Origin of the sequence: Plesiomonas shigelloides (genome assembly GCF_900087055.1) — a bacterium.
In the GTDB taxonomy this organism is placed as follows: Bacteria; Pseudomonadota; Gammaproteobacteria; order Enterobacterales; family CAMTGL01; genus Plesiomonas; species Plesiomonas shigelloides.
This window is the reverse complement of the sequence record NZ_LT575468.1, coordinates 3,290,001-3,347,500: the sequence shown is the minus strand read 5'-3', so window position 1 is coordinate 3,347,500 and position 57,500 is coordinate 3,290,001. Positions and strand designations below refer to the sequence as shown.

The window sequence follows — 57,500 nt, the reverse complement described above, 5'->3', positions numbered from 1 at the left end:
AATAGGGGAGCCGTAGGGAAACCGAGTCTTAACTGGGCGAATTAGTTGCAAGGTGTAGACCCGAAACCCGGTGATCTAGCCATGGGCAGGTTGAAGGTTGGGTAACACTAACTGGAGGACCGAACCGACTAATGTTGAAAAATTAGCGGATGACTTGTGGCTGGGGGTGAAAGGCCAATCAAACCGGGAGATAGCTGGTTCTCCCCGAAAGCTATTTAGGTAGCGCCTCGGACGAACACCTACGGGGGTAGAGCACTGTTAAGGCTAGGGGGTCATCCCGACTTACCAACCCTTTGCAAACTCCGAATACCGTAGAGTGCTATCCGGGAGACACACGGCGGGTGCTAACGTCCGTCGTGAAGAGGGAAACAACCCAGACCGCCAGCTAAGGTCCCAAAGTCATGGTTAAGTGGGAAACGATGTGGGAAGGCTTAGACAGCTAGGATGTTGGCTTAGAAGCAGCCATCATTTAAAGAAAGCGTAATAGCTCACTAGTCGAGTCGGCCTGCGCGGAAGATGTAACGGGGCTAAACCATGCACCGAAGCTGCGGCAATGACATTTAGGTGTTATTGGGTAGGGGAGCGTTCTGTAAGCGGTTGAAGGTGTACTGTGAGGTATGCTGGACGTATCAGAAGTGCGAATGCTGACATAAGTAACGATAAAGCGGGTGAAAAGCCCGCTCGCCGGAAGACCAAGGGTTCCTGTTCAACGTTAATCGGAGCAGGGTGAGTCGACCCCTAAGGCGAGGCTGAAAAGCGTAGTCGATGGGAAACGGGTTAATATTCCCGTACTTGTGGTAACTGCGAAGGGGGGACGGAGAAAGTTAGGCTATCCGGGCGACGGTTGTCCCGGTTTAAGCGTGAAGGTGGAGAGACTAGGCAAATCCGGTCTTTCATTAACACTGAGGCGTGATGACGAAGCACTACGGTGCTGAAGTAGCTGATACTACGCTTCCAGGAAAAGCCTCTAAGCATCAGGTTACCAGAAATCGTACCCCAAACCGACACAGGTGGTCAGGTAGAGAATACTCAGGCGCTTGAGAGAACTCGGGTGAAGGAACTAGGCAAAATGGTGCCGTAACTTCGGGAGAAGGCACGCTGACGGTAGGTGAAGTCCCTTGCGGATGGAGCTGAAGTCAGTCGAAGATACCAGCTGGCTGCAACTGTTTATTAAAAACACAGCACTGTGCAAACACGAAAGTGGACGTATACGGTGTGACGCCTGCCCGGTGCCGGAAGGTTAATTGATGGGGTTAGCGAAAGCGAAGCTCTTGATCGAAGCCCCGGTAAACGGCGGCCGTAACTATAACGGTCCTAAGGTAGCGAAATTCCTTGTCGGGTAAGTTCCGACCTGCACGAATGGCGTAATGATGGCCAGGCTGTCTCCACCCGAGACTCAGTGAAATTGAAATCGCTGTGAAGATGCAGTGTACCCGCGGCAAGACGGAAAGACCCCGTGAACCTTTACTATAGCTTGACACTGAACATTGAGCCTTGATGTGTAGGATAGGTGGGAGGCATTGAAACGTGAACGCCAGTTTGCGTGGAGCCGACCTTGAAATACCACCCTTTAATGTTTGATGTTCTAACGTTGTCCCGTAATCCGGGATACGGACAGTGTCTGGTGGGTAGTTTGACTGGGGCGGTCTCCTCCTAAAGAGTAACGGAGGAGCACGAAGGTTAGCTAAGCATGGTCGGACATCATGCGGTTAGTGCAAAGGCAGAAGCTAGCTTAACTGCGAGACGGACAGGTCGAGCAGATACGAAAGTAGGTCTTAGTGATCCGGTGGTTCTGAATGGAAGGGCCATCGCTCAACGGATAAAAGGTACTCCGGGGATAACAGGCTGATACCGCCCAAGAGTTCATATCGACGGCGGTGTTTGGCACCTCGATGTCGGCTCATCACATCCTGGGGCTGAAGTTGGTCCCAAGGGTATGGCTGTTCGCCATTTAAAGTGGTACGCGAGCTGGGTTTAGAACGTCGTGAGACAGTTCGGTCCCTATCTGTCGTGGGCGTTGGATGATTGAGGGGGGCTGCTCCTAGTACGAGAGGACCGGAGTGGACGCATCTCTGGTGTTCCGGTTGTCACGCCAGTGGCATTGCCGGGTAGCTAAATGCGGAAGAGATAAGCGCTGAAAGCATCTAAGCGCGAAACTTGCCCCGAGATGAGTCATCCCTGAGGCTTAAAGCCTCCTAAAGGGTTGTTGGAGACTACGACGTAGATAGGCAGGGTGTGTAAGCGTAGCGATACGTTGAGCTAACCTGTACTAATTGCCCGTGAGGCTTAACCATACAACGCCAAAGTGATGTTGGATGAATGAAGTCACGAGTTACTTGTTCAAAGAACAATACATCAGTTATTTAGCTTGTTTTTAGATTTTAACTCTGGCGCGAGACACAAGTAGTGTACGCGATAGAGAAACAGAATTTGCCTGGCGGCGATAGCGCGGTGGTCCCACCTGACCCCATGCCGAACTCAGAAGTGAAACGCCGTAGCGCCGATGGTAGTGTGGGGTCTCCCCATGCGAGAGTAGGGAACTGCCAGGCATCAAATTTAGCAACCTATACTGATTGGGTTGGAAAAAGAATCGGTGGTGCGGTAGTTCAGTTGGTTAGAATTCCGGCCTGTCACGCCGGGGGTCGCGGGTTCGAGTCCCGTCCGCACCGCCACTGATTCAAAAAGCCCAGCTGATGCTGGGCTTTTTACTATCACTAGCTCGCTAGTCGTAGTAATAAAGCTTTAGGGGCGTAGTTCAATTGGTAGAGCGTCGGTCTCCAAAACCGAATGTTGGGGGTTCGAGTCCCTCCGCCCCTGCCAGATAAAAAAGCCAGCAGCGATGCTGGCTTTTTTATTGTCTGTATTCCTGCTTCACTATCATTTACCCCTCTTATTTTGGCCTTTTGAGGCTTTATCTACGCGATTCCTAGTCGCTCTCCTTACATTCTCCCATCGCAATTCATTCTCCTTTTCTTCCCATGCAATGACGTTATTACGGTTAAGCATTTGTTTCTGGGCGGCACTGCTTTATACTCGAGGCTCTTGTCGGAGTGCCGTTTGGCTGAGACCGCAGTTGTAATGCGGGATCCGTGGAACCTGATCAGGTTAATACCTGCGAAGGGAACAAGAGTGGGTTTTCCCCGCGCGGTAAGTGTTATGTGGTATCGCATGAAGCTGTGATTAGCGTTTCATGGGCAACGTGAACATTTCCTTATCCGCGATGGACAGTACCGGCCGCATCAGCGCGCTTGGTACGGTGGTTAAATCGCGTTGAGTGATGATGCGGCACGGTTATTGGGTGATTAGATGATGAACCCGATGATGATAACGCCGTATTAAGCGAAAACGCCAAGCGACCTCGTCCCCCTCCTCTTTTCTTTCTACGTTCGACAAGCATCTCTTATTAACCCGTTATAAGGAATGCTATGTCATCTCATCTTGTTGAAAAATCAGCAGTTAACTCTAGATCGCAGCAGCGCGCCGCCGCGCGTGAATTTCTGGCTACCTTGCAGGGTGCTGCACATCCCAATTCGGAAAAAGTATTTTTGCCGGGCAGTCGCCCTGACTTGCAGGTGGGCATGCGCGCAATCAGCGTGTCGCCGACGTTAGTGGGCGGCGATCCGGCTGCGCCACGCTATGAGCCCAATGCGCCGGTGATGGTGTATGACACTTCAGGCCCTTATACCGATCCGGCAGCTACCTTGGATGTTAGCCGCGGCTTGCCGCGCCTGCGTGAAGAATGGATCAGTGAACGGGCAGATACCCAGTGGCTGGCTGAACCGAGCTCAGGCTATACCCGCCAGCAACAGGCGGAGGCGCAGCCATTAGATCAACCTTTTCCGCAGCGTGCACCGATTCGACGTGCGCAGCTGGGTAAAGCGGTGACTCAGCTGCATTACGCACGGCAAGGCATTATTACGCCGGAGATGGAGTACATTGCGCTGCGTGAAAACATGACGGCATGGTCCGAGGCGCAAGGGGTATTGGCGCAGCAGCATGCCGGTGAAGCGTTCGGCGCGCAGATCCCATCTCAAATTACGCCGGAGTTTGTACGCCAAGAAGTGGCGGCCGGCCGCGCGATTATTCCTTTAAATATCAACCATCCAGAAGCTGAGCCGATGATTATTGGCCGCCACTTTATGGTGAAGGTGAATGCCAATATCGGTAACTCTTCGGTCACCTCTTCAGTGGAAGAGGAAGTTGAGAAACTGGTGTGGGCCACCCGTTGGGGCGCCGATACGGTGATGGATCTTTCCACTGGTCGGCGGATCCACGAGACGCGCGAGTGGATCTTACGCAATAGCCCAGTGCCGATCGGTACCGTGCCGATGTATCAGGCGTTGGAAAAAGTGAATGGGGTGGCGGAAGACCTGAGCTGGGCGGTGATGCGCGATACCCTGTTAGAGCAGGCCGAGCAAGGGGTGGATTACTTTACCCTGCATGCCGGTTTGCTGCTGCGTCATATTCCGCTGACCGCTGAGCGTCTGACCGGCATTGTCTCGCGCGGTGGCTCGATTATGGCCAAGTGGTGTCTGGCACATCATCAAGAAAACTTCCTGTATACCCATTTTCGTGAGATTTGCGAAATCTGTCAGGCGTACGATGTGTCCCTCTCGTTGGGTGATGGCTTGCGCCCGGGCTCAATTCACGATGCCAATGATGCCGCGCAGTTTGCCGAACTGCATACCTTAGGCGAACTGACCAAAATTGCCTGGGAATATGATGTACAGGTGATGATTGAAGGGCCGGGGCATGTGCCGATGCAGCTGATTAAAGCCAATATGGATGAGCAGCTCAAGCACTGCGGCGGTGCGCCTTTCTATACCTTGGGGCCACTGACTACCGATATTGCACCGGGCTATGATCACATCACTTCCGGCATTGGTGCGGCGATGATTGGTTGGTATGGCTGCGCGATGCTGTGCTATGTCACGCCGAAAGAGCATCTGGGGTTGCCGGATAAGAACGATGTGAAAACCGGCCTCATCACCTACAAGCTAGCGGCACATGCTGCTGATTTGGCGAAAGGCCATCCGGGGGCGCAGCGCCGCGATAATGCCTTGTCCAAGGCGCGTTTTGAGTTTCGCTGGGAAGATCAGTTTAACTTATCCCTCGACCCCGATACTGCGCGGGCCTATCACGATGCCACCTTGCCGCAGGCATCGGGCAAAGTCGCGCATTTTTGCTCGATGTGTGGCCCGAAATTTTGTTCGATGAAGATCTCGCAAGATATCCGCAGCTATGCGCAAGCACAGGCGGCTGACGTGTCAGTGGCTACCGACTCGACCGCGCTTGGCTCTACGGCCAGCGATGCTGGGATGCGCCAGATGGCGCAAGAGTTTCGTGCGCGCGGTGCTGAGCTGTATCACCCGGCTGACTCGGCGGAGGTGCCAAATGCCTGATCTCCTGACGTATTCGACGCAGATCCGCCAAGCGGCCGAGATGGCTGGTGTGATAACCCGTGCCTTGCCATCAACGCCATTAGCGCCGATCTCCACCACGCCAGCTGTTGACGGCGGTTGGATTGATGAAGTGCACTGGCAAGGTGTGAGCCTGCGCCAATGGCGTGCGGTTCCTAGCGATCCGGATTGTTTACAGGCGGCGTGGGCGCTGATGCCACAACTGGGATTTGATGGCGCGGATGCACTGTTGCTGGCTGGCGCGCTGGCCACTCAAGCCGCCAGAGTTTTCCCCCAACCACTGCAGTGGCCGACACAGGTCGCCGACTTTCCACTGCCACTGGCGACGTGGATGCCGGCATCGATGATCTCGGCAACGCATTCATTTCCCGCTCACCGTTTTGCGCCATGCCAATCGGCGCCGCTGGGTTTTTATCCGGTGGTGGATTCGTTGGCGCTATTAGAGCGTTTGCTGGCGCTGGGCGTACGGACTTTGCAGTTACGCATCAAAGCGCCGTTTAGTGCAGACGTTGATGCGCAAATTGCGGCGGCGGTGGCGTTAGGTCGTCGTTATCGGGCGCAGCTGTTTATCAACGATCACTGGCAAGCGGCGTTACAGCATGGCGCCTATGGCGTGCATCTGGGGCAAGAGGATCTGGCGTTGGCGGACTTATCTGCGCTAGCGGTGGCCGGTCTGCGCCTTGGCGTATCGACCCACGGTTATGCCGAAGTGCTGCAAGCGCTGGCGTTGCAGCCAAGCTATATCGCACTGGGCCATATTTTCCCAACCCCAACGAAGCAGATGCCGTCCCGTCCGCAGGGGTTGGGGCGTTTACGCCAATTGCAGGCATTAGTCGGCAGTATCCCCACGGTGGCGATTGGTGGCATTGATTTGCCGTGTGCGCCGCAGGTGTTGGCGTGTGGCGTCGGTAGCATTGCGGTCGTGCGGGCGGTTACGCAAGCCGAGGATTTGGCGGCCACCGTGCAGTGTTGGCAGTCACTCTGGCAGGGTAATACGCCGCTCTCGGCCACAGTCGAGGAGGCGGTCAAATGTTAGACGATCACGCATTTATCCGTTTTAGCCGTCAGATCATGCTTGATGAGGTCGGCGAAGCCGGTCAGGCCACCTTAGCCAAACTGCGCGTGCTGCAAATTGGATTAGGCGGATTAGGATGCGCAGCTGCGCAGGCTTTACTGGCTGCGGGAGTCGGTGTGGTGGTCGCCGCTGATGACGATGAGGTGGAGCTATCCAATTTACCGCGACAAGGGCTGTATCGGCTACAGGATGTCGGTCGCAGTAAAAGCGAGGCTGCACACGCGGCGTTGTCAGAGGGGCGTGCTGCTGGCCGTTTACGGACTCACCGCGTGCGGGTGGACGCTCTCTGGCTGGCGCGTGAAGTGCCGCTGGTCGATGTGGTGCTCGATTGTAGTGACAACATGCCGACCCGTCAGGCGGTTAATGCTGCCTGCGTGGCTGCGGGTAAACCGTTGGTCAGCGCCGCGGTGGCTGGCTGGCGCGGTCAGTTGATGAGTTTTGTCCCCGGCGGTGGCTGTTATCACTGTCAGTTTCCCGCCTCGTCACATGATGAAGCGGGCAGTTGCCGCACATTAGGGATCATCAGTCCACTTCCCGCGCTAGCTGGCCACTGGCAGGCGACACAAGCGCTGCGGATTGGCTTACAAAGGCCGGCGGACCGCGCTGGGTTAGCAGCGTGCGCCACTATGGTGCGCTGTGATTTATGGCAAGGACAGTGGCAGGTGTTGCAACCGGCTAGCGATCCGGGCTGTCCGGTGTGTGGCGGAGGTCAGCAATGGGGACGTTAACCATGGGCGAATTAACCATAGTGCTAAATGGCCAACCGGTCACGCTAGCAGCGCCGGTTACGGTGGCTGAGTTATTACAGCAACGCGCTTTGCCGCAGCAGGGCTGCGCCGTGGCGCTCAATCAACAAATCTTGGCGCGCAGCGTGTGGGCGCAAACACAGCTTCAAGCAGGCGATCAATTAGCCGTATTTCAGGCGATTGCTGGCGGTTGAGAAGAGGGACGACTTTATGCAAAACCAAACTGACAACATTTTAGCATCCAAGACTTTGTCCACGGATGACGCCAGCCAATCCGCCCGTGTGTTGATAACCCCGACCACTGGGCACGATGAGTTGCACTTGGGGGGCGTGACCTTTGGCTCACGGCTGCTGACCGGCAGCGGTAAATTTGCGTCAGCTACGCAAATGGCGGCGGCGTTGCAGGCCAGCGGTAGTGAGTTGGTGACCATGGCATTGAAGCGGGTCGATTGTGGTGGTGGGCAAGACGATATCCTCACCCCTCTGCGCGCAATGCCACATCTGCGTTGGTTGCCGAACACTTCTGGTGCGCGCGATGCCAAAGAAGCGATCCTAGCAGCGCACCTCGCACGTGAGGCGCTCGGCACTACCTGGTTGAAATTGGAAATCCACCCAGATCCAAAATACCTGCTGCCGGATCCGTGGGAAACCCTGCAGGCGGCCGAGCAGTTGGTACGTGATGGCTTTACGGTGCTGCCGTATTGCCATGCCGATCCAGTGCTGTGTAAGCGGTTGGAAGAGGTGGGCTGCGCGGCGGTGATGCCGCTCGGCGCGCCGATAGGCTCCAATCAAGGGCTACAAACGCAAGCCTTTTTGCGCATCATCATTGAGCAAGCCTGCGTGCCGGTGATTGTCGATGCGGGGATTGGCGCGCCGTCGCAGGCCGCGCAGGCGATGGAGTTGGGTGCAGATGCGGTGCTGGTCAATACCGCAATTGCGGCGGCTGCCGATCCGGTTGCGATGGCCAGTGCGTTTCGTTTGGCGGTGCAGGCTGGACGACAAGCCTATCTGGCGGGCTTGGCCGGCAGCTCGACGCAGGCACAGGCCAGCAGTCCACTGACGGGGTTTTGGCTATGAGCAGCGCAGCATCGTCAAATGCGCCGGTGGCTGACCGGCTGCGGCAATGGGATTGGGAAGCGATCCGCTTATCGCTACACAGCAAAACGGCGGTGGATGTTGAGCGGGCGTTGGCTAAACCGCAGCTGGATCAGGGCGATATTCAGGCATTGTTGTCCCCGGCGGCAGCTGATTATCTGGAGCCGATGGCCCAACGCGCGTATGCGTTGACTCGTCAGCGTTTTGGCCAAGCAATTCAGATGTACATTCCGTTGTATCTGTCCAACCTGTGCAGCAATGAGTGCTCGTACTGCGGCTTTTCGGTCAATCAGCCGATCCGCCGTCTGGCACTGTCAGCCGAGCAGATTGTGCGTGAGGGCGCGGCGATCCGCTCTCGGGGTTATCAGCATTTACTGCTGGTTTCGGGGGAGGCGGAAACCAAAGTCGGTGCGGCCTATTTTCGTCAGGCGCTGCAGTTACTGCGTCCGCAATTTGCCCAGTTGTCGTTGGAGGTACAGCCGCTGACCACGGCAGAATACCAGATGCTGGTCGACGAGGGGTTGCATGCGGTGTTGGTGTACCAAGAGACCTATCAGCGCGCGGTGTACGCTCGCCATCATTTGCGCGGTAAAAAGCAGGACTTTGACTGGCGGCTGGAAACGCCGGATCGCTTAGGTCAGGCGGGGGTTAGCAAAATCGGCGTAGGGGCGCTGCTCGGGTTAGCTGATTGGCGCACGGATTCGTGGTTTACGCTACAACATGTGCGCTTGCTGGAGCAAACCTACTGGCGCAGTCGTTACTCCATCTCTTTCCCACGCCTGCGACCATGTAGCAGTAATCGCGAGCAGTTTTCAGGGATGAGCGAGCGTGAGTTGGTGCAGCTGATTTGTGCCTGCCGTATTGCCAGCCCACAGGCGGAGCTCAGTTTGTCGACCCGCGAATCGGCGGCGTTTCGCGATCAGGTGCTGCCGTTGGGCATTACCAGCATGAGCGCGGAGTCCTCCACCCAACCGGGCGGCTACGCTGAGCAAGATGCGCGTTTGGAGCAGTTTCGTATCGATGATGCGCGCTCGACGGCTCAAGTCGCCGCGGCGATCCGAGCGCGCGGTTTTCAACCGGTGTGGAAAGATTGGGAGCCGGCATTTCGCTAAGGGCCGTTTCAGTTACGATAGCTACATTCGCTTGCGGTGATGGCACTCGCCATCGCCGCTTTTTCACGTCCTATTTTTGACATTCTTTGCAGCGCCCATTCTCCGCGCAGCTATGACTGTGCTGGTATTTACAGTGCGAGTTCAGGCGGTCGGGTTAGGTGGCGCGAGAGAAAATCACGCAGCCAGCGATGGCCCGCATCCTGTTCGTGCCGCTCATGCCACAGCATCTGGTAGGCCACCGGCGACGGGTTGAGCGGCAGTGGCCGCTGCATTAACGGGTAGTGGCGACAGACATGATCGGCAAAGCAGCGCGGCGCGGTGAACACCAGATCGGTGTGACAGCAGATGGCGATCGCGCCGAAAAAATCCGGCATGCTGACCGGTGTGCTGCGCCGCCGTCCGGCTTGCGCCAGCAAATAATCCAGCGACCACCACTCGCGACCTTCACAGCGCGCCTGCACATGGCGCAGCGCCAAGTACTGCTCCAGATCCCACGGTTTGCGCAGCGCCGGATGCCCAGCGCGCAGCAGGCACACATGCTCATCGGTAAATAGCGTTTGAAAGGCAATCCCGGGCGGCAGCTGGGTGAGCTGCTGATCGGTGCTCGGGTACAGCTCGCGAATGGTAAGGGCTAAATCAAACTGACCATCGGCCAAGCCTTGCAGCGATTGGGCATCCCACAAGTGGGCATGCAGTTGTAAGTGCGGCGCCGTTTGTAGCAGCGCATTGATAAAGCTCGGTAGCAGCGTTTGGTAGGCGCTTTCCAGCATCACCAGATTAAAGTGACGATCGCTGCACTGCGGGTCAAAGTGCGGTGGGCGAGTCAGTAAATGCAACTCATGCAGTAAGGTGCGCAGCGGCGCCGCCAACTGTTCGGCATGGGCGCTGGGGGTTAGACCGTGCGCGGTACGAAAAAACAGAGGGTCATCCAGTAATTGACGCAGTCGCGCCAGCGATTTGCTGACTGCTGATTGTGACAGATGCAGACGTTGGGCGGCGCGCGATACGCTGCACTCTTCCAGCAGCACATGCAGGCAGACCAACAAATTCAAATCCATGCGGGCGAGACGATCCAGATTCACAGATATTCCTCAGAGGAAAAATGGTCGGGAAAATAAGCCATTTCACATCATATCCGCTTTCCGGTAGGGTACGGCAAAAATAATAGGATAACTGAATGAAAACGCGTCAACTGATTGGTTTGCTGGTGGCTTTGGTGATGTTCAGCCCACTGGCGATCGATATTTATCTGCCGGCGTTACCGCTGATGCAGCAAGACTTTGCCGTTAACCAAGAGCAAATCCAAGCCACCTTAGGCTTATTCTTGTTTAGCTTAGGGGTCGGGCAAATCATTATTGGGCCGTTGACCGATCACTTTGGTCGTCGTCCGGTGGCGTTGGCGGGGATCAGCTTATATGCCGTCAGTGCGTTGGCGGGCATGCTGACCCACGACTTTACGGGCTTACTGTTATCGCGTATTGGACAAGGTATCGGCGCCTGTTCGACCTCCATTGTGGCTTTCGCCGCCGTGCGTGACAGCTTTGCGGCGCGCGAATGTGCGCGCATGTACTCGTACCTCAATGGCGCGCTGTGCATCATTCCGGCGCTGGCCCCGACGTTGGGCGGCTTGCTGACGGTGCAGTTCGGTTGGCGTGCCTGTTTTGCCTTTATGTTGCTGTTTGCTCTGTTGGTGCTGGTGGCGGTATGGGGCTTGTTTGCTGAAACCCGTCCGGCTAGCGCGGTATCTACCGGGGCGCTGTATCGTTGGTCACGCTATCAGCCTATTTTGCGCTCCCCTACGTTTATCCGCTATGCCTTGGTCTGCATGGCGGGGATGACCGGTATTTTATGCTACGTCACTTATGCGCCGATGGTGCTGGTGGGGCAACTGGGTGTGTCGGAGCTGGAGTTTAGTGCTTGGTTTGGCGCCAATGCGCTGATCAATATCGTGGCCTTCTTTGCCGCGCCACGCATCGTGCGCCGCTTAGGCGAAGTGCGTACTGTGATTACGGGTTTGAGCGTGTTTGCACTGAGCGGGTTATTCTTGATTGGCTCGTGGCTGTGGTGGCCACTGTCGGCTGCCGCCTATATGTTACCGATGACTGTCTTGTGCAGCGGCTTTGCCGTGATGTTGGGGTCGGCGTCGGCGTTGGCGCTGATGCCATTTGCCGGCTGTGCCGGTACCGCATCGGCATTATTGGGCTGTTTGCAAATGAGTGGCGCGGCTTTATTGGCAGCATTAATCCAGCAATGGGCGCTAGAGCCACGCTTAGCGGTAGCGGTCAGTGTGTTGTTACCGGCGGTGCCATTGTGGCTGTGGTGTGTGCAAAAAGGCGCAAAACAACAATATGAAATGATTACTGAATAAAATAAATAAAAAAACTGACGACAACGAGGCTTTGCCTGCTATTCAAGCAGGCTTTTTTTCGTCAAAATGCGTATGCTTAAATATCAGTTGGCCTTATTCAGTGTCCCTGTCCTGCGGGATACACAGAGCCTATCCCATTAGGGCTATTTCGCTGTTCGGTGAGCCTTGGGCACTTGTTCGAAATCTTCACGTACGTTACGTACGCACTGTACGCTACGCACGAGTTTTTGCACCTTGCCTATACTAAAAATGGGTCACGAAATGGGCCATGCCATTATGCCTACTGGGATACGCTCTTAGCCATTTATGATGGTAATAAATTCTCCGGCGTAATTTGTCCTGCCGGTGTATATCTAATTTTATTATTTATAGAAGAAGAACTATGTCGTCGTTCACTACATTTGAAATGGCCAAAATTATGAATCAACTGGAGGACTCTCCAGAGAAAGTCATGTTTGGTCGTGTGTTAAAAGAACTGTGTCATCAAAGCCCTGAGCGGATCCGCTCGGCTGCGCGTCACGTGGATATTAAAGAGCTGCGCGATCTGGTGCATCAGGTCAGTGCGGTGATTGAAGAAAAGCGTGAAGAGCGTAAGCAGCAGATCCTACGCGCGATGGCCGCCGAAGGTATTAATCCACAGGATTTGTTGGAGTCCTGATCCCCTTCGCGTTCGGCGCGAATAGCGCGGCAGCTGACCTCGGCGCTGCCGCCTCAGGCCAGTAACGCTTGGCGTGATAGCCAATCATCAATCGACCTCCCTGTTGGGCGGTTGCCGCAGTTATTTTGCTTAATGCGCGAGCTCGCCGTGAGCATCAACAACCGTGATCGCCATAATTAGCACAGGCTGTTGGCATTTATTGTCGGCCGATGTGTATTGCCCCTTTTCTTTTCGCGCGTTCTTTTCGTGCGACCTGTCTTTGGCTTTAATCGTGCGTGGCCGTTCTCTGTAATGCCGTGTTTATTGTTCCCTCATATTGTTTCTTCGTATTGTTCTCTCGTATCGCTCCCTCGTATTGTGTCTGGGCGATGGGTTTCTTATTGATTATCAACCCTGTTGCGCAGGTTATGGCTCGGCGCAATCGCCATCGTGCATTATTTTTCCGTTATGGGATATGACGGAGATTTTTACACCTTTCGGGCTATTTAATTCAGCGTTACGCTGTGGCATTTAATTAATGCGCTGACAAGGCGTCTGGTTAAATCGCCGTGGGCTAGTGCAATCCACTGGCGGGATAAATTGCCGGATTAATCGGACGTTTGTTTCTCTTTCCTTGTTGGTGACGGCCAACGCCTTGCGGTACACTGGCATGCACATATTTCATTCAGGCAAAGGCAGCAGTAGACATGGTTGATCAGTTGCAGGAAACCACTCACTTTGGTTTTCGCACCGTAGCCAAGGACGAGAAAGCCGGGATGGTGGCTGAGGTTTTTCATTCCGTCGCCGGCAAATACGATTTGATGAATGACTTGATGTCATTCGGTATTCACCGTTTGTGGAAGCGCTTTACCATCGATTGCAGTGGGGTGCGCCGTGGACAGCGGGTACTGGATCTGGCCGGAGGCACCGGCGATTTGACCGCTAAATTCTCTCGTTTAGTGGGCGATAGCGGTGAAGTGGTGCTGGCCGATATTAATGATTCCATGCTTAAGGTGGGTCGTGCCAAATTGCGCGATCTGGGCGTGGTTGGCAATGTCAGTTACGTACAAGCGAACGCGGAAGCTTTGCCGTTCCCCGACAATTATTTTGATTGTATTACCATCGGGTTTGGCCTGCGTAACGTCACCGAGAAAGAAAAAGCCTTAAAATCGATGTTCCGGGTATTAAAACCGGGTGGTCGTCTGTTGGTGCTGGAGTTTTCCAAGCCGACGATCGAGCTGCTGGGTAAGGTGTACGATACCTATTCCTTCCGCATTTTGCCGAGAATCGGCGAAGTGGTGGCTAACGACAGCGAAAGTTACCGCTATCTGGCTGAGTCCATTCGCATGCATCCGGCACAGGACGTGCTTAAAGGCATGATGGAAGAGGTTGGCTTTGAACAGGTGAGTTACTACAACCTGACTGGCGGCATCGTGGCTTTGCACCGCGGGTATAAGTTTTAACGGCTTGCTCAACACTAAGGATGATGATGCCTCTGCTCCCTTTGGTTACCGGTGTTCTGGAAACCGCACTGAATGCCCTGCTGGCAAAAAATGCCGAAGCGAAAAACAAACTGCCCCGACTGCGCGGCAAAGTCTTGGCGTTGCAGTTACGGGAATTACCGGCACCGCTGGTGTTTGTGTTTTCGAATCGGATTGATGTGCTGGCGGCTTGGGAAGATGAGGCGGATTGCCGTGTCCGCACCGGCGTACTGGTGTTACCTGAGCTGCGTGACCGCTCACAGGTCACCCGTTTGATCCGCGAACAAGCGCTGGATGTGCAGGGCGATATTCAGGTGCTGCAGCATTTTGTGGCACTGATGGAAGCGCTCGGCTGGGATCCGGCCGAGTTGCTGGCGCCTTATACCGGCGATCTGGTGGCGCACGGTGTCAGCCGTTTGGTGCAAGGCACCGTGGCAGGCGTGCAGCGTCAGCATGCTCGAAATCTGGCTTATCTCGGTGAGGTGGTAACCGAGGAGTGGCGCTTGGCACCGGAAGCCTTGGAAGTGGCCTACTTTGCCGATCAGGTGGAAGAGTTGGCGACGCAGCTGACGCGTTTAGAGCGCCGCTTGCAGCGTCTGGAGACCTCGGCATGACGCCTGCTGAATTGCGCCGCCTGTACCGCATCACTCAAGTTTTTCTCAGCTATGGATTGGATGAGCTGTTGCCGCCAATCCGGCTGACCTTGCCGCTGCGCGTTGCTCGTCGCGCGATTTTCTGGATCCGTCCGCAGCACGCGGAAAAGCCACTCGGCATGCGTCTACGTTTGGCGCTGCAAGAGTTAGGGCCGGTGTGGATCAAATTCGGTCAGATGTTATCAACCCGGCGCGATCTGTTTCCGCCACACATCGCCGATCAGCTGGCCTTATTGCAAGATCAAGTCGCCCCGTTTGACGGTGAGTTGGCGCGCAGCCAAATTGAAGCAGCGCTAGGCGTACCGCTGGAAACCCTGTTTGATGATTTTAACCCGCAAGCTCTCGCCTCGGCCTCGATTGCGCAGGTGCATACCGCGCGGTTGAAAGAAAACGGGCAGGAAGTGGTACTCAAAGTGATCCGGCCGGATATTCTGCCGGTGATCCGCGCCGATGTGCGCTTAATGTACCGTTTAGCACGTACCTTGCCACGCTTGCTGCCCGATGGTCGCCGATTGCGTCCGGTGGAAGTGGTGCGCGAGTATGAAAAGACCCTGCTCGATGAGCTGAATCTGATGCGCGAGGCGGCGAACGCCATCCAACTGCGGCGCAATTTTACCGGCAGTCCGATGCTGTATGTCCCTGAGATGTACACCGATTATTGCCGTGAAAATCTGCTGGTGATGGAGCGCATCTACGGCATACCGGTGTCCGATGTGGCGGCGCTCAAAGCCAACGGCACCGACATGAAACTGTTGGCTGAGCGGGGCGTGCAGGTCTTTTTCACCCAAGTGTTTCGTGACAGCTTTTTCCATGCTGACATGCACCCCGGCAACATTTTTGTCAGCCGTGAGCATCCGGAAAACCCGCAATATATCGGCATTGATTGCGGCATTGTCGGGTCATTGAATCGCGAAGATAAACGCTATTTGGCCGGTAACTTTATCGCCTTTTTTAATCGCGATTATCGCAAAGTGGCCGAGCTGCATGTGGATTCCGGCTGGGTGCCGCCGGATACCAATGTCGAAGAGTTCGAGTTTGCGATCCGCACGGTGTGTGAGCCGATTTTTGAAAAACCGTTGGATCAAATCTCCTTCGGTCATGTTCTGCTCAATCTGTTTAACACCGCGCGCCGTTTTAATATGGAAGTACAACCGCAGCTGGTCTTGTTACAAAAAACCCTGTTATATGTGGAAGGCCTTGGGCGACAATTGTACCCGCAGCTGGATTTGTGGAGCACCGCGAAGCCGTTTTTGGAAAGCTGGATGCGTGAGCAGGTCGGGCTACAGGCGTTAGTGAAAGCCTGTAAGGAAAAGGCACCGTTCTGGGCAGAAAAACTGCCGGAATTGCCAGAGTTAGTTTACGATTCGCTGCGTCAGCAGCGGCAACTGAGCCAGCAAATCATGCTACTCAGTCAGCAACTGGATAAGCGCAATCAGCGCGGATCGCAGTCGCGCTATTTGCTGACCGTCGGTGCGACCTTGGTGTTATCTGCGGTGATCGTTGAGGTCAATCAGATAGCTTGGTGGCCGGCCGGTTTGTTACTGGGCGGCGTGGTGTGCTGGGTTGCCGGCTGGCTGCGTCAGTCCTGATTTTCGGATGACATGACGTCATATTGAATTGTGTGAACATACCGTAACTGCGGTATACCGTTAACGACGAGGTATAGAGAAATGGGTGGGATCAGTATTTGGCAATTACTCATTATTGCGGTGATCGTAGTGCTGTTGTTCGGCACCAAGAAACTGCGCAATATCGGTGGTGATCTGGGCGGTGCGGTGCGCGATTTCAAAAAAGCCCTCAATCCTGATGAGCAACCGACTAAACCACAACAGCCAGCACAGTCTGATAACGCGGCCGATGCTGACTTTAACCCGAAAATCGCCGATCAGAGCCAGAGCGCTGAGCCAGCCGACAAGAGCCAGAGCAACCAGAATAACAAAGAGCAGGTGTAAGCTGTGTTTGATATCGGTTTCTGGGAGCTGGTACTGATTGCGGTGATCGGTCTGGTGGTGCTCGGCCCTGAGCGCTTGCCGGTCGCGGTTCGCACCGTGGCGCGCTGGGTACGTACCTTCCGTGCTATGGCGGCATCAGTACAGAACGAACTGAATCAGGAGCTCAAACTGCAAGAGATGCAGGAGAACCTGAAAAAAGCCGAGCAGATGAACCTCAAGGATCTGGCTCCCGAGGTCGATGCGTCACTGCGCGAGCTCAAAGAAGCGGCGGCCTCAGTGCAGCGTCCGTATGCCAACAGCCCAACCGCGGCTTCGCCAGAGCCAGCTACGGCCAGTGACGCCACGGCGTCGGCGGCTGCCGACGTGACTACGGCCACTTCGGATAGCCTTGCGTCAACGGCGAGCGCCGCGTTGCAACCGAATGCCGCGGAATTGGCCGAGCAGGAAGAAGATGAGGGCGATCATCCGCTGCTGGTGGCCGGTTTGCATGAACCGTTGACCTCCGCTGAGCCGGTAGCGGTACCGGTTGAGCCTGCGGTAGCGAAGTCTACGTCCGCTCAGCCTGCATTGCAGAGTGATAACAAGAGGGATCCGGCATGACGGTGGAAGATACCCAGCCTTTAATCTCACACCTGATTGAGTTGCGAACCCGTTTGCTGCGCGCCATCATCAGTATTCTGGTGATTTTCCTCTGTCTGGTGTGGTTCTCTAACGATATCTACGCGTGGGTGTCCGCCCCCTTGGTGGAGCGGATGCCGCATGGCGCCAGCATGATTGCCACCGAAGTGGCTTCACCGTTTATCGCCCCGATCAAACTGACCTTATTGGTATCGGTCTTTCTGGCCGCTCCTTTGGTGCTGTATCAGGTATGGGGCTTTATTGCGCCGGCCTTGTATCGCCATGAGCGGCGTTTGATCCTGCCGTTGCTGGTTTCCAGCTCAGCGCTGTTTTATCTGGGCATGGTGTTTGCCTATTATGTGGTGTTCCCGCTGATTTTTGGTTTCTTTACCAAAACGGCGCCGGAAGGGGTGACCATCGCCACCGACATCAACAGCTATCTCGATTTTGTGATGGGGCTATTTTTAGCCTTTGGCTTGGCGTTTGAAATTCCGGTCGCCATTGTCCTGTTGTGTTGGAGTGGCGTGACCACCGCCGATGAGCTGCGCAAGAAGCGGCCATACATCATCGTGGGCGTGTTTGTGGTCGCGATGCTACTGACGCCGCCGGATGTGTTTTCCCAGACCTTGCTGGCGATCCCGATGTGCTTGCTGTTTGAACTCGGGGTGTTCTGCTCACGTTTTTACGTGCGCCGTGACGCCGAAGGCGAGGCGGATGATGAAGAGGCTAATGCCTCCCATTGAGGCGAGTCGCGTGTTGAAATCATCCGCGCTGCCAGCGCAACCCTATGAGGCCGTCATCACGACGGCCTTTTTACAACCGGGCATTTTTACCGCATTGATTGTTATCGTATTGACCGTTATCGCTTTCAATGGGGCGAACACGACATCAGCATCAATGGCTGGGGCAGGATAAGCAATGTTTGATATCGGCGTTAATTTAACCAGCAGTCAGTTTGCTAGCGATCGTGAAGCAGTGCTGACGCGTAGCTGGCAAGCGGGGTTACAGGGGCTGTTAGTGACCGGTACCTCACTGGCCGAGAGCGAGCAAGCACTAGCGATGACAGCGCTGGCGCCCGAACGCGTGTGGTGTACCGCAGGCGTGCATCCGCATGATGCTAAAACCTGGGATGCCCAGAGCGCGCAGCGCTTACGCGCCTTATATCAGCACGAAGAAGTGGTTGCGGTCGGGGAGTGTGGGTTGGACTTTAATCGCGACTTCTCCCCACGGCCGCAGCAACTGGCTGCCTTTGCGGCGCAATTGGCCTTGGCTGCCGAGGTGCAACTGCCCCTATTTTTGCACTGCCGCGATGCGTTTGAGCCGTTTTTTGCCTTGCTGCGTGAGCATCGTGCTCAGCTGTGTGGTGGAGTCTTGCACTGTTTTACCGGCAGTGACCAAGACTTAGATAGCGCACTGGAATTGGGTTTATCCATCGGTGTGACCGGTTGGCTGTGCGATGAGCGCCGTGGCGAGCTGTTACGCCAACAGGTACAACGCATTCCTGCCGAGCGTCTGCTGCTGGAAACCGATGCCCCTTATTTACTGCCGCGGGATCTGCAACCTAAGCCGAAATCCCGCCGCAACGAACCTGGCATACTGCCACATATTGTATCCACCGTGGCAGCGTTACGCGGCGAATGTCCGCACGCATTAGCCCGGCAAACCACCCGCAATGCAGCCACCTTGTTCCGGCTGCCGCTAACGGCGTGAGTGTACAGGAAAGGAGAAAGAGCATGAGTATCAATATTCCCGGTTCATTCCCGGGTCGTCGTCTGCGCCGGGTGCGCTATCAAGATTTTAGCCGTCGTCTGGTGGCCGAACATCGTTTGAGCGTCGATGATCTGATTTATCCGGTGTTTGTTCTGGAAGGGGAAAACCGCCGTGAAGCGGTATCGTCCATGCCGGGGATTGAGCGTTTATCGCTGGATTTATTGCTGGAAGAGGCCGCGGAGCTGGTGGCGTTGGGGATCCCGGCGATTGCCCTGTTTCCGGTGATCGGGCAGGAGAAAAAATCCCTGCTGGCGGAAGAAGCCTATAACCCACAAGGGCTGGTACAAGAAACAGTACGGGCGCTGAAAGCGCGTCACCCCGAGCTTGGCATCATCACCGATGTGGCATTAGACCCATATACCGTACATGGTCAGGATGGCATCATCGATGAGCAAGGTTACGTGCTCAATGACATCACCACCGAAGTGCTGGTGAAACAAGCTCTGGCGCAAGCGGAGGCCGGAGTTGATGTGATTGCGCCAAGTGACATGATGGACGGCCGCATCGGCGCGATTCGTGAGGCGCTGGAAGCCAATGGATTTGTGAACACCCAAATCATGGCTTATTCCGCCAAATATGCTTCTTGCTATTACGGCCCGTTCCGCGATGCGGTTGGCTCATCCAGTAACCTCAAAGGCGGTAACAAGAAGACTTACCAGATGGATCCGGCCAACAGCAATGAAGCGTTGCAGGAAGTGGCGCAAGATCTGCAAGAAGGCGCGGATATGGTGATGGTGAAACCGGGCATGCCGTATCTGGATGTGGTGCGGCGGGTCAAAGATCAGTTCGGAGTGCCAACCTTTGCCTATCAGGTTTCTGGCGAGTACGCGATGCACATGGCGGCAATCCAAAACGGCTGGCTGAAAGAGCGCGATTCCATTATGGAATCCTTGCTGTGTTTCAAGCGGGCCGGTGCCGATGGCATTTTGACCTACTTTGCTAAGCAAGCCGCCCAGTGGCTGCGTGACGAGCAGCGCTAAGCGTAGCGGTGTGCGTGTTCGCGAAGAGGCGAATTGCGCGTGCTATCGCAGCGGACAAAAAAAGCGGCCACCGGCCGCTTTTTTATCGTCTGTTGTGCTGTTCAGTGAAGGCTAAGCACTCATAACCGTGATGCTTAATGCGAGCAAGCGCCACTGCTAAAATGCGTATCTTCCGGCAGCAACAGAGGCAGATGCAGATTGTTCATCCAGCGACTTTCCTGACGCAAATCTTCGGCGCGCAGTGGATGCTGATGCAACCAACCGGCCGGTAAATACAGGCACAATTGCTCACCACTTACCTGTAACCGCACTTGCGGCAGGGTGTCGTCACGGCGACGCGAGGCCAGAATAATCGCCAAGCGCAGTAAACGGCACAGCTTCAGCGCATCACTGACTGACAAGGCGTTTTGCCCAGCTAGACGGGTTAAGTCCGGCTGCTCACGTTGGTTAAACAGCAGCGCGGCCAGCAGCTTACGTTGCGCTGGGGTGAACCCTGGCACATCGGAGTTTGCCAGCAGATAGGCGGCGTGTTCATGGGCGCGTTTGTAGTCGATACCCAGCCCAATTTCGTGTACCAAGGCCACATAGCCGAGTAACTCACGGCTCAGCAGGCTCAAATGCCAGTCATCGGCTACCTGATCAAACAATTGCCAGGCGGTATTGCGCACCCGCAAGGCTTGTTCGGTATCTATTTGGTAACGCTGCTGCAAGGCGCGCATGGTGCGCGCTCGCACATCGCCTTCGCCGACGCAGCCGAGCATACCGTAGATCAACCCTTCACGTAGGGCGCCGCCCGACAAGGTCATCTCACGGATAGAAAGAGTTTCAAAGATGGCAATCAGGATCGACAAACCGCTTGGGAAGACCAGTGCGCGGTCGAGGGTCAGGCCATCAATTTCCAGCTCTTCCAGCTTATAGCACTGGATCGCCTGTTCGCGCAGTTGATACAGCTTGGACAAGGTAATGTGTTCATCCATCCCTTGTGCTTGCATAATCTCTTGCAAGGCTTGCACGGTACCGGAGGCGCCGACACAAATCTGCCAGCGCGCAGCGCGGTATTGTTCGGCAATTGGCGCTAGCACGTCACGCGCGGCCGCTTCGGCGGAGGCAAAATTGCGCGCGCACAGACGGCGATCGGCAAAAAAGCGCTCCAGCCAGGTGACGCAGCCCATGTGCAGGCTGACCAGCTGCTGCGGTTGTACCCCAGCACCGACAATCAGCTCAGTGCTGGCGCCGCCAATATCGACCACCAGACGCTGCTCTGGGCCGCCGGTGGTGTGCGCCACGCCTTGATAAATCAGGCGCGCCTCTTCTTCACCGGCAATGATCTCGATCGGGTGACCTAAAATGCGCTCCGCCGGGGCGAGAAACTCCGCCGCGTTACAGGCACTGCGCAGCGCCGCGGTCGCGACCACCCGCACGTGTTGCAGCGGAATATCTTGTAGCCGCTCAGCAAACAGCGCCAGACACTGGCAGCCGCGCTCAATGGCTTCGGCTGACAGGCGGTTATCCTGATCTAAACCGGCCGCCAGACGCACCTTACGCTTGATGCGCGCGATGGTCTGGATAGTCCCCGCCACCTCGCGCACCACCAGCATATGGAAGCTGTTGGAGCCCAAATCGATGGCGGCATAACAAGGCGAGACAGCACTCATCATACAGAGTCAAACTCAGGCCGGATGACGTTTACGTGGGCCACGGTTGCCCGGGCGACGCTGGGTATTACCGCCACGACCGTTGTTAGGACGGTGTTGACGGTGCAGGCGAAACGGTGCCGGCAGCTCTTGCAACAGGGCATCTGGGTCATATTTGCTGACCGGAATGCTGTGCTCGATATAGGTTTCGATCGCCGGTAGATTCAGCGCGTACTCTTCACAGGCGAAGCTGATAGAGTTACCGCTGGCACCGGCGCGGCCGGTACGGCCAATACGGTGCACGTAATCTTCGCAGTCGTCCGGCAGGTCATAGTTGAACACATGGGTCACGGCTGGAATGTGCAGGCCACGGGCCGCCACATCGGTTGCCACCAGAATGTCCAGATTGCCTTGGGTGAAGTCATCCAGAATGCGCATGCGCTTTTTCTGTGCCACATCACCGGTCAGCAGACCGACGCGGTGACCATCGGCAGCCAGATGGCCCCAGATATCTTCACAGCGATGCTTGGTGTTGGCGAAAATAATGCACCGATCCGGCCACTCTTCTTCCAGTAGAGTCTGCAGCAGGCGCATTTTGTCTTCGTTCGACGGATAGAACAGCTCTTCTTTGATCCGATGGCCGGTTTTTTGCTCCGGCTCCACTTCCACATACTCGGCATTGTGCATGTGCTCGAAAGCCAGCTCACGTACGCGGTATGACAAGGTGGCGGAGAACAGCATATTGAGACGCTGATCCGGTTTTGGCATGCGGCGCAGCAGATAACGGATATCCTTAATAAAACCGAGATCGAACATCCGATCGGCTTCATCCAGAACCATCACCTGAATGGCACCCATGTTGATAATATTCTGTTTCTGGTAATCGATAATCCGGCCGGTGGTACCGATCAGGATATCAACCCCAGCTTCCAGCGTTTTGAGCTGCTTGTCGTAGCCGTCGCCGCCATACGCCAAACCAAGGCGTAAACCGGTGGACTGCGCCAAGGTCTCAGCATCGGCGTGGATCTGGATCGCCAGCTCACGGGTTGGTGCCATGATCAGCGCCCGTGGTTGGTTAATCTGACGATCAGCGGCAGCTGGGTGGGTCAGTAAGTGGTGGAAGGTCGATGCCAGAAAAGCCAGGGTTTTTCCTGTACCCGTCTGAGCTTGACCGGCGATGTCACGCCCTGCCAAAGAATAAGGCAGTGCGAGCGCCTGGATTGGTGTGCAGTATTGGAACCCTTGCTGAGCCAAGGCACGCAGGACATCCGGATGCAACCCGAAATCGGCGAATTTCTGTTCAGTTAAGTGTGTTTTGCTCATAGGTGATAGAATATCAGCTAACTCTTGCTTTACGAAAGCGTATCCATTGAAATAAAGTCAATAACAACTGTTGGTCAATGTTACACCAACAATGCGATATAACACTTGGGAGTGGAAGATGAGCGATAAAATTGTTCAGCTGACCGACAGCAGCTTTGAAAACGATGTAATCAAAGCAACCGGTCCGGTACTGGTGGATTTCTGGGCAGAGTGGTGTGGTCCTTGCAAAATGATCGCCCCGATTCTGGACGAGATCGCCACTGAGTACCAAGGTAAGGTAACGGTAGCGAAACTGAACATCGATCAGAATACCGACACGGCGCCAAAATACGGTATCCGTGGTATCCCGACTCTGCTGCTGTTTAAAAACGGTGCGGTTGCCGCCACCAAAGTCGGCGCACTGTCTAAGACTCAACTGAAAGAGTTCCTGGACACCCACCTGTAATACGCCTCACGTTTAGCGGTTGGCAGCGCATTTTATTTGACCAACCGCTAGACGCATTTCTGATTTGATGCTAGTTTATCCCTACTGCTGAAACGCAACTTTTCTTCTTATTGCTGATAGCTGGTGCGTGCTCACCGCATGCTTTGTATCGCCAGTATCATCGTAATTGACTTACCCCGAGTTCACTATCAAGAACCCATCGTTATGAATCTTACCGAACTGAAAAATACACCTGTCTCCGAGCTTGTGGCGCTTGGGGAGTCAATGGGCCTCGAAAATATGGCCCGGATGCGCAAACAAGACATTATCTTTGCCATCCTGAAACAACATGCCAAGAGCGGTGAAGATATTTTTGGTGATGGCGTGTTAGAGATTTTGCAGGATGGTTTCGGTTTCCTGCGATCCGCAGACAGCTCCTACCTTGCCGGTCCTGATGATATCTACGTTTCCCCGAGTCAAATCCGCCGTTTCAATCTTCGTACAGGTGACACCATTGCTGGTAAAATCCGCCCGCCAAAAGAAGGCGAACGCTATTTTGCCCTGCTGAAAGTCAACGAAGTTAACTACGACAAGCCGGAAAACTCCCGCAACAAGATCCTGTTCGAAAACTTAACCCCACTGCATGCTAATCGCCGTTTGCGCATGGAGCGTGGTAATGGCTCTACCGAAGACTTAACTGCCCGCGTTCTGGATTTGGCGTCGCCAATCGGTTGTGGTCAGCGAGCCCTGATTGTGGCACCACCGAAAGCCGGTAAGACCATGCTGCTGCAAAACATTGCCCAGAGCATTTCCGCTAACCATCCAGACTGCGTACTGATGGTGCTGCTGATTGACGAGCGTCCAGAAGAAGTAACTGAAATGCAACGTCTGGTGAACGGTGAAGTGGTAGCGTCCACCTTTGATGAGCCTGCCTCCCGTCACGTGCAAGTGGCGGAGATGGTGATTGAAAAGGCTAAGCGTCTGGTTGAGCACAAAAAAGATGTGGTGATCCTGCTCGATTCCATCACCCGTCTGGCCCGTGCCTATAACACCGTAGTACCGGCGTCCGGTAAAGTCCTGACCGGTGGTGTGGATGCGAATGCCCTGCATCGTCCGAAGCGTTTCTTCGGTGCGGCACGTAACGTGGAAGAGGGCGGTAGCCTGACCATTATTGCCACCGCGCTGGTTGATACCGGCTCGAAGATGGACGAAGTGATCTACGAAGAGTTCAAAGGCACCGGTAACATGGAACTGCACTTGGCGCGTAAGATTGCCGAGAAGCGTGTGTTCCCAGCCATTGATTACAACCGCTCCGGTACCCGCCGTGAAGAGCTGCTGACCTCGTCAGAAGAGCTGCAAAAGATGTGGATCCTGCGCAAAATCTTACACCCAATGGGTGAGATTGATGCGATGGAGTTCCTGATCAACAAGCTGGCGATGACCAAGACCAACGATGAATTCTTCGACATGATGAAGCGTTCATAATTCGGTCGGATAAAGATCACTCCACATGAAAAAAGCGTCGCCTTCGGGCGACGCTTTTTTGCTTTCTGGTCGCCAAATTTTGCTTTTAGCACACGGGGTTGTCGCTGATCGGCGACGCGTTTCGCACGGCTCAAATTCACGGTAATATGAATGGACTGACCTGTGACAAAGGGCGGTAAAAGCTCTCAGGCTGGCGGAGTGACTGATGTAATTCCGGCCGAATGATTGCGGCATAACGTCATTTTTGTCTATATGGCAGTAATAGTTTATCGGGTGCAGGTGCGCACCTCACTCAAGGGCTATGGATGGTGGACTTTATTCGCAGTGACGTGCTCATGATGAGTAGTGATCTTTTCTTTGTATTTCTGTTTTCACTGGCTTCACTGTTTGTCGCGCGCAAAGTGGCACGCAAAGTTGGCCTGGTGGACAAACCTAATTACCGTAAATTGCACCATGGGTTGATCCCGCTGGTGGGCGGTATTTCGGTGTTCGCTGGGATGGCCTTCTTTTTCATCCAGCACTGGAATAATTTGCGTCAGCCGGGTTTATATCTGTTGTGTGCTGGCGTATTACTGGTGGTCGGTATTTTAGATGACCGGTTTGATATCAGCGTAAAAATTCGCGCCTGTGTGCAGGCGACTATCGCCATCATTATGATGACCGCAGGTGGCTTGTATCTGAACAGTCTCGGCCAAATTTTTGGTCCGTGGGAGCTGGTGCTAGGGCCATTCGGCTATGTTCTGACGCTCTTGGCGGTGTTGGCGGCGATCAATGCATTCAATATGGTCGACGGCATCGATGGCTTGCTGGGCGGCTTATCTTGCGTGACGTTTGGCTCGCTTGGGGTTTTGTTTGTCCTCGATAAGCAGCCCGATTTGGCGCTGTGGTGCTTTGCCATCATTGCCGCCACGCTGCCCTATATTTTGCTTAACCTCGGGATCCCGTGGGGGCGCAAATTCAAAGTCTTTATGGGTGATGCCGGCAGTACCGTGATTGGTTTTACCGTGGTGTGGTTGTTGCTGCAAAGTACCCAAGGGCAAGGCCATCCGCTCAATCCGGTCACTGCGTTGTGGGTGATCGCTATTCCCTTGATGGACATGATCACCATCACCTATCGCCGCATTAAAAAGGGTCAAAGCCCGTTTTCCCCTGATCGTCAGCATATTCACCATATGGTGATGCGCGCCGGTTTTACCTCCGGCCAAGCGTTCTTGCTGATCACGGGTTTAGCTGCTGCACTGGCAGCATTCGGCATCATGGGGGAGTGGCTAGGTTGGCCGGAGTGGGTGATGTTGGCCGCGTTTTTAGTGACCTTTATCGTTTATGGATACTGTATCAGCCGTGCGTGGGTTGCCACCCGGTTTGTTCGTCGTATGCGTCGCCGGTTGAAAGTCTGGGTAGGTCGGCATTTCTAAGGTGTACGGGTTTTTGCGCCATTCGAGGATTATAGCGCCGTGATAAAGCAAGTATCAGAACAGACACATAGCACTGTGGATAACGAACTGGATATCCGTGGCTTGTTTCGTATTTTGTGGTCAGGTAAAGCGTGGATCATCGGTACCGGTGTTCTGTTTGCTGCGCTGGCGTTGGTTTACTCCTATGTGGTGAAAGAGGAGTGGAGCGCTAACGCGATGACCGACCGTCCATTGACCACGCAGCTGGGCAGCTATTTTGCGCAGCAGCAGTTCCTGCGCGGACTGGATGTGCAGGATACCGCCAACGTCACCTTGCCACCGGTGCAAGACGAAGCGTATGACGAGCTGCGCATGCAGCTGGGCTCCTACGATACCCGTCGTGATTTTTGGTTGCAGACCGATTACTACCGCAGCCGCACTGAAGGCAACGCACGTGCCGATGGTCAACTGCTCGATGATCTGATCAACGACATCACCTTCACGGCCAAAGATGACAAGAAAACCCCGTTCGACAGCATTCGTTTGAGCGCGGAAACTGCAGCTGATGCCAGCAACTTACTCAAGCAATACATCGCGTTTGCCAATGCGCGCGCGGTGGCGGCGCTGGATGCTAACTTGGCGGGCCGTTGGGCTTCGCGGCTGCAATCCGTGAAAGCACTGGTTTCGCGTCAAGAGTCAGTGAATAAAGCGCTGTTGCAACGTGAGCAAGATGGCAAAACCACCGCCGATGAAGCTATGCAAGCGGCTAACTTCGATGTGGACTATGCCCAGAATAAAGCGGTACTGGCTGCGTTAGCCATTGCACCGAAACTGGATCAGAATATTCAGACCTTCCGTTATCTGCGCACTCCGGTCGAGCCGGTGAATCGTGATAAGCCGCGTCGTCTGTTCTTGTTGATCCTGTGGGGTGTGATTGGTGGCATGACCGGTGCTGGGATTGCGATTGGTCGGCGGATTGCTGCCCGTTAATTTGTTGCGTAAGAAGGCAGGGGCGCCGGTTGTCCGGTACTCCTGATGTCGGATTTGACTACGTGTGTGGTGAGATCCTCTGACAACCAAAAGAGTATTGCTGTGAAAGTGTTGACCGTTTTCGGTACCCGTCCAGAAGCCATTAAAATGGCGCCGCTGGTCCACGCGCTGGCTCAACATCCTGAGTTTGAGTCTAAAGTTTGTGTCACCGCGCAGCATCGCGAGATGCTGGATCAGGTATTGCACTTGTTCGAGATCGTACCGGATTATGATCTCAACATCATGCGTCCCGGTCAGGGCCTGACCGAGATCACCTGTCGTATTCTGGAAGGCCTGAAGCCGGTACTGAACGAATTCAATCCAGATGTGGTGTTGGTGCATGGTGATACCACCACCACGATGGCGGCCAGCTTGGCAGCGTTTTATCAGCAAATTCCGGTTGGGCACGTGGAAGCCGGTCTGCGTACCGGTAACCTGTACTCACCGTGGCCGGAAGAGGGCAACCGTAAACTGACCGGCCATCTGGCCCGTTTCCATTTTGCACCGACCGAAACCTCGCGTCACAACCTGCTGCAAGAGCATATTCCCGATGCGCATATTTTCGTCACCGGCAATACGGTGATTGATGCCCTGTTTTGGGTACGCAATAAGCTGCAGCAAGATACCGCGCTGCTGGCCAGCATCGAAGCGCGTTATCCGTTCTTGCAAGACGATAAGAAACTGATTCTGGTCACCGGTCATCGCCGTGAAAGTTTTGGCGGTGGATTTGAGCGGATCTGTAATGCGCTGGCCGAGATTGCGCGTCAGCATCCAGAGGCGCAAATTCTCTATCCGATGCACCTAAACCCGAATGTCCGTGAGCCGGTGAACCGCATTTTGCGTGGCATCGACAACGTGATCCTGATTGACCCGCAAGATTACTTGCCGTTTGTCTACCTGATGAACCGTGCTTATCTGATCCTGACCGACTCCGGTGGGATTCAAGAAGAAGCGCCGTCACTGGGCAAGCCGGTATTGGTGCTGCGGGATACGACCGAACGCCCGGAAGCGGTAGATGCCGGCACGGTGCGTTTGGTGGGGACAAAAGTTGAAACGATCGTCAGCGAAGTATCACGTCTGCTGACCGACCATGATGAATACCACCGCATGAGCCGTGCTCATAACCCGTACGGTAACGGGCAGGCTTGCGCGCAAATTCTTGAAGCATTGAAGATTAATTCAGGTGACCAGTCATGAGCTTTGACACCATTTCAGTTATCGGTTTGGGATATATCGGTCTGCCAACGGCGGCAGCATTCGCGTCTGCCCAGAAAAAGGTGATCGGTATTGATATCAATCAGCACGCCGTTGATACCATCAATCAGGGCAAAATTCACATTGTGGAGCCGGATTTGGATCTGGCAGTGAAAGCCGCCGTGGAGGGTGGTTTCCTGCGCGCTAGCACCCAGCCACAACCAGCGGATGCGTTTTTAATTGCGGTGCCTACGCCGTTCAAAGGTGATTACGAGCCGGATCTGGCCTATGTCGAAGCGGCAGCCAAGTCGATTGCGCCGGTGCTGAAAAAAGGCGATTTGGTGATCTTGGAATCCACCTCTCCAGTGACTGCGACTGAGCAAATGGCGCAGTGGCTGATGGATGCGCGCAGCGATTTAAGCTTCCCGCCACAAGCCGGTGAAGCGGCCGATGTGAATATCGCCTACTGCCCTGAGCGCGTACTGCCAGGCAAAGTGATGGTGGAGCTTATTCAAAACGACCGCGTGATTGGCGGGATGACTCCGCGCTGCTCTGAGCGTGCCGCGAGTCTGTACAAGACCTTTGTAAAAGGGGAGTGCGTGATCACCAACTCCCGTACCGCCGAGATGTGTAAGCTGACTGAAAACAGCTTCCGTGATGTCAACATCGCGTTTGCCAATGAGCTGTCGCTGATCTGTGATAAGCAAGGCATCAACGTATGGGAGCTGATCCGTCTGGCTAACCGCCATCCGCGCGTGAATATCCTGCTGCCAGGACCGGGTGTTGGCGGCCACTGCATCGCGGTTGACCCATGGTTTATCGTGGCGCAAAACCCAGAAGAGGCGCGCCTCATTCGTGTGGCGCGTGAAGTGAATGACGGCAAGCCGCATTGGGTGGTGGAAAAAACCAAACTGGCGGTAGCCGAGTGCCTGACCGCGACCGGTAAGCGTGCGCAAGATGTGAAGGTTGCGTGTCTGGGACTGGCATTTAAGCCGGATATCGATGACCTGCGTGAAAGCCCTGCGATGGAAATTACCCAGCTGATCGCCGATTGGCATGCCGGTCAGGTATTGGCGGTGGAGCCAAACGTGCATGAGCTGCCGAAAAAGCTGCACGGCAAAGTTGAGTTGGTGTCGACCGAGCAGGCGCTGGCGCAGGCCGATGTATTGGTGCTGTTGGTCGACCATCAGCAGTTCAAGGCCATTTCTCCTGCTCAAGTGACGCAGAGCTGGGTAGTGGATACCAAGGGGGTATGGCGGTGAAAACGATTCTGGTAACCGGTGGTGCAGGTTTTATCGGTTCGGCGGTAGTACGCCACATTATCCAAGATACTCCGTATCACGTGGTCAATCTGGATAAGCTGACCTATGCCGGCAATCTGGAGTCACTGAACAGTGTCAGCGATAGCCCGCGCTATCAGTTCGAGCAGGCAGACATCTGCGATCGCAGCGCGATGGAGCGTATTTTTGCTCAATATCGCCCAGATGTGGTGATGCATCTGGCGGCGGAAAGCCATGTCGATCGCTCGATTGATGGTCCGGCAGCGTTTATCGAAACCAACATTATCGGTACCTATACCCTGCTGGAAGCGGCGCGTAACTATTGGAATGCGCTGGAGCCACAGGCGAAAGCGGCGTTTCGTTTCCACCATATCTCCACCGATGAGGTGTATGGCGATCTGGAAGGTCCTGATTCGCTGTTTACTGAAACCACGCCGTACGCCCCAAGCAGCCCGTATTCGGCCTCTAAAGCGTCCAGTGATCATCTGGTCCGCGCGTGGCGTCGAACCTACGGTTTGCCAACGCTGATCACCAACTGCTCGAATAACTACGGTCCTTTCCATTTCCCAGAAAAGTTGATCCCGCTGATGATTTTAAATGCATTAGCCGGTAAGCCATTGCCAGTGTATGGCAAGGGGGAGCAGATCCGTGATTGGCTGTACGTGGAAGATCATGCTCGTGCGCTGGTGAAAGTGGCAACGGAAGGCGCGGTCGGTGAGACCTATAACATTGGTGGTCACAACGAGCGCAAGAATATCGACGTGGTACACACCCTGTGTGACCTGTTGGAAGAGCTGGTGCCAAACAAGCCGGCCGGTGTGGCGCACTATCGCGATCTGATCACTTATGTGGCGGATCGTCCAGGCCATGATCTGCGCTATGCGATCGATGCCTCGAAGATCGCCCATGATCTGGGTTGGGTACCGCAAGAGACGTTCGAAAGCGGGATCCGCAAAACTGTGATCTGGTATCTGGAAAATGAAACTTGGTGGCGCCGAGTGCAAGACGGCTCGTATGCCGGTGAGCGCCTTGGCTTAGGAGCCTGAGCATGAAAGGTATTATTCTGGCGGGTGGCTCCGGTACTCGCCTGTATCCGCTCACCCGCGGCGTCTCTAAGCAGATGCTGCCGGTGTATGATAAACCCATGATTTACTACCCGCTGTCAGTACTGATGCTCAGCGGGATCCGTGACATCCTGATTATCACTACACCCGATGATCAGCCCGCGTTTCAGCGTTTGCTGGGTGACGGTAGCGACTTTGGCATTAACCTGCAGTATGCCATCCAGCCTAGTCCGGATGGTCTGGCGCAGGCGTTTATTATCGGTGAAGAGTTCATCGGTGATGACAGTGTGTGCTTAGTGCTGGGGGATAACATCTTCTTTGGCCAATATTTCAGTGACAAGCTGAAAGTGGTGGCGTCGCGTACCAGTGGCGCAACAGTGTTTGGCTATCAGGTGATGGATCCGGAGCGCTTCGGAGTAGTGGAGTTTGATGACGACTTCAATGCACTGTCGATCGAAGAAAAACCGGCTCAACCCAAATCTAATTGGGCGGTAACCGGCCTGTATTTCTACGACAACCAAGTGGTTGAGTTGGCCAAGCAGGTCAAACCATCGCACCGCGGCGAGCTGGAAATCACTACCTTAAACGAGATGTACCTGCAAAAAGGACAGCTCAAGGTGGAATTGCTGGGCCGTGGTTTTGCGTGGTTAGATACCGGCACTCATGACAGCCTGATTGAAGCCAGCACCTTTGTGCAGACAGTGGAAAAACGTCAGGGCTTCAAAGTAGCGTGCTTGGAAGAAATCGCTTGGCGCAATGGTTGGCTGAGTGACGAACAAGTGGCTGCTGCCGCACAGGCACAAGCTAAGACCGGTTACGGTCAATATCTGAAGACCTTGCTGCATGTCCGTCCACGCCAATATTGAGCCATTAGGCTGGGAAAGCGCCTTTTTCGCACTCTCCAGTGCCAAATTGGTGTGGGATGAGCTGGCCGCGCCGGTGCAAGCGGCAGATTTACAGCCGTATGCACTGGTACAAGCCAAAGTACCGGCGGCGCGTCTGGATCTGGCCGATGGATTGGCTCGCTTGGGCTTTCAGTTGGCGGAAGGCGAAGTGGATCTGGCGCTGAGCTTGCCTGCTTCCTTACCGGTGCAAGCGCTGCCGAGTGGTTGGCGCTGCCGCGTCGCCACTGAGACTGACATTGCGCTGCTGCGCAGTGCGGCGGCGCAGACCTTTGCTCATAGCCGTTTTCGCGCGCCTTGGTATCAGCCTAGCGACAGTGGCCGTTTTTATGCTGAATGGATCGAAAAAGCGATCCGTGGCACGTTCGATCATCAATGCCTGCTGATTGAGCAGGATGAACAGATTCTGGGGTTTGTAACCCTGCGCGATCTGGGCCAGCAACAGGCTCGGATCGGCCTTTTAGCCGCGATACCTACTTGTGCTGGGCGTGGTGTGGGCCAACAGTTGATGTGGGCAGCGCAAAACTGGTGCCAGACGCAAGGGATTTCTACTCTGCGAGTGGCAACACAAACCGGTAATGTGGCGGCCTTACGTCTTTATATTCGCAGCGGTGCCGTTATAACCGACACTGCGTATTGGTTTTACAGGTGATAAGCATGATCCCATTTAATGCCCCGCCGGTTGTCGGCACGGAGTTGGAGTATATGCAGGCTGCCATGGGCAGCGGTAAGCTGTGTGGTGACGGCGCCTTTACTCGCCGCTGTCAGCAGTGGATGGAGCAGCATTTTGGCAGCGCCAAAGTGTTGCTGACCCCGTCCTGTACAGCCTCACTGGAGATGGCCGCCATCCTGCTGGATATCCAGCCGGGGGATGAGGTGATCATGCCAAGTTTCACCTTTGTGTCGACTGCCAATGCTTTCGTGCTGCGTGGTGCCAAGGTAGTGTTTGTCGATCTGCGTCCCGATACCATGAATATCGATGAGCGCAAGATTGAAGCGGCCATCACCGAGCGTACTAAGGCGATTGTGCCGGTGCACTATGCCGGTGTGGCGTGCGAGATGGATACCATCATGGCGCTGGCTGAAAAATATGACCTGTGGGTTGTCGAAGATGCGGCGCAAGGCGTGATGTCGACCTACAAAGGGCGTGCGCTGGGCACCATCGGTCACATTGGTTGCTACAGCTTCCATGAAACCAAAAACTACACCGCAGGCGGTGAAGGTGGCGCGACTCTCATCAATGATCCGGCGCTGATTGAGCGGGCTGAAATTATTCGTGAGAAAGGTACCAACCGCAGTCAATTCTTCCGTGGTCAGGTAGACAAATACACGTGGCGCGACATCGGTTCGAGCTATTTGATGTCCGATCTGCAGGCGGCTTATCTGTGGTCGCAGTTGGAAGCCGCTGAGCGTATCAATCAGCGTCGCTTGAAGCTGTGGCAGACCTATTTTGATGCCTTAACGCCGCTGGCAGAGGCTGGACGTATCGAGTTGCCAAGCCATCCTGCTGACTGCGCCCACAACGCACACATGTTCTATATCAAACTGCGTGATATCGATGATCGCAGCGCCTTTATCAGCTTTATGAAAGAAGCTGAAATCATGACCGTGTTCCACTATATCCCACTGCATGCTTGCCCGGCGGGCGAGAAATTCGGTGTGATGCATGGCGCGGATCAGTTCACAACGGCGGAAAGCGAGCGTTTGGTGCGTTTGCCGCTGTTCTACAACATGGATGAGTTGACGCAGCGTACCGTGATCCAGACGATGCTGAACTTTTTCGCCTGATTATGTCGTTAGCTAAAGCTTCGGTATGGACCGCAGCCTCGACCCTGGTCAAGATTGGGGTCGGGCTGTTAGTGGTCAAGTTACTGGCCGTATCGTTCGGCCCGCAAGGGGTTGGCCAGGCCGGTAACTTCATGACCATGGTGACGGTGCTGGGCGTATTGTCCGGCGCCGGTATTTTTAATGGCGTGACCAAGTACGTGGCCGAGTTTCACCAAGAGCCCGCGCGACTGCGCAGCTTATTGGGCACGGCCTCGGCGATCACCTTACTCTCCTCATCGCTGTTGGCACTGGTGTTTGTACTCGGTGCCGGCCCGATTAGCCGCGCTTTATTCGATCACCCCGATTTTGTGCCGGTGATCCGCGCGGTGGGCTTGATTCAAATGGGGATTGCCTACGCCAACTTGCTGCTGGCGATCCTCAAAGGCCAGCGCGACGCGATGGGCAATGCGTTGGCGCTGATTGCCGGTAGCGTAATTGGTGTGGTGGCGTACTGTCTGTGTTTCTGGTTAGGCGGCTATGCCGGCGCTTTAGCCGGGATGGCGTTAGTGCCTGCCATCACGGTGCTGCCTGCCGCAGTGGTGATTAAAAAGCGCAACAACATTCGTTTTGCCGACTTGCGTCCGCTGTGGGATAAGCCGCTGGCTCGTCAGCTGCTGAAGTTTACCCTGATGGTGGTGATCACCTCGGTCACCTTGCCCGCCGCTTACGTGATGCTGCGAAATAGTCTGGCCACCGATTATGGCTGGGATTCGGTCGGGATGTGGCAAGGGGTGAGTAAAATCTCGGATGCCTATCTGCAGTTTATTACCGCCTCGTTCTCGGTATACCTGCTGCCGACTCTGTCGCGCTTACAGCAGCGCGATGAGATTGTGCGCGAGATTGGCCGCACCCTGCGCTTTGTGTTGCCTGCGGTTGCCACGGTCAGTTTTGCCGTTTATCTACTGCGTGATGTGGCAATCTGGCTGTTGTTCTCGCCCGAGTTTCGGCCGATGCGCGATCTGTTTGCCTGGCAGCTGACCGGCGATGTGTTCAAAGTCGGCGCGTATGTCTTTGGTTATCTGGTCGTAGCCAAAGCGGCATTACGCTATTACTTGTTAGCTGAAGTGAGCCAGTTTGCCCTGTTAACGGGGCTGGCGCACTGGTTGATCCCGCGCGAGGGTGCGCTGGGTGCGGCGCAGGCCTATATGCTGACTTACATTGTGTATTTTTGCCTCTGTGTTGGGGCGTTCCTCATTTATCGAAAGCGTGCATGACAGCCTTAATCCATGTTCTGGGATCTGAGATCCCGCATCATAACCATACGGTGCTCACCTTTTTTGCCGAGGTGCTGACGCCGGCATTACAGCAACCGGCGCTGACCCGTGAGTTTTACGTGGTCAGTAACGAGCCGGAGCTGGCCGCACGTTATCCGGCGCTCCGGCTGCACTGCTTTGCCGACAAAAAGAGTCTAGCACGTGCGGTGACGCTGGCGGCTCGTGACCCGGCGCAGCGCTTTTTCCTGCATGGCCAATTTAACCCGTGGTTATGGCTGGCGTTGCTGACGGGAAAAATCCGAAAGCAACAAGTCAGCTGGCATATCTGGGGCGCGGATCTGTATGAGGATGCGCAGAGCTGGAAATTCAAGCTGTTCTATCATCTGCGCCGTCCGGCGCAGGGGCGTATTGGCCGCGTGTTTGCCACGCAAGGCGATTTGCAGTACTTCGCTCAGCGTCATCCGCATTGTGCTACGCAGCGTCTTTATTTTCCGACCAAAATGGATCCGGCGCTGACCGGTGGGGTCCGTCAACATGACCCTGCGCAGCCGCTCACCATTTTGCTCGGTAACTCGGGCGATCGCTCTAACCGCCACATTGAAGCACTGCGTGAAATTCACGCCACCTTTGGTGACAAGGTGAAAGTGCAAATTCCTCTAGGCTATCCGGCGCATAATGAAGCCTATATCGCGCAGATTGCCGAGGTCGCGCAGCAACTGTATCCGCATGGACAGGTGGAGCTGCTTACTGAGCAAATTCCGTTTGACCGCTATCTGACACTGCTGGCGCAGTGCGATCTGGGCTATTTCCTGTTTGCCCGCCAGCAGGGGATTGGCACCTTGTGTTTACTGATCCAGTTTGGCGTGCCGTTTGTGCTCAGTGAGCAAAACCCATTCTGCGTGGATTTGCGTGAGCAAGGGGTGCCGGTGCTGCTCAGCGGTGAGCCGCTGGATGTGGCACGTGTGTGCCAGGCGCAGGCCCAACTGGGCGCGCTCGATCGTAGCCAGATTGCCTTTTTTAAACCGAATTACCTTGCGGGCTGGCAGCAAGCGCTGCAGCAGGCCGGCGGTGACGCTATTGCATCTGCAGACCGAGGAGCCGGCGCATGACCCTGACTGATTTTTCTGGCCTGCTGGTCGTTTACCTGCTGTCATTGGCGCTGATCCTGACATTGGGCTATCACGAATTTCGTCGTGAGCGCTTTAACTTCAATATCTTTTTCACCTTGATCTACCTGCTGACGTTTTACTTTGGCTTTCCGTTTACCTGCATTCTGAGCTTTCGCTTTGATGTGCAGACCGAGCCGCCGGAGTACCTGATGTACGCCATGCTGGCCTCGACCGCTTTCTATGCCTTGTATTACGTGGTGTACAAGACGCGGATTGTTCGCCGTCAGCGTCAGCGTCCGGTGTTAAGCATGAATCGGGTGGAAACCAACCTGACTTGGATTTTGCTGATGCTGGTGGCCGTGGTCACGGTGGGGATCTTCTTCCTGCAAAACGGCTTTTTGCTGTTCAAGTTGCAAAGCTACAGCCAGATTTTCTCCAAGGATGTGTCGGCGGTGGCGCTTAAGCGCTTCTTCTACTTCTTTATCCCGGCAATGTTGGTGGTCTATTTCCTGCGTCAGGACACCAAAGGGTGGCTGATGTTTTTAGTCACTACTGTGGCATTCGGGATTTTGACTTATGTGATTGTTGGCGGTACGCGAGCCAACATCATCATCGCTTTTGCGCTGTTTTTGTTCATCGGCATTATCCGCGGTTATATCACCTTACCGATGCTGATTGCTGCGGGCGCGGCCAGTGTGGTCGGCATGTTCTGGCTGGCGTTAAAGCGTTACAGCTTGGATGTGAGCGGCTCGGAGGCGTTTTACACCTTCTTGTACCTCACGCGCGATACCTTTTCGCCGTGGGAGAACTTGGCGCTGCTGCTGGAAAACTATCACAAGATTGATTTTCAGGGGCTGGCCCCGATTATCCGCGACTTCTATGTCTTTATTCCGTCCTCGCTGTGGCCGGATCGCCCAAGCTTGGTGGTGAATACCGCTAACTACTTTACTTGGGATGTGCTCGAGTACTTTGCCGGCTTAGCCATTTCGCCAACCCTGATTGGCTCGTTGGTGATCATGGGCGGCGTGCTGTTTATCCCGATTGGCGCGGTGATTGTCGGTTTGCTGATCAAATGGCTGGACTGGCTGTATCACAGCGGCATGCAAGAAACCAATCGCTATAAAGCGGCGATTTTGTTGGCGTACAGCTTTGGCAACGTGTTTACCCTGATCGTGCTGGTGCGCGAAGGGCTTGATTCTTTTGTGTCACGGATGGCGTTTTTCTCGATTATTTTCGGGCTGTGTCTGTTACTGGCCAAGTTACTGTATTGGCTGTTTGAAGCCTGCGGCTTGATCCGCCGGCGGTTGAAGGTGCAAGAACATGAGTGATATTCCTAAGTACACCCTGCGCGGTTTGCAGATCTGGGGTTTTGCCGACATGGCGCAGTTTGTCGCACACCTGCTGACGCCGCACGACACCAAAACCGGTACTCTGGTGGCGATCAATGCGGAAAAAGTGATGACCGCTGAAGAGTCACCGGCACTGAAAGCTCTGTTGGATGCGGCTGAATACAAGTACGCCGATGGCGTCAGTATCGTTAACTCTATCCGCCGTAAATACCCAGACAGCCCGAAACTGCAACGCATCCCAGGTTGTGAGCTGTGGGAAGCCTTGATGGAAGAGGCTGGTCGCCAAGGGTTACCGGTGTTTTTGGTTGGTGGCCGCCAAGATGTCTTAAGTGAAGTGGAAGATAAACTGCGTCAGCAATGGCAGGTTAATATTGTCGGCAGCCAGAACGGATACTTCACCGCCGAGCAGACTCCCGATTTGTTCGAGCAAATTCGTGCCAGTGGAGCCAAGTTGGTCACGGTAGCGATGGGCTCGCCGAAACAAGAGCTGTTTATGCGCGATTGTCGTCAGGTTTATCCGGATGCCTTGTATATGGGCGTCGGTGGCACTTATGACGTGTTTACTGGTCATGTGCTGCGCGCACCGGCAGTATGGCGTAAGTTTGGTCTGGAATGGCTGTATCGCTTGCTATCACAACCGACCCGTTGGCGGCGCCAGCTCAAACTTTTGAAGTATGTCGCGTATCATTACAGCGGAAAGCTGTAGTTTTAAGCAAGTTTCGGGTAAAGTATCAGCAGTCGGTTCTTTTTGCATAAAAAAATACGAAAAGGGCTAGACAGCCGGATATGAAATCCGTAATATGCGACCCCGCAACGGCGCGCAGGGCGCCCGTAGCTCAGCTGGATAGAGCGCTGCCCTCCGGAGGCAGAGGTCTCAGGTTCGAATCCTGTCGGGCGCGCCATATAAGCATGTGGTAGTGATTTAGCCCAACGTTGTGGATATAAGCTGAAAGAAAAAACTCTATGGTGGCTGTAGCTCAGTTGGTAGAGTCCTGGATTGTGATTCCAGTTGTCGTGGGTTCGAGCCCCATCAGCCACCCCAGATTAAACAGTATGGCGTAAGCGGTACTGAGCAAGAAGATAAGTGATACGCGAAGGTGGCGGAATTGGTAGACGCGCTAGCTTCAGGTGTTAGTGTCTTAACGGACGTGAGGGTTCAAGTCCCTCTCTTCGCACCACACTTCTTGTAAACATGAATATTCGGTGAGTAGCGCAGTCCGGTAGCGCAACTGGTTTGGGACCAGTGGGTCGGAGGTTCGAATCCTCTCTCACCGACCATCATAGTGAAAAGCCCGCTCTTTGAGCGGGCTTTTTGTTTTTCTGCATTTACTCATCCCTTCACACTCTTCTTCTTTATCACGCTGTCGTATATGGCTGCCCGCGTTGAGTGTAATCTCTCTTGCTTCACGACTTGGCTTTCTCGCTCAGCGGCACAGCAAGCGAGTGATATATCTTCTATATAGCTATATAGAAGATATATAGAAGATATAGAGATAGCCTGTTGCGATATCCGTCAGTGGTGCAGGGCGATCAGCGGATCAGTTGCTGCAATGTGTGCTGCAGCGTCTCTTGGTTGTCACACAGGTAAACTCCCGCCGCGGCCATTTCCTGACAGGCCAGAGCGGTAGTTTCCGGCGCAATCCCGCGACAGGCCGCCAGATTCAGTAACACGGTAAAGTGGCCACTGCGCTGTAACTGCAATGCTGTGGTTTTCACACAGTAATCGGTCGCCAGCCCACCCAGCACAATATGGGTCACCCCCTGACAGCGCAGCCACTCGATAAGGCCGGTGCTGAGTTTCTCCTGTAAATCATGATAGCAAGCACCGTATGGATGCAGATCGGGCTCGATACCTTTCCACACCACAAAGTCATACTCGGTGACAGCCGGCAGACCCGGAATGGTTTCAAAGCCTCGGGTACCGGGAACCGCATGCGCGACCCAGGTCAGATCGGCATTGGGATGTGGCAGTGGTTGCAGCATGTGCTGAGGATCATCAACCACCCATAGCGCATTGGCGGGATGGGCATCTTTGGTCAGCACCCGCAGATCGGCCAGTTGTGCTTGCGCATTGAGTGCGTCAGCTATCTGATCGCCTTCTTGTACTGGCAACTCCTGTGGGCACAGCGGAGAGAACGTGCACTGCGGATCGACATCGAGCGCTGCAATCTTCATCACTTATCCTTTTTAATCGACCATAACCGTGCTGTTTTTGGCTAAATAACTAGCAAAAATCAGCCTTCTGACCGGATTTTCACCAAACAGCGGCAAATATGCAAATTATCTTGAATAATCCCTTGCGCCCGCCGCAAAACGCCCTATAATGCGACCCCACTGACACGGCAGCTGTGATGCAAATCACTGATTGGCCTGCAGTAATGAATATCGGCTCTTGAGAAAATGCAAAAACATTTTCTTGACAGCAAAGCAGGATTGCGGAATAATCCACTTCCTGTCGCTACTTCGGTAGCCAAACGCTCTTTAAAAAGTTAATCAGACAATCTGTGTGGGCACTCGTTTGAGAATGCTGATATCCAAAAGATATTAAGTTAAACGAGTGACTGAACAATTTATTTGCCAGTTTATTCGAGCGACAAACTTTAAATTGAAGAGTTTGATCATGGCTCAGATTGAACGCTGGCGGCAGGCCTAACACATGCAAGTCGAGCGGTAACACAGAGGAGCTTGCTCCTTGGGTGACGAGCGGCGGACGGGTGAGTAATGCCTGGGGATCTGCCCGATAGAGGGGGATAACTACGGGAAACTGTAGCTAATACCGCATAATGTCTACGGACCAAAGTGGGGGCTCTTCGGACCTCATGCTATCGGATGAACCCAGGTGGGATTAGCTAGTTGGTGAGGTAATGGCTCACCAAGGCGACGATCTCTAACTGGTTTGAGAGAATGACCAGTCACACTGGAACTGAGACACGGTCCAGACTCCTACGGGAGGCAGCAGTGGGGAATATTGCACAATGGGCGCAAGCCTGATGCAGCCATGCCGCGTGTGTGAAGAAGGCCTTCGGGTTGTAAAGCACTTTCAGCGGGGAGGAAGGGCTACTAGTTAATACCTAGTGGCATTGACGTTACTCGCAGAAGAAGCACCGGCTAACTCCGTGCCAGCAGCCGCGGTAATACGGAGGGTGCAAGCGTTAATCGGAATTACTGGGCGTAAAGCGCACGCAGGCGGTTTGTTAAGTCAGATGTGAAATCCCCGAGCTCAACTTGGGAACTGCATTTGAAACTGGCAAGCTAGAGTCTTGTAGAGGGGGGTAGAATTCCAGGTGTAGCGGTGAAATGCGTAGAGATCTGGAGGAATACCGGTGGCGAAGGCGGCCCCCTGGACAAAGACTGACGCTCAGGTGCGAAAGCGTGGGGAGCAAACAGGATTAGATACCCTGGTAGTCCACGCTGTAAACGATGTCGATTTGGAGGTTGTGCCCTTGAGGCGTGGCTTCCGGAGCTAACGCGTTAAATCGACCGCCTGGGGAGTACGGCCGCAAGGTTAAAACTCAAATGAATTGACGGGGGCCCGCACAAGCGGTGGAGCATGTGGTTTAATTCGATGCAACGCGAAGAACCTTACCTACTCTTGACATCCAGAGAACTTTCCAGAGATGGATTGGTGCCTTCGGGAACTCTGAGACAGGTGCTGCATGGCTGTCGTCAGCTCGTGTTGTGAAATGTTGGGTTAAGTCCCGCAACGAGCGCAACCCTTATCCTTTGTTGCCAGCGATTCGGTCGGGAACTCAAAGGAGACTGCCGGTGATAAACCGGAGGAAGGTGGGGATGACGTCAAGTCATCATGGCCCTTACGAGTAGGGCTACACACGTGCTACAATGGCATATACAAAGGGCGGCAAGCTAGCGATAGTGAGCGAATCCCATAAAGTATGTCGTAGTCCGGATTGGAGTCTGCAACTCGACTCCATGAAGTCGGAATCGCTAGTAATCGCGGATCAGAATGCCGCGGTGAATACGTTCCCGGGCCTTGTACACACCGCCCGTCACACCATGGGAGTGGGTTGCAAAAGAAGTAGGTAGCTTAACCTTCGGGAGGGCGCTTACCACTTTGTGATTCATGACTGGGGTGAAGTCGTAACAAGGTAACCGTAGGGGAACCTGCGGTTGGATCACCTCCTTACCTGAGATATTTGGCGCTTAAGCTGAGTGTTCACACAGATTGTTTGATGTATCTTCGGATGCACAACTGCTCTTTAAAAATTTGAAAACAAGCTGAAAAATAACTGAAGTTCTTGAGAACAAGCGACTTGAGAAACTGGCAACGACCAGTTTAGTGACTGACATTCAGCCCGACATTATTTTGGGTTGTATGGTTAAGTGACTAAGCGTACACGGTGGATGCCTTGGCAGTCAGAGGCGATGAAGGACGTGCTACCCTGCGAAAAGGGTTGGTGAGCTGGGATGGAGCGCTATAGCCAACCATGTCCGAATGGGGAAACCCACCTAAGATAACTTAGGTATCGTTAAGTGAATACATAGCTTAATGAGGCGAACCGGGAGAACTGAAACATCTAAGTACCCCGAGGAAAAGAAATCAACCGAGATTCCGTTAGTAGCGGCGAGCGAACGCGGAGCAGCCCAGAGTCTGAATCAGTGGATGTGTTAGTGGAACGGATTGGAAAGTCCGGCGATACAGGGTGATAGCCCCGTACACGAAGACGCATTGCTGTGAGCTCGATGAGTAGGACGGGACACGTGGTATCCTGTTTGAAGATGGGGGGACCATCCTCCAAGGCTAAATACTCCTGACTGACCGATAGCGAACCAGTACCGTGAGGGAAAGGCGAAAAGAACCCCTGTGAGGGGAGTGAAATAGAACCTAAAACCGTGTACGTACAAGCAGTGGGAGCACCTTCGTGGTGTGACTGCGTACCTTTTGTATAATGGGTCAGCGACTTACATTTTGTAGCGAGGTTAACCGAATAGGGGAGCCGTAGGGAAACCGAGTCTTAACTGGGCGAATTAGTTGCAAGGTGTAGACCCGAAACCCGGTGATCTAGCCATGGGCAGGTTGAAGGTTGGGTAACACTAACTGGAGGACCGAACCGACTAATGTTGAAAAATTAGCGGATGACTTGTGGCTGGGGGTGAAAGGCCAATCAAACCGGGAGATAGCTGGTTCTCCCCGAAAGCTATTTAGGTAGCGCCTCGGACGAACACCTACGGGGGTAGAGCACTGTTAAGGCTAGGGGGTCATCCCGACTTACCAACCCTTTGCAAACTCCGAATACCGTAGAGTGCTATCCGGGAGACACACGGCGGGTGCTAACGTCCGTCGTGAAGAGGGAAACAACCCAGACCGCCAGCTAAGGTCCCAAAGTCATGGTTAAGTGGGAAACGATGTGGGAAGGCTTAGACAGCTAGGATGTTGGCTTAGAAGCAGCCATCATTTAAAGAAAGCGTAATAGCTCACTAGTCGAGTCGGCCTGCGCGGAAGATGTAACGGGGCTAAACCATGCACCGAAGCTGCGGCAATGACATTTAGGTGTTATTGGGTAGGGGAGCGTTCTGTAAGCGGTTGAAGGTGTACTGTGAGGTATGCTGGACGTATCAGAAGTGCGAATGCTGACATAAGTAACGATAAAGCGGGTGAAAAGCCCGCTCGCCGGAAGACCAAGGGTTCCTGTTCAACGTTAATCGGAGCAGGGTGAGTCGACCCCTAAGGCGAGGCTGAAAAGCGTAGTCGATGGGAAACGGGTTAATATTCCCGTACTTGTGGTAACTGCGAAGGGGGGACGGAGAAAGTTAGGCTATCCGGGCGACGGTTGTCCCGGTTTAAGCGTGAAGGTGGAGAGACTAGGCAAATCCGGTCTTTCATTAACACTGAGGCGTGATGACGAAGCACTACGGTGCTGAAGTAGCTGATACTACGCTTCCAGGAAAAGCCTCTAAGCATCAGGTTACCAGAAATCGTACCCCAAACCGACACAGGTGGTCAGGTAGAGAATACTCAGGCGCTTGAGAGAACTCGGGTGAAGGAACTAGGCAAAATGGTGCCGTAACTTCGGGAGAAGGCACGCTGACGGTAGGTGAAGTCCCTTGCGGATGGAGCTGAAGTCAGTCGAAGATACCAGCTGGCTGCAACTGTTTATTAAAAACACAGCACTGTGCAAACACGAAAGTGGACGTATACGGTGTGACGCCTGCCCGGTGCCGGAAGGTTAATTGATGGGGTTAGCGAAAGCGAAGCTCTTGATCGAAGCCCCGGTAAACGGCGGCCGTAACTATAACGGTCCTAAGGTAGCGAAATTCCTTGTCGGGTAAGTTCCGACCTGCACGAATGGCGTAATGATGGCCAGGCTGTCTCCACCCGAGACTCAGTGAAATTGAAATCGCTGTGAAGATGCAGTGTACCCGCGGCAAGACGGAAAGACCCCGTGAACCTTTACTATAGCTTGACACTGAACATTGAGCCTTGATGTGTAGGATAGGTGGGAGGCATTGAAACGTGAACGCCAGTTTGCGTGGAGCCGACCTTGAAATACCACCCTTTAATGTTTGATGTTCTAACGTTGTCCCGTAATCCGGGATACGGACAGTGTCTGGTGGGTAGTTTGACTGGGGCGGTCTCCTCCTAAAGAGTAACGGAGGAGCACGAAGGTTAGCTAAGCATGGTCGGACATCATGCGGTTAGTGCAAAGGCAGAAGCTAGCTTAACTGCGAGACGGACAGGTCGAGCAGATACGAAAGTAGGTCTTAGTGATCCGGTGGTTCTGAATGGAAGGGCCATCGCTCAACGGATAAAAGGTACTCCGGGGATAACAGGCTGATACCGCCCAAGAGTTCATATCGACGGCGGTGTTTGGCACCTCGATGTCGGCTCATCACATCCTGGGGCTGAAGTTGGTCCCAAGGGTATGGCTGTTCGCCATTTAAAGTGGTACGCGAGCTGGGTTTAGAACGTCGTGAGACAGTTCGGTCCCTATCTGTCGTGGGCGTTGGATGATTGAGGGGGGCTGCTCCTAGTACGAGAGGACCGGAGTGGACGCATCTCTGGTGTTCCGGTTGTCACGCCAGTGGCATTGCCGGGTAGCTAAATGCGGAAGAGATAAGCGCTGAAAGCATCTAAGCGCGAAACTTGCCCCGAGATGAGTCATCCCTGAGGCTTTAAGCCTCCTAAAGGGTTGTTGGAGACTACGACGTAGATAGGCAGGGTGTGTAAGCGTAGCGATACGTTGAGCTAACCTGTACTAATTGCCCGTGAGGCTTAACCATACAACGCCAAAGTGATGTTGGAAGAATGAAGTCATAAGTTACTTGTTCAAAGAACAATACATCAGTTATTTAGCTTGTTTTTAGATTTTAACTCTGGCGCGAGACACAAGTAGTGTACGCGATAGAGAAACAGAATTTGCCTGGCGGCGATAGCGCGGTGGTCCCACCTGACCCCATGCCGAACTCAGAAGTGAAACGCCGTAGCGCCGATGGTAGTGTGGGGTCTCCCCATGCGAGAGTAGGGAACTGCTAGGCATCAAATTAGTGAAGAGCCCATCCTAACGGATGGGCTTTTTGCGTTTTTAGGTTTTGTATTTTCGTCTTCCTTCCCTGTTATTTTTCTCTTTAATTCCTTATTTCTCTGATCTTGTTGCGTATTTGATAGCGGTACTGCCGGTTTCAGACTCAGTTTCTGGCTTCGCGTACCGGTTTAGCGCTGGATCTTCGTACGGATTCTGTCTAGTATGGATATCTGGATGTCTAAACGTTTATATGGATATAACGAGAGGTTTTCACGTATGCCAATCCGGATCCCCGATGAGTTGCCCGCCGCCCATGTTTTACGTCAGGAAAACATCTTTGTGATGCCGGAATCCCGTGCGCTGCACCAAGATATTCGTCCGCTGAAGGTGATTTTGCTGAACCTGATGCCGAAAAAGATCGAGACGGAAAACCAGTTTCTGCGTCTCCTGTCTAACTCATCCCTCCAGATTAATATTGAATTACTGCGCATTGATTGTCGCCCGAGCCGTAACACGCCGCCGGAGCATCTGGATATGTTCTATCGCGAGTTTGCGGAATTGGCGCCGCATAATTACGATGGCTTGATAGTGACCGGCGCGCCACTGGGTTTAGTGCCGTTTTCTGATGTGGCCTATTGGGCGCAAATCCGCACGGTGATTGAGTGGTCGAAGACTCATGTGACCTCGACCTTGTTTGTGTGTTGGGCGGTGCAAGCGGCGCTACAAGTGCTGTATGACTTACCTAAACTTACCCGCAGCGAAAAACTGTCTGGCGTTTATCGCCATGCCACACTGGAACCTTTGGCTCCCCTGACGCGCGGCTTTGATGATTATTTCTGGGCGCCGCATTCACGCTATGCTGATTTTCCGACTGCGCAGATCCGCCAGTATACCGATTTGCAGATTTTGGCCGAGTCCGAGCACGCTGGCGCCTATCTGTTAGCCAGTGACGATCGGCGTCAGGTCTTTGTGACCGGCCATCCTGAATATGATGCACTGACGTTAGCCGGAGAGTACCAGCGAGATCTGGGGGAAGGGTTACAACCGGCGATCCCGGTCAATTATTTCCCTGACAATGATCCGACGCGGCCGCCAGAGGCCAGTTGGCGCAGTCATGGCCATTTGCTATTTAGCAACTGGCTGAATTACTGCGTGTATCAGATCACGCCATATGATTTGCGGGTGATGCAGCCGACACGTGAATAGTGCTAAAACCCTAAGCATAAAAAAGGCGCCGTATGACGGGCACCTTTTTTGTTGAGTGAGCCGACTGCTCGGCTGCGCACGGGCTATTACGTGGGTAATGCCGATTGCGTGAGATTAGTGATGGCCGTGCTCAATGCTCGGGTGTTGATGCTCTGATTTGCTTGGCTCAACACGCTTGGATTTGATGATCATGCTTTCGATGGAGGAGCCCTGTACCAAAATGGAGAACAGCACCACCGCGTAGGTCATCACCAAAATCAGATCGCGCACGTCGGTTTGGGTACCCGGAATAAAGGCTGCTCCGGCTGGAATCGACAGAGCCATGGCCAGTGCCAGACCACCACGCAGCCCGCCCCAAGTGAGGATTTTCAGGGTGTACGGGTTATAGGTGCGGAAGAAGCGGAAGGCGATAAACGGCACCGCGACACTGATATAGCGCGCCAGCAAGCAAACTGGGATAGCCAGCAGCATCAGGATCATCCCTTCGCGGCTAAGATCAATCAGCAGCAAGCACAGGCCAATCAGCAGGAACAACAGAGCGTTCAGGAAGTGGTCAATCATCTCCCAGAAGTGATCCAGATAGTGGGCACTTTGCTCGGAGAAACCTTTATAGCGGGTCCAGTTACCGACCATGATCCCCGCTACCACCATCGCCAGCGCACCGGATACGCCCAGCATATTGGCCAGGGCAAAACCGGCAGTAGGTACCAACAACGTGATCAATTGCTCCAAGCTACCGTCATCGGTGGCACAGATCAGCAGGTGCGCGATATAGCCAATCACCAGACCGTAGACCACGCCGCCCAGTGCTTCGTGCAGGAATACCGAAGAGACATCCATCAGAGTTGGTGAGCGACCACCGAAGGAGACGGCAAAAATGGTCACGAAAATCACCAAGCCAACCCCGTCGTTAAACAGCGATTCGCCTTCTACTTGCATCGAGACGCGGCGTGGCGCGTTGAGCTTTTTGATGATCGCCAGTACCGCAATCGGGTCCGTGGGTGAAATCAGCGCGCCGAACAGCAGACAATGGATCAGCGCCATGTCGATGCCGATTAAATGGGTCACGCCATAGGTGGCAAAACCAATTAAGAAGGTGGAGAACAGCGTGGAGAACAGCGATAGGACGGTAATTTCCCACTTCTGATCTTTGAGTACCGGCAATTTGATACCGAGCGCGCCGGCGAACAGCAAGAAGCCCAAAATCCCTTTTAGCAGGAAATTTTGGAAGTTGATCTGCTGCACCACGCCCTGCGCAATGCTTTCCAACCGAAACCAGCCAAACTGACCGGCCAGAATAATGCCCAGCGAACAGATCAGGGCACCGGCGGTGATCGCTATCGTGGTTTGTACCTTATTAATGTACTGATTCAGATAGGCAATCATGATGGCGATTGCCGCTAAGAAACAGAGTATGTAATAGACATCCATAACAACCTCAGGGTGTGCGTGTTACAAAGATTTTGCTTTTTATATGTGCCAACACGGTAGAGGATTATCTGCCGTTATTAAATAGCCGTAAGCGATTATTTTAGAGGTGGTTAACGCTTATCGGATATAGACGTCTAGATTTCCATATGACATAGTTAACGCTCATGGATAGGTTGTAGACGCAGGGAGTGCAAAGGGAATCATGGTTGAGCATCCGGTAACAGAGGCATTACGCCGTCAGCTGGCAGAGCGCATTTTAATCATCGACGGTGGTATGGGGACGATGATCCAGCAATACCGGCTGCAGGAGCAGGATTACCGCGGTGAACGCTTTGCCGATTGGCCGAGCGATCTGAAAGGCAATAACGATCTGTTGGTGCTGACTCAGCCCGAGGTGATCAGCGCCATTCACCACGCCTATCTGGAGGCGGGGGCCGACATTCTAGAAACCAACACCTTCAATGCTACCTCGATTGCGATGGCTGATTACCAGATGCAGGCATTGGCGGTGGAAATTAACCGTGAAGGGGCGCGTTTAGCGCGCGCTTGCGCCGATGCGTGGAGTGCCAAAACCCCAGATAAGCCGCGTTATGTGGCGGGAGTATTGGGGCCGACCAACCGTACTGCGTCAATCTCACCGGATGTGAACGATCCGGCCTTTCGTAATATCAGTTTTGATCAGCTGGTGAGCGCCTACCAAGAAGCGACCTTGGCGTTGATTGATGGCGGTGTCGATCTGCTGTTGATTGAAACGGTTTTCGATACCCTCAATGCCAAAGCCGCGCTGTTTGCGGTGGAAAGTGTGTTCGAATCGCTCGGGATCCAGTTGCCGGTGATGATTTCGGGCACCATCACTGATGCCTCAGGCCGCACTTTGTCGGGGCAAACCACCGAAGCGTTTTATAACTCGCTGCGCCATGTGCGCCCGCTGTCGTTTGGTTTGAACTGCGCGTTGGGCCCTGATGAGCTGCGTCCGTATGTGGCGGAGTTGGCACGAATTGCCGAATGTGCCGTGTCAGCTCACCCGAATGCTGGTTTGCCGAACGCCTTTGGCGAATACGATTTAGGGCCGCAGGCGATGGCGGCGCAGATCAGGGAATGGGCACAGCAAGGCTTTTTGAATTTAGTGGGCGGCTGCTGCGGAACAACCCCAGCGCACATCGCGGCGATTGTTGAGGCGGTTGCCGATTTACGGCCGCGTACGATCAGCACGCGTCCGGTCGCGTGCCGGTTGTCAGGTCTCGAGCCTTGTACCATTGATGCCGAGACTTTGTTCGTGAACGTCGGCGAGCGCACCAATGTGACCGGTTCGGCCCGTTTTAAGAAGCTGATTAAAGAAGAAAAGTATGATGCGGCGCTGGAAGTGGCGCGCCAGCAGGTCGAAAGTGGCGCTCAGATCATCGATATCAATATGGATGAGGGGATGCTGGATGCCGAACAGGCCATGGTGCGCTTTTTAAATCTGATTGCCGCCGAGCCCGATATCGCGCGCGTCCCCGTGATGATCGATTCTTCCAAGTGGGAAGTGATTGAAGCGGGCCTGAAATGCATTCAGGGCAAGGGGATCGTCAATTCCATCTCGATGAAAGAAGGCGAAGAGCGCTTTTTAGCCCAAGCGCGGTTGGTGCGCCGCTACGGCGCCGCGGTGGTGGTGATGGCCTTTGATGAAGTGGGACAGGCCGATACCCGTGAGCGCAAGTTTGCCATTTGCCAGCGTGCTTACCGTTTGCTGACCGAGCAAGCCGGTTTCCCACCGGAAGACATTATCTTTGACCCCAATATTTTTGCGATTGCCACCGGTATCGAAGAGCACAATAACTACGCGCTCGACTTTATTGGTGCCTGCGCGGATATCAAACAGAACTTGCCTCATGCGCTGATCTCGGGCGGTGTGTCCAACGTTTCGTTCTCGTTTCGCGGTAATGATCCGGTGCGCGAAGCCATCCATGCGGTGTTCTTGTATTACGCCATTAAAAACGGCATGGATATGGGGATCGTCAACGCCGGCCAATTGGCGATTTATGATGATCTGCCTGCTGAACTGCGTGAGGCGGTAGAAGATGTGGTGCTTAACCGTCATCCGCAGGCGACCGATAATTTGCTGGCCTTGGCCGAACGTTATCGCGGCAGTAAAGAGGGCGCGAGCGAAGATAAGCAAGCGGCCGAGTGGCGCAGCTGGCCGGTCAGTAAGCGCTTGGAGTATGCGCTGGTTAAAGGGATCACCGAGTTTATCGAACAGGATACCGAAGCGGCACGTCTGGAGGCGGACAAGCCATTGCAGGTGATCGAAGGGCCATTGATGGCCGGCATGAATGTGGTTGGCGATCTGTTTGGCGAGGGCAAAATGTTCTTGCCGCAGGTGGTGAAATCGGCGCGGGTGATGAAGCAAGCGGTGGCTTATTTGGAGCCGTTTATTCAAGCCGCCAAACAGCAAGGCTCATCGGCGGGGAAAATCTTACTGGCGACGGTAAAAGGCGATGTGCACGACATTGGCAAGAACATTGTCGGGGTGGTGTTGCAGTGTAATAACTACGAGATTATCGATCTCGGGGTCATGGTACCGTGCGAGAAGATCTTGAAAACAGCCCGTGAGCTAGAGGTGGATATTATAGGGCTATCGGGTCTGATCACACCGTCACTCGATGAGATGGTGCATGTGGCCAAAGAGATGGAGCGGCAAGGTTTTACGCTGCCACTACTCATTGGCGGCGCGACCACCTCCAAGGCGCATACCGCGGTGAAAATTGAGCAAAACTACAGTGGGCCGACTTTGTATGTGCAAAATGCCTCACGCACGGTCGGGGTTTGCTCCAACTTGCTGTCCGCTGAGCAGCGCGAACCTCTGCTGGCGCGCACCCGCCGTGAATATGAGCAGCTCCGAGTGCAATTTGCGCGGAAAAAGCCGCGTACCCCGCCGGTGACTTTGGCGCAGGCGCGTGCTAATCGGGTGGCGATAGCGTGGTCGGAATACCAACCGCCGAAGCCGCAGTGGCTTGGCGTGCAAAGTATCGAGGTTGGGATTGATGTGCTGCGCGAGTATATCGATTGGACACCGTTTTTCATGACGTGGTCACTGGCCGGTAAATACCCGATGATTTTGCAAGACGAGGTGGTCGGCGAAGAGGCGCAGCGGGTATTTGCCGATGCCAATGCCTTGCTAGATACCTTGCATGCCGAGCAGTTATTGCAACCGCGCGGGGTTGTCGGGTTATTTGCGGCCAACAGTGTCGGAGACGATATTGAAATTTATGCCGATGAAACCCGTCAGCAGTGTGTCGCGGTCAGCCACCATTTGCGTCAGCAAACCGAGAAAAAGGAGTTTGCTAATTACTGCCTGAGTGATTTTGTGGCGCCGAAAGAGACTGGGCTGGCCGATTATCTGGGCGCGTTTGCGGTGACCGGCGGCTTGGAAGAGCACGCACTGGCCGATGCCTTCGATGCCCAGCAGGATGACTACAACAAAATCATGGTCAAAGCGGTGGCCGATCGGTTGGCGGAAGCTTTTGCCGAATATTTGCACCAAGTCGTACGAACTGAGCTGTGGGGCTATGCACCGGATGAAGCGCTGAGTAATGAAGAGCTGATCCGAGAAAACTATCAGGGCATTCGCCCCGCGCCAGGCTATGCCGCTTGCCCCGAGCACAGTGAAAAGGCGGTGATCTGGCAATTGTTGCAAGCGCAGGAGCGTACCGGTATGCGGCTGACTGAGTCGTATGCCATGTGGCCGGGGGCGTCGGTGTCGGGATGGTATTTCAGTCACCCGCAGAGCAAATATTTTGCCGTGGCACAAATTCAGCGCGATCAGGTACAAGATTACGCCGCGCGCAAAGGGATCACCTTGTCGGAAGCCGAACGCTGGTTAACCCCGAACTTGGGTTATGACCAAGACGCTTGAGTTAACATACTTAGCGTACTAATGCGTCGTTCATCCGTCGCGACAAAAAGGCCACCGATAAGGTGGCCTTGTTAGTTCCGGTGTGACTGCCGGTCATTACTCCAGCAAATGACGATGCAAGGTTTGCACGACCTTATCGGCATCATCGCCTCGGGTCAGCAGGCACAGATTGTGGGCGCTGGCGCCATAGCTGATCATGCGGATATTAAAGGCGCTCAAGGTATCGAAGATTTGCTTACCGGCACCGGCGGTATGACTCATCTGATTGCCAATCAGGGCCACCAGTGCCAAATCGCTTTCCACTTCCACGCGGCATAACTGACTGAGCTCTTCGAGCAGGCCATCGGTGAGCAAACTGGCGCCGGATGAGGCGGAGCCGGTTTTATCCAGCGTCAGGGCAATGCTGACTTCCGAGGTGGTGATTAAGTCCACTGAAATCTTATGTCGCGCCAGAATATTGAACACTTCGGCTAGAAAGCCTTGGGCGTGCAACATATTTAGGCTGTGTAGGGTCAGCAAAATTTGATCGCGGCGCACCGCTACCGCGCGAAACAGCGGTTTGCGGCTGGCATTACGGGTAACCCAAGTTCCGCCCGCTTTTGGCTCTTTGCTGGAGCCGACAAACACGGGGATATCACTGCGTACCGCTGGCAGCAAAGTAGCCGGATGCAAGATCTTAGCGCCGAAGGTCGCCATCTCAGAGGCTTCCGAGAAACTGATCTCATCGATACGCTTGGCGGCCGCGGTAATGCGCGGATCGGTGGTGTAGATACCGTCCACATCGGTCCAGATAATCAGGCTATCCGCTTTCATCGCTTCGGCCAGCAGTGCGGCGCTGTAGTCGCTACCGCCGCGACCGAGGGTGGTGGTGCGCTTTTTGTCGTCTGAACCAATAAAGCCTTGGGTGATAATCAGACCGGCATCCAGATGTGGCAGCAGATGTTGTTCGCACAAGGCGGCCGTCGCCACCAGATCGGGTACGGCTTTGCCAAAATGGCTGTCGGTACGCAGAACTTTGCGTACATCCACCCAGACCGCACGCTCGCCGCGTTGCAGCAGCAGCTCGGTAAACAGCAGGGTCGACATCAGCTCACCGTGGCTGACCAGCTCGTCGGTCAGCGCCGCCGAGGTGGCAAGACTGGCGGCTTCGGCCAGAGCGGCAATGCTGTCGAGCATCCGATTAATTTTTTCTTGGATGGCGGGGGGGTTGCCGAGATCTTGCAAAATACGCAGTTGGATGCGGCGCACTTCATCCAGATAGTAGGCGCGTTGCTCGGCATCGCAGCCATTGGCCAGAGCGACCAGCAAGTTGGTGACACCGGCCGAGGCCGATAGCACCACCACTTTGGTGTTCGGATCGTCAAGGACGATATTGGCACAGCGATTCATGGCGGTATGGTCCGCCACACTGGTTCCGCCGAATTTGGCGACCGTCAGATGAGACATCATGAAAATTCCTCGTGTCCTAGAAATGAGTCCTTACGTCTTGGCACGTGGCCCGTAGAACGGGAAGAGCTGAACGTGGGGGTCGCAGACGCGAACGGAATCCGTCCGAAAACAAGGGAAGCCCCGAGCCTACCGATGTAATTCCTGCACCCAGAAGCGCTCCACCTCGCAAGGTGACAGCCGGAAGGATTCAGCCTCCGCGGCCGATAGGCAGGGCTCCGGAACCCTGAACTATCTCGGCGTACATTCCCCTGACTGCCGCAAATTTCCGGTTGACCGGCAGCTGCCTGAATGACGCACCTCTTCTGGCCCGCCTGCCGGTTGTCCGTAAACCTGGCAAGCTAGGTTGACATCAGAAATATCGGTTTATTTTTAACCTGTCAACGGAATTGTGCTCCGAGCAGTGTATTGCCATTTTTGCCGTGGCTGCGGATACTGGAAAATGCAGCACTCTGCACCCTACACCTACAAGGAGAGTTCTATGTCCACTGCTATGCACTTTCGTTCATTTATGCCGCCGCATCGGATTTTAATGGGGCCGGGGCCATCGGATGTTTATCCTACCGTGTTAAATGCGCTCTCGCGTCCGACCGTGGGCCATCTGGATCCGCTGTTCATCGGCATGATGGATGAGCTCAAGCAATTGCTGCAGTACGCGCTGCAAACACAAAATCCATTTACCATCGCGGTGTCCGCCCCCGGTTCGGCAGGGATGGAAGCTTGCTTTGTCAATTTGGTGGAGCCGGGTGAAAAAGTGCTGGTCTGCCGGAATGGCGTGTTTGGTGGCCGTATGGCGGAGAATGTGGAGCGCGTCGGCGGGATCCCGGTGCTGGTGGATGACGCTTGGGGCGAGCCGGTGTCGCCAGACAAAGTGCGCGCGGCGCTCGCCGCCGATCCTGAGATAAAAATGCTGGCCTTTGTGCACGCCGAAACCTCCACGGGCGCCTGCTCTGATGCACAAACCTTGTGTCAGATTGCCCGTGAGTTTGATTGCTTGACGATTGTGGATGCGGTGACCTCGTTGGGCGGCGTGCCGCTGTATGTGGATGCGTGGGGCATTGATGCGGTGTATTCCGGCAGTCAGAAATGTTTATCCTGCGTGCCGGGTCTCTCGCCGTTATCGTTCTCACCACGGGCAGTAGAAAAAATCGAGCGGCGCCAGCGTAAAGTCGGTAGCTGGTTTTTAGATCAAACCTTGGTGCTGGGGTATTGGCAAGGCGGCGCGAAGCGCAGTTATCACCATACCGCGCCGGTAAACACGCTGTATGCTCTGCACGAAGCTTTGTTGGCATTGCATCAAGAAGGATTAGAGCAGGCATGGGCGCGCCATGCCCAGATGCACCAATTGCTGCGCGATGGGTTACAGGCCTTGGGGTTGGAATTTGTGGTAGCCGAGTCCGCGCGTTTGCCCCAGCTTAATGCGGTGTATATCCCCGATGGGGTGGATGATGCAGCGGTACGTAGCCGGTTGTTGAAGGAATACAACTTGGAGATTGGGGCTGGTCTAGGTGCGCTGGCGGGTAAAGCATGGCGGATCGGTTTGATGGGATACGGTGCGCGGCGTGAAAACGTGGCGCTGTGCTTACGGGCGTTACAAGAAGTGCTCAGTTAAGCGCTGAATCAGCGTAAAACAGGGGCGAGTCAGAACTCGCCCCTGTTTTGACACACTTACCGGTAATCCAGTAATACTCGTCATTCCGGTAAGGTGCCGTTAGTCCTGCTGTTTAGCGTTATGCAGGGCGCGTTGCAAAATCGGTTTGAGGAAGCGCGCGGTATGCGAGTCGGCACTTTCCGCCACGGTTTCTGGCGTACCAGCGACCAATATCTCACCGCCGCCACTGCCGCCTTCCGGCCCCAGATCGACAATCCAGTCAGCAGTTTTAATCACATCCAGATTGTGTTCAATCACCACAATGCTGTTACCGTGATCGCGCAGCTTATGTAGCACGGTCAGTAATTGCTGGATATCGGCAAAGTGCAAACCGGTGGTTGGTTCATCCAGAATGTACAAGGTTTTACCGGTATCGCGTTTAGACAGCTCACGCGCCAGTTTCACCCGCTGCGCTTCCCCGCCGGACAAGGTGGTCGCCGATTGACCCAAACGAATATAGGACAATCCCACATCCATCAAAGTTTGCAGCTTACGCGCCAGTGCCGGTACGGCATCGAAAAACTCGCGCGCATCTTCAACCGTCATATCCAGCACTTCGTGGATACTCTTACCTTTGTATTTGATCTCTAAGGTTTCGCGGTTATAGCGTTTGCCGTGGCACTGATCGCAAGGCACATACACATCCGGTAAGAAGTGCATCTCCACTTTAATCATGCCATCGCCCTGACAGGCTTCGCAGCGTCCACCGCGCACGTTAAAGCTAAAGCGCCCTGGGGTATACCCGCGTGCCCGCGATTCCGGTACGCCAGAAAACAGCTCACGGATCGGGGTGAAAATGCCGGTATAAGTGGCCGGATTAGAGCGTGGGGTACGACCAATCGGGCTTTGGTCGATATCAATTACTTTATCGAAATGCTCTAAGCCTTGGATCTCACGATACGGCGCCGGCTCTTCAGCGGTCGCTCCATTTAACTCGCGATGGGCGATACGAAACAGGGTATCGTTGATCAAGGTCGACTTGCCTGAGCCTGACACCCCAGTGACGCAAGTAAACAACCCGACCGGAATCGATAGCGTGACGTCTTTGAGGTTATTGCCGCGCGCCCCGATCAGACGCAGCACTTTGGCAGGATCAGCCGGTGTACGCTCCGTCGGCACCGCAATTTCACGCTGACCGGACAAATATTGCCCGGTGACGGAATTCGGATTGGCCATAATCTCGCTGGCGGTGCCTTCGGCTACGATTTCCCCGCCATGCACGCCAGCACCCGGGCCGATATCGATAATATGATCGGCAGCGCGAATCGCATCTTCATCGTGCTCTACCACAATCACGGTATTGCCCTGATCGCGCAGGTGGATCAGCGTATTGAGCAAGCGCTCGTTATCGCGTTGGTGCAAGCCGATCGACGGTTCATCCAGCACATACATCACGCCAACTAAACCTGCACCAATTTGGCTAGCCAAACGGATCCGCTGCGCCTCGCCGCCAGACAGCGTTTCCGCCGAGCGGGCCAGTGTCAGGTAATTCAAGCCGACATTCACCAAAAACATCAGGCGATCACGAATTTCCTTCAACACTTTCTCGGCAATCTGCGCTTTTTGCCCAGCCAGTTGTAGCTGGTGGAAGAAAGTCAGCGCCTCGGCGATACTCATCTGTGCGATATCCGGCAGCGTGGTGTCTTCGATAAACACATGACGTGCCTCTTCACGCAGCCGTGACCCGTGGCAGCTGGCACAGGGGCGGTTATTGATGTATTTAGCCAGCTCTTCACGCACCGCCATGGATTCGGTCTCTTTATAGCGCCGTTCCATGTTGTGCAAGATCCCCTCGAAGGGATGATGGCGAATCGTGGTATCACCGCGATCGTTAATGTACTTAAACTCGATATTTTCTCGCCCCGAGCCGGACAGCACCGCCTTTTGAATTCGCGGAGGCAGTGAATTGAACGGCGCTTCAATATCGAAGTTATAGTATTCCGCCAGCGATTTGAGCATCTGGAAGTAGTAGAAGTTACGCTTATCCCAGCCGCGAATTGCACCGCCGGCGAGTGACAGCTCCGGATGCTGCACCACTCGCTCGGGGTCAAAATACTGCTGTACCCCAAGACCATCACAGGTCGGGCATGCGCCTGCGGGGTTATTAAAGGAGAACAGACGCGGCTCCAGCTCGTGCATGCTGTAACCACAGTGCGGACAGGCAAAGTTGGAGGAGAATACCAGCTCCGGTGCGTTGCTATCCTCCATGTCGGCTACCACCACGGTGCCGCCAGAGAGTGTGAGCGCCGTTTCGAAGCTTTCGGCCAAGCGCTGCGCTAAATCTGCGCGCACTTTGAAACGATCTACCACCACTTCAATGGTGTGTTTTTTTTGCAGCTCTAGCGCTGGGGGATCGGATAAATCACACACCTCGCCATCTATACGGGCGCGGATATAACCCTGCGCGGCCAGATTTTGTAACGTCTTACTGTGCTCACCTTTACGCTCTTTGATGATGGGCGCCAACAGCATCAGCTTTTGCCCTTCTGGCAAGCTCAATACCTTGTCCACCATCTGACTGACCGTTTGTGCCGCCAGCGGCACATCGTGCACCGGACAACGCGGGTCACCCACGCGGGCAAACAGCAAGCGCAAATAGTCGTGAATTTCGGTAATGGTCCCGACGGTAGAGCGCGGGTTATGTGACGTGGACTTTTGCTCGATAGAGATAGCCGGCGACAGCCCCTCGATATGATCCACATCCGGCTTTTCCATCAAAGACAGAAATTGGCGTGCATAAGCCGACAGTGACTCCACATAGCGGCGCTGACCTTCCGCGTACAGCGTATCAAACGCCAGCGATGACTTGCCGGAGCCGGACAAACCGGTGATCACAATCAGCTTGTCGCGCGGGATAATCAGGTTGATGTTTTTCAGGTTGTGGGTGCGGGCACCCCTGACTTCGATCTTATCCATAGCGTCACTTTAGGTCGTAAAGGAAGAGAAGGTAATAAAGGTGAAAACGGTCAAAATCTGAGTATCGCACAAAATAAAAATAACTGAATAGATATCCAGTAATTCTCCCGTACCGATTTCGGTGCACCGCACTGACAGCATGCGAGCGCCGCTTTGCGCAGGATTTCGCGCTTCTTTATTGGGAAGGTGCTCAGATCCGAAAGGAGCGTGATACAATCAGAAATTACACATCATTGACATCCAAGAAGCGGAGAGAGTTATGGCCAGAGGTGGCATTAACAAAGTTATCCTGATCGGTAATTTGGGGCAGGACCCTGAAGTACGCTACATGCCGAACGG

Annotated in this window: 42 protein-coding genes, 6 tRNA genes, 5 rRNA genes and 2 riboswitches (2 of these 55 cut by a window edge); of the genes, 46 read left to right on the top strand and 7 right to left on the bottom strand. The window is 54.4% G+C overall.

Features of this window, described 5'->3' with window-relative positions:
- From NCTC9997_RS14880 to thiH, 10 genes are all read left to right on the top strand, one after another.
- Nucleotides 1–2,294 (top strand): 23S ribosomal RNA (locus NCTC9997_RS14880) (it extends 610 nt beyond the left edge of the window).
- Between the two features lie 139 nt (nt 2,295–2,433).
- Nucleotides 2,434–2,549, top strand: a 5S ribosomal RNA gene (gene rrf, locus NCTC9997_RS14875).
- Nucleotides 2,550–2,595: 46 nt separating this feature from the next.
- Nucleotides 2,596–2,672 (top strand) — tRNA-Asp (locus NCTC9997_RS14870).
- Between the two features lie 72 nt (nt 2,673–2,744).
- A tRNA-Trp gene (locus NCTC9997_RS14865) sits at nt 2,745–2,820 on the top strand.
- Nucleotides 2,821–3,036: 216 nt separating this feature from the next.
- A riboswitch (TPP riboswitch) is annotated at nt 3,037–3,140 on the top strand.
- 285 nt (nt 3,141–3,425) lie between these two features.
- Entirely contained in the window at nt 3,426–5,402 is a 1,977-nt protein-coding gene (gene thiC, locus NCTC9997_RS14860; RefSeq protein WP_064978362.1) for a phosphomethylpyrimidine synthase ThiC, read from the top strand.
- A gap of 361 nt (nt 5,403–5,763) precedes the next feature.
- Nucleotides 5,764–6,456, top strand: coding sequence for a thiamine phosphate synthase (gene thiE / locus NCTC9997_RS15260; protein ID WP_197665279.1), 693 nt, complete (start codon nt 5,764–5,766; stop codon nt 6,454–6,456).
- Complete coding sequence (locus NCTC9997_RS14850) at nt 6,450–7,223, top strand: HesA/MoeB/ThiF family protein (RefSeq protein ID WP_064978360.1); 774 nt, start codon at nt 6,450–6,452, stop codon at nt 7,221–7,223. The genes thiE and NCTC9997_RS14850 overlap by 7 nt, the downstream gene beginning before the upstream one ends.
- Nucleotides 7,211–7,435, top strand: a complete 225-nt coding sequence (gene thiS, locus NCTC9997_RS14845) for a sulfur carrier protein ThiS (RefSeq protein ID WP_010863042.1) — start codon at nt 7,211–7,213, stop codon at nt 7,433–7,435. The genes NCTC9997_RS14850 and thiS overlap by 13 nt, the downstream gene beginning before the upstream one ends.
- A gap of 16 nt (nt 7,436–7,451) precedes the next feature.
- Complete coding sequence (locus tag NCTC9997_RS14840) at nt 7,452–8,318, top strand: thiazole synthase (protein WP_082935574.1); 867 nt, start codon at nt 7,452–7,454, stop codon at nt 8,316–8,318.
- Entirely contained in the window at nt 8,315–9,448 is a 1,134-nt protein-coding gene (gene thiH, locus NCTC9997_RS14835) for a 2-iminoacetate synthase ThiH (protein WP_064978359.1), read from the top strand. Before NCTC9997_RS14840 ends, thiH begins: the two co-directional genes overlap by 4 nt.
- A 128-nt stretch (nt 9,449–9,576) precedes the next feature.
- Here the strand turns inward: thiH and NCTC9997_RS14830 are convergent, their stop codons facing one another.
- Complete coding sequence (locus NCTC9997_RS14830; protein WP_064978358.1) at nt 9,577–10,530, bottom strand: LysR family transcriptional regulator; 954 nt, start codon at nt 10,528–10,530, stop codon at nt 9,577–9,579.
- Between the two features lie 95 nt (nt 10,531–10,625).
- On the opposite strand from NCTC9997_RS14830, the gene NCTC9997_RS14825 reads away from it, so the two are divergent.
- The 11 genes from NCTC9997_RS14825 (at nt 10,626) to hemB (ending at nt 19,907) form a co-directional block, all read left to right on the top strand.
- Nucleotides 10,626–11,816 carry a multidrug effflux MFS transporter gene (locus NCTC9997_RS14825; protein ID WP_039045228.1) on the top strand — a complete coding sequence of 397 codons (1,191 nt, stop codon included), beginning with the start codon at nt 10,626–10,628 and terminating at the stop codon, nt 11,814–11,816.
- Nucleotides 11,817–12,234: 418 nt separating this feature from the next.
- Nucleotides 12,235–12,474 carry an H-NS-like global regulator TsrA gene (gene tsrA / locus NCTC9997_RS14820; RefSeq protein ID WP_197665219.1) on the top strand — a complete coding sequence of 80 codons (240 nt, stop codon included), beginning with the start codon at nt 12,235–12,237 and terminating at the stop codon, nt 12,472–12,474.
- Nucleotides 12,475–13,160: 686 nt separating this feature from the next.
- Nucleotides 13,161–13,916, top strand: coding sequence for a bifunctional demethylmenaquinone methyltransferase/2-methoxy-6-polyprenyl-1,4-benzoquinol methylase UbiE (gene ubiE, locus NCTC9997_RS14815; protein WP_064978357.1), 756 nt, complete (start codon nt 13,161–13,163; stop codon nt 13,914–13,916).
- A gap of 26 nt (nt 13,917–13,942) precedes the next feature.
- The gene (locus NCTC9997_RS14810; RefSeq protein ID WP_064978356.1) at nt 13,943–14,548 is read left to right on the top strand and encodes a ubiquinone biosynthesis accessory factor UbiJ; all 606 of its coding nucleotides are present in this window, start codon (nt 13,943–13,945) and stop codon (nt 14,546–14,548) included.
- Nucleotides 14,545–16,176 (top strand): ubiquinone biosynthesis regulatory protein kinase UbiB, encoded by a 1,632-nt coding sequence (gene ubiB, locus NCTC9997_RS14805; protein WP_064978355.1) that lies wholly within the window; start codon nt 14,545–14,547, stop codon nt 16,174–16,176. The genes NCTC9997_RS14810 and ubiB overlap by 4 nt, the downstream gene beginning before the upstream one ends.
- An 81-nt stretch (nt 16,177–16,257) precedes the next feature.
- Complete coding sequence (gene tatA / locus NCTC9997_RS14800; RefSeq protein ID WP_064978354.1) at nt 16,258–16,539, top strand: Sec-independent protein translocase subunit TatA; 282 nt, start codon at nt 16,258–16,260, stop codon at nt 16,537–16,539.
- Between the two features lie 3 nt (nt 16,540–16,542).
- Nucleotides 16,543–17,139: a Sec-independent protein translocase protein TatB gene (gene tatB, locus NCTC9997_RS14795; protein ID WP_064978353.1), complete on the top strand. Its 597-nt coding sequence runs from the start codon at nt 16,543–16,545 to the stop codon at nt 17,137–17,139.
- Nucleotides 17,136–17,900 (top strand): Sec-independent protein translocase subunit TatC, encoded by a 765-nt coding sequence (tatC, locus tag NCTC9997_RS14790; protein ID WP_039045231.1) that lies wholly within the window; start codon nt 17,136–17,138, stop codon nt 17,898–17,900. Before tatB ends, tatC begins: the two co-directional genes overlap by 4 nt.
- 10 nt (nt 17,901–17,910) lie before the next feature.
- Complete coding sequence (locus NCTC9997_RS14785) at nt 17,911–18,072, top strand: hypothetical protein (RefSeq protein WP_167550145.1); 162 nt, start codon at nt 17,911–17,913, stop codon at nt 18,070–18,072.
- 3 nt (nt 18,073–18,075) lie between these two features.
- Complete coding sequence (locus NCTC9997_RS14780; protein ID WP_064978351.1) at nt 18,076–18,867, top strand: TatD family hydrolase; 792 nt, start codon at nt 18,076–18,078, stop codon at nt 18,865–18,867.
- Nucleotides 18,868–18,890: 23 nt separating this feature from the next.
- The gene (hemB, locus tag NCTC9997_RS14775; RefSeq protein ID WP_064978350.1) at nt 18,891–19,907 is read left to right on the top strand and encodes a porphobilinogen synthase; all 1,017 of its coding nucleotides are present in this window, start codon (nt 18,891–18,893) and stop codon (nt 19,905–19,907) included.
- Nucleotides 19,908–20,041: 134 nt separating this feature from the next.
- Here hemB and gppA read toward each other — a convergent pair whose 3' ends face one another.
- Nucleotides 20,042–21,565 (bottom strand): guanosine-5'-triphosphate,3'-diphosphate diphosphatase, encoded by a 1,524-nt coding sequence (gppA, locus tag NCTC9997_RS14770; protein WP_064978349.1) that lies wholly within the window; start codon nt 21,563–21,565, stop codon nt 20,042–20,044.
- A 12-nt stretch (nt 21,566–21,577) separates the two neighbouring features.
- Nucleotides 21,578–22,864, bottom strand: a complete 1,287-nt coding sequence (gene rhlB, locus NCTC9997_RS14765) for an ATP-dependent RNA helicase RhlB (protein ID WP_039045235.1) — start codon at nt 22,862–22,864, stop codon at nt 21,578–21,580.
- 118 nt (nt 22,865–22,982) lie between these two features.
- Between rhlB and trxA the strand changes: the two genes are divergently transcribed.
- The 18 genes from trxA (at nt 22,983) to NCTC9997_RS14675 (ending at nt 38,413) form a co-directional block, all read left to right on the top strand.
- Entirely contained in the window at nt 22,983–23,309 is a 327-nt protein-coding gene (trxA, locus tag NCTC9997_RS14760) for a thioredoxin TrxA (RefSeq protein ID WP_010863059.1), read from the top strand.
- A gap of 204 nt (nt 23,310–23,513) precedes the next feature.
- Nucleotides 23,514–24,773, top strand: coding sequence for a transcription termination factor Rho (gene rho, locus NCTC9997_RS14755; protein WP_010863060.1), 1,260 nt, complete (start codon nt 23,514–23,516; stop codon nt 24,771–24,773).
- Nucleotides 24,774–25,111: 338 nt separating this feature from the next.
- Entirely contained in the window at nt 25,112–26,188 is a 1,077-nt protein-coding gene (wecA, locus tag NCTC9997_RS14750) for a UDP-N-acetylglucosamine--undecaprenyl-phosphate N-acetylglucosaminephosphotransferase (RefSeq protein WP_047709227.1), read from the top strand.
- Nucleotides 26,189–26,227: 39 nt separating this feature from the next.
- Nucleotides 26,228–27,157, top strand: coding sequence for a Wzz/FepE/Etk N-terminal domain-containing protein (locus tag NCTC9997_RS14745; RefSeq protein WP_010863062.1), 930 nt, complete (start codon nt 26,228–26,230; stop codon nt 27,155–27,157).
- Nucleotides 27,158–27,259: 102 nt separating this feature from the next.
- The gene (gene wecB / locus NCTC9997_RS14740) at nt 27,260–28,393 is read left to right on the top strand and encodes a non-hydrolyzing UDP-N-acetylglucosamine 2-epimerase (protein ID WP_010863063.1); all 1,134 of its coding nucleotides are present in this window, start codon (nt 27,260–27,262) and stop codon (nt 28,391–28,393) included.
- Nucleotides 28,390–29,652, top strand: a complete 1,263-nt coding sequence (wecC, locus tag NCTC9997_RS14735; protein ID WP_064978348.1) for a UDP-N-acetyl-D-mannosamine dehydrogenase — start codon at nt 28,390–28,392, stop codon at nt 29,650–29,652. Before wecB ends, wecC begins: the two co-directional genes overlap by 4 nt.
- The gene (rffG, locus tag NCTC9997_RS14730; RefSeq protein ID WP_177323824.1) at nt 29,643–30,716 is read left to right on the top strand and encodes a dTDP-glucose 4,6-dehydratase; all 1,074 of its coding nucleotides are present in this window, start codon (nt 29,643–29,645) and stop codon (nt 30,714–30,716) included. Before wecC ends, rffG begins: the two co-directional genes overlap by 10 nt.
- A 2-nt stretch (nt 30,717–30,718) precedes the next feature.
- Nucleotides 30,719–31,600 carry a glucose-1-phosphate thymidylyltransferase RfbA gene (rfbA, locus tag NCTC9997_RS14725; RefSeq protein WP_064978347.1) on the top strand — a complete coding sequence of 294 codons (882 nt, stop codon included), beginning with the start codon at nt 30,719–30,721 and terminating at the stop codon, nt 31,598–31,600.
- Entirely contained in the window at nt 31,578–32,288 is a 711-nt protein-coding gene (gene rffC / locus NCTC9997_RS14720) for a dTDP-4-amino-4,6-dideoxy-D-galactose acyltransferase (RefSeq protein WP_064978346.1), read from the top strand. Before rfbA ends, rffC begins: the two co-directional genes overlap by 23 nt.
- 5 nt (nt 32,289–32,293) lie before the next feature.
- Complete coding sequence (gene rffA / locus NCTC9997_RS14715; protein WP_010863068.1) at nt 32,294–33,424, top strand: dTDP-4-amino-4,6-dideoxygalactose transaminase; 1,131 nt, start codon at nt 32,294–32,296, stop codon at nt 33,422–33,424.
- 2 nt (nt 33,425–33,426) lie between these two features.
- Complete coding sequence (gene wzxE, locus NCTC9997_RS14710) at nt 33,427–34,677, top strand: lipid III flippase WzxE (RefSeq protein ID WP_064978345.1); 1,251 nt, start codon at nt 33,427–33,429, stop codon at nt 34,675–34,677.
- Nucleotides 34,674–35,786, top strand: a complete 1,113-nt coding sequence (locus NCTC9997_RS14705; RefSeq protein ID WP_064978344.1) for a TDP-N-acetylfucosamine:lipid II N-acetylfucosaminyltransferase — start codon at nt 34,674–34,676, stop codon at nt 35,784–35,786. Before wzxE ends, NCTC9997_RS14705 begins: the two co-directional genes overlap by 4 nt.
- On the top strand, nt 35,783–37,114 hold the full coding sequence (wzyE, locus tag NCTC9997_RS14700; RefSeq protein WP_010863071.1) for an ECA oligosaccharide polymerase: 1,332 nt from the start codon (nt 35,783–35,785) through the stop codon (nt 37,112–37,114). The genes NCTC9997_RS14705 and wzyE overlap by 4 nt, the downstream gene beginning before the upstream one ends.
- Complete coding sequence (gene wecG / locus NCTC9997_RS14695) at nt 37,107–37,841, top strand: lipopolysaccharide N-acetylmannosaminouronosyltransferase (RefSeq protein WP_064978343.1); 735 nt, start codon at nt 37,107–37,109, stop codon at nt 37,839–37,841. The genes wzyE and wecG overlap by 8 nt, the downstream gene beginning before the upstream one ends.
- A gap of 119 nt (nt 37,842–37,960) precedes the next feature.
- Nucleotides 37,961–38,037, top strand: a tRNA-Arg gene (locus NCTC9997_RS14690).
- A 64-nt stretch (nt 38,038–38,101) separates the two neighbouring features.
- Nucleotides 38,102–38,177: transfer RNA gene (locus NCTC9997_RS14685), tRNA-His, on the top strand.
- A gap of 49 nt (nt 38,178–38,226) precedes the next feature.
- A tRNA-Leu gene (locus tag NCTC9997_RS14680) sits at nt 38,227–38,313 on the top strand.
- A gap of 23 nt (nt 38,314–38,336) precedes the next feature.
- Nucleotides 38,337–38,413 (top strand) — tRNA-Pro (locus NCTC9997_RS14675).
- 252 nt (nt 38,414–38,665) lie between these two features.
- On the opposite strand, the gene NCTC9997_RS14670 is transcribed toward NCTC9997_RS14675, so the two are convergent.
- Nucleotides 38,666–39,310, bottom strand: a complete 645-nt coding sequence (locus NCTC9997_RS14670) for a nicotinamidase (RefSeq protein WP_064978342.1) — start codon at nt 39,308–39,310, stop codon at nt 38,666–38,668.
- A 427-nt stretch (nt 39,311–39,737) separates the two neighbouring features.
- Here NCTC9997_RS14670 and NCTC9997_RS14665 point away from each other — a divergent pair.
- The 4 genes from NCTC9997_RS14665 to metA all read left to right on the top strand — a co-directional run bounded on the left by NCTC9997_RS14665 (nt 39,738) and on the right by metA (nt 45,822).
- Nucleotides 39,738–41,279, top strand: a 16S ribosomal RNA gene (locus NCTC9997_RS14665).
- A gap of 191 nt (nt 41,280–41,470) precedes the next feature.
- Nucleotides 41,471–44,374, top strand: a 23S ribosomal RNA gene (locus NCTC9997_RS14660).
- Nucleotides 44,375–44,513: 139 nt separating this feature from the next.
- A 5S ribosomal RNA gene (rrf, locus tag NCTC9997_RS14655) occupies nt 44,514–44,629 on the top strand.
- The 16S, 23S and 5S rRNA genes sit together here, the layout of an rRNA operon.
- A 263-nt stretch (nt 44,630–44,892) precedes the next feature.
- Nucleotides 44,893–45,822, top strand: a complete 930-nt coding sequence (gene metA / locus NCTC9997_RS14650) for a homoserine O-acetyltransferase MetA (RefSeq protein WP_064978341.1) — start codon at nt 44,893–44,895, stop codon at nt 45,820–45,822.
- Between the two features lie 114 nt (nt 45,823–45,936).
- Here metA and NCTC9997_RS14645 read toward each other — a convergent pair whose 3' ends face one another.
- Nucleotides 45,937–47,253 (bottom strand): cation:proton antiporter, encoded by a 1,317-nt coding sequence (locus NCTC9997_RS14645; protein ID WP_064978340.1) that lies wholly within the window; start codon nt 47,251–47,253, stop codon nt 45,937–45,939.
- A gap of 202 nt (nt 47,254–47,455) precedes the next feature.
- On the opposite strand from NCTC9997_RS14645, the gene metH reads away from it, so the two are divergent.
- Nucleotides 47,456–51,148 (top strand): methionine synthase, encoded by a 3,693-nt coding sequence (gene metH / locus NCTC9997_RS14640; protein WP_064978339.1) that lies wholly within the window; start codon nt 47,456–47,458, stop codon nt 51,146–51,148.
- 96 nt (nt 51,149–51,244) lie between these two features.
- Here the strand turns inward: metH and lysC are convergent, their stop codons facing one another.
- Complete coding sequence (gene lysC, locus NCTC9997_RS14635; protein ID WP_010863076.1) at nt 51,245–52,594, bottom strand: lysine-sensitive aspartokinase 3; 1,350 nt, start codon at nt 52,592–52,594, stop codon at nt 51,245–51,247.
- 146 nt (nt 52,595–52,740) lie between these two features.
- A riboswitch (Lysine riboswitch) is annotated at nt 52,741–52,907 on the bottom strand.
- A gap of 168 nt (nt 52,908–53,075) precedes the next feature.
- Between lysC and NCTC9997_RS14630 the strand changes: the two genes are divergently transcribed.
- Complete coding sequence (locus tag NCTC9997_RS14630; protein ID WP_152135851.1) at nt 53,076–54,206, top strand: pyridoxal-phosphate-dependent aminotransferase family protein; 1,131 nt, start codon at nt 53,076–53,078, stop codon at nt 54,204–54,206.
- A gap of 99 nt (nt 54,207–54,305) precedes the next feature.
- On the opposite strand, the gene uvrA is transcribed toward NCTC9997_RS14630, so the two are convergent.
- Nucleotides 54,306–57,161: an excinuclease ABC subunit UvrA gene (gene uvrA / locus NCTC9997_RS14625; protein ID WP_064978338.1), complete on the bottom strand. Its 2,856-nt coding sequence runs from the start codon at nt 57,159–57,161 to the stop codon at nt 54,306–54,308.
- Between the two features lie 259 nt (nt 57,162–57,420).
- On the opposite strand from uvrA, the gene ssb reads away from it, so the two are divergent.
- On the top strand, nt 57,421–57,500 hold the beginning of the coding sequence (gene ssb / locus NCTC9997_RS14620) for a single-stranded DNA-binding protein (RefSeq protein WP_039046679.1). Its footprint extends 481 nt past the window's final position; the window shows 80 of its 561 coding nt (coding positions 1–80); its start codon is at nt 57,421–57,423; its stop codon lies beyond the right edge, outside the window.

What these genes read in the sequence shown, in the direction of transcription:
- thiC (WP_064978362.1), top strand. Translation starts at nt 3,426, where the DNA reads ATGTCATCTCATCTTGTTGAAAAATCAGCAGTTAACTCTAGATCGCAG.
- thiE (WP_197665279.1), top strand. Translation starts at nt 5,764, where the DNA reads ATGATCTCGGCAACGCATTCATTTCCCGCTCACCGTTTTGCGCCATGC.
- NCTC9997_RS14850 (WP_064978360.1), top strand. Translation starts at nt 6,450, where the DNA reads ATGTTAGACGATCACGCATTTATCCGTTTTAGCCGTCAGATCATGCTT.
- thiS (WP_010863042.1), top strand. Translation starts at nt 7,211, where the DNA reads ATGGGGACGTTAACCATGGGCGAATTAACCATAGTGCTAAATGGCCAA.
- NCTC9997_RS14840 (WP_082935574.1), top strand. Translation starts at nt 7,452, where the DNA reads ATGCAAAACCAAACTGACAACATTTTAGCATCCAAGACTTTGTCCACG.
- thiH (WP_064978359.1), top strand. Translation starts at nt 8,315, where the DNA reads ATGAGCAGCGCAGCATCGTCAAATGCGCCGGTGGCTGACCGGCTGCGG.
- NCTC9997_RS14825 (WP_039045228.1), top strand. Translation starts at nt 10,626, where the DNA reads ATGAAAACGCGTCAACTGATTGGTTTGCTGGTGGCTTTGGTGATGTTC.
- tsrA (WP_197665219.1), top strand. Translation starts at nt 12,235, where the DNA reads ATGAATCAACTGGAGGACTCTCCAGAGAAAGTCATGTTTGGTCGTGTG.
- ubiE (WP_064978357.1), top strand. Translation starts at nt 13,161, where the DNA reads ATGGTTGATCAGTTGCAGGAAACCACTCACTTTGGTTTTCGCACCGTA.
- NCTC9997_RS14810 (WP_064978356.1), top strand. Translation starts at nt 13,943, where the DNA reads ATGCCTCTGCTCCCTTTGGTTACCGGTGTTCTGGAAACCGCACTGAAT.
- ubiB (WP_064978355.1), top strand. Translation starts at nt 14,545, where the DNA reads ATGACGCCTGCTGAATTGCGCCGCCTGTACCGCATCACTCAAGTTTTT.
- tatA (WP_064978354.1), top strand. Translation starts at nt 16,258, where the DNA reads ATGGGTGGGATCAGTATTTGGCAATTACTCATTATTGCGGTGATCGTA.
- tatC (WP_039045231.1), top strand. Translation starts at nt 17,136, where the DNA reads ATGACGGTGGAAGATACCCAGCCTTTAATCTCACACCTGATTGAGTTG.
- NCTC9997_RS14780 (WP_064978351.1), top strand. Translation starts at nt 18,076, where the DNA reads ATGTTTGATATCGGCGTTAATTTAACCAGCAGTCAGTTTGCTAGCGAT.
- hemB (WP_064978350.1), top strand. Translation starts at nt 18,891, where the DNA reads ATGAGTATCAATATTCCCGGTTCATTCCCGGGTCGTCGTCTGCGCCGG.
- gppA (WP_064978349.1), bottom strand. Translation starts at nt 21,565, where the DNA reads ATGATGAGTGCTGTCTCGCCTTGTTATGCCGCCATCGATTTGGGCTCC.
- rhlB (WP_039045235.1), bottom strand. Translation starts at nt 22,864, where the DNA reads ATGAGCAAAACACACTTAACTGAACAGAAATTCGCCGATTTCGGGTTG.
- trxA (WP_010863059.1), top strand. Translation starts at nt 22,983, where the DNA reads ATGAGCGATAAAATTGTTCAGCTGACCGACAGCAGCTTTGAAAACGAT.
- rho (WP_010863060.1), top strand. Translation starts at nt 23,514, where the DNA reads ATGAATCTTACCGAACTGAAAAATACACCTGTCTCCGAGCTTGTGGCG.
- wecA (WP_047709227.1), top strand. Translation starts at nt 25,112, where the DNA reads ATGAGTAGTGATCTTTTCTTTGTATTTCTGTTTTCACTGGCTTCACTG.
- wecC (WP_064978348.1), top strand. Translation starts at nt 28,390, where the DNA reads ATGAGCTTTGACACCATTTCAGTTATCGGTTTGGGATATATCGGTCTG.
- rffG (WP_177323824.1), top strand. Translation starts at nt 29,643, where the DNA reads ATGGCGGTGAAAACGATTCTGGTAACCGGTGGTGCAGGTTTTATCGGT.
- rfbA (WP_064978347.1), top strand. Translation starts at nt 30,719, where the DNA reads ATGAAAGGTATTATTCTGGCGGGTGGCTCCGGTACTCGCCTGTATCCG.
- rffC (WP_064978346.1), top strand. Translation starts at nt 31,578, where the DNA reads ATGTCCGTCCACGCCAATATTGAGCCATTAGGCTGGGAAAGCGCCTTT.
- rffA (WP_010863068.1), top strand. Translation starts at nt 32,294, where the DNA reads ATGATCCCATTTAATGCCCCGCCGGTTGTCGGCACGGAGTTGGAGTAT.
- wzxE (WP_064978345.1), top strand. Translation starts at nt 33,427, where the DNA reads ATGTCGTTAGCTAAAGCTTCGGTATGGACCGCAGCCTCGACCCTGGTC.
- NCTC9997_RS14705 (WP_064978344.1), top strand. Translation starts at nt 34,674, where the DNA reads ATGACAGCCTTAATCCATGTTCTGGGATCTGAGATCCCGCATCATAAC.
- wzyE (WP_010863071.1), top strand. Translation starts at nt 35,783, where the DNA reads ATGACCCTGACTGATTTTTCTGGCCTGCTGGTCGTTTACCTGCTGTCA.
- wecG (WP_064978343.1), top strand. Translation starts at nt 37,107, where the DNA reads ATGAGTGATATTCCTAAGTACACCCTGCGCGGTTTGCAGATCTGGGGT.
- NCTC9997_RS14670 (WP_064978342.1), bottom strand. Translation starts at nt 39,310, where the DNA reads ATGAAGATTGCAGCGCTCGATGTCGATCCGCAGTGCACGTTCTCTCCG.
- metA (WP_064978341.1), top strand. Translation starts at nt 44,893, where the DNA reads ATGCCAATCCGGATCCCCGATGAGTTGCCCGCCGCCCATGTTTTACGT.
- NCTC9997_RS14645 (WP_064978340.1), bottom strand. Translation starts at nt 47,253, where the DNA reads ATGGATGTCTATTACATACTCTGTTTCTTAGCGGCAATCGCCATCATG.
- metH (WP_064978339.1), top strand. Translation starts at nt 47,456, where the DNA reads ATGGTTGAGCATCCGGTAACAGAGGCATTACGCCGTCAGCTGGCAGAG.
- lysC (WP_010863076.1), bottom strand. Translation starts at nt 52,594, where the DNA reads ATGTCTCATCTGACGGTCGCCAAATTCGGCGGAACCAGTGTGGCGGAC.
- NCTC9997_RS14630 (WP_152135851.1), top strand. Translation starts at nt 53,076, where the DNA reads ATGTCCACTGCTATGCACTTTCGTTCATTTATGCCGCCGCATCGGATT.
- uvrA (WP_064978338.1), bottom strand. Translation starts at nt 57,161, where the DNA reads ATGGATAAGATCGAAGTCAGGGGTGCCCGCACCCACAACCTGAAAAAC.